Raw genomic sequence first — 43,941 nt, forward strand, 5'->3', positions numbered from 1 at the left:
GCCCGTGGAGTTCGAGGCAAACTGGACGCCGCACGGGGCTGCTGCGCAGCAGCCCCGTGCGGCCTAACGCTAACGCTGTCACCTATTCCCTGTCTCACAACAGGGGTGCAGTCCAATGGCATTCTCTATTGCCTAGTCCCTACTGCCCGCTCCCTTACTTCAGGCCTTCGCCATCTTGGCACCCGCGCCGAGCGCCATTGTGCGCAGGACGTAGTAGACGGCGCCCGCGATCGCCACGCCGAAGAACCAGCCGTAGACGCCCCACCAGGACGGCAGCCAGTTGGTGAAGTTGGGCAGGATCGAGGAGAAGATGGCGCCGATGCCGGCGGCGATGAAGGCGTTGACATGCCATCCGCTCTGGAAACGGAACTCGCCGTCCTCGCGATAGAGCGCCTCGACGTCGACCTCGCTTTTGCGGATCAGGTAGTAGTCGACCATCATCACGCCGAAGATCGGCCCCATCGTCGCGCCGATGATGTTTACGAAGGAAGCGGCACTGCCTTCCCACGGCGCGAAGGGATAGAGCACCAGGGCGATCACCGCCGCGATGTAGCCGCCCTTCTTGAAGTCGATCTGGCGCGGGAAAACGTTGGAGAAGTCGAACGCCGGCGAGACGAAATTCGCCACGACGTTGATGCCCAGCGTCGCCACCGCGAAGGTCAACGCGGCGAGAGCGGCCAGGAACCAGCTATCGAACTTGGCCGAGATCTGGTCGGGGTGGAGCAGCACCTCGTGGTAGACGTCATAAGCGGCAATCGTGGTGACGCCGGCCACGAGCGAGAACAGGATGAGGTTGACCGGCAGGCCCCAGATGTTGCCCTTGCGAAGCGCCGCGGCGTCAGGCGCGTAGCGGGCGAAGTCGCAGAAGTTGAGATAGAGCGCCGAAACCTCGGTCACCCAGATCGCCGCCACCGCGAAGAGCGCGGTCCAGGAGCCGGGCTCGCCCGGAACGCCGGCGTCCTTGGTCTTGTCCAGCAGCACGTCCATCGGGATGTCGCTGGTGAAGGCGAAAGTGCCCGACTTGACGCAAAGATAGATGGCCAGGATCAGCATCATGATCCACACGGCCGGGCCGGCCCAGTCCTGGAACCGTCTCACCGTTTCCATGCCCTTCTGGATAATCAGCAACTGCAGCGCCCAGATGATGATGAAGCAGATCACCTCCAGAGTGGAATGGCCGAGCATATGCGAGCTCTTGTTGAACTCGTCGAACCATTGCAGGCGCGTCAGCAGGGCCACGATCGCGCCGGACGCGGCGGCGGTCTGCGCGCCGTACCAGAAGCAGGCGACGACGGCGCGCACCAGGGCCGGGACATTGGCGCCCCAGATGCCGAAGGAGGCGCGGGCAAGCACGGGGTAGGGCACGCCGGTCTTCACGCCGGCATAGCCGACCATGTTCATCAGCGCGTAGATGATCAGCGAGCCGATGCCGATGGCGATGACGAAATTGACGAAGCCACCGCAGAACAGAAACAGGCTTGCCGCCAGGTAGTAGCCCCAGAGGCTGTGGACGTCCGAGGTCCAGACGTTGAAGATCGAAAACGGTCCCCAGTTCCTGACCGTTGCGGGAGCCAGATCCTCGTTATAGAGGTCGGGCGAGGCGCCTTGAATGGTCATTGCAAGTGTTCCCCTTGTTGCAAAACGCGCCCTCTCGCGTTTGACCGGGGAGGTTAAGCCTGACCCTGGGGAACCGGCAAGCAACCCATTTGCCGGCTTTCGCCTTAAAGATATTCAATGAGAATCGCCGTTATCCGGCGGATCCGGGCCGGACCGAGCTGAGTCGCCAAGCGTTTTTCGCGCAGGCCGCCGGTTCCGAACTTTTTCCGTCGGCAACCAAATTTGTTTGGAACCCATCCGCGAGACGTGCGTTTAATGAAGTTCGGCTGCGTTGCGGTCGACCGGGAGGATAATCATGGATCGCTTGCATTTCTTTACCCCAGTGCGAATTGCGCGTGGGCAGGGATACCCTGTGGAGGAAGTCGATAGCGTCTCCGAGGCGATGGTGTTCCTGCGGAAGTGGCCAACGGGAAGACGCGGCCCGGTTTATCAATGCGCCCTGAATTGCTGCGCGGCGGCAGTGTCGGGCAAGATGTCGGCCGAGGAAGCCCGCAAAGCCTTTGTCGGCTTCGCCCGCATCACCCGGCTGCTCGACGACGACATGGCGCTGCCGCTGGGCGGCGCGTCGATGGACAATGTCTACGCCTTGAGGCGGTAGCATTTCCGGCGGCTTCTGACGCTGGGTGTTGACGAGGCGTCGGCCTTGTGGCCGACGTTGGCGGTGGTTTTTGCATTCCCGCCTATGCGCGGCTATTTCTCCGCATGGCCCGGCGGAGGTGCTGTCTGATCCCACCCGCCATTCGGTGAGCCATCCCGCTAAAGCGATTCATCGGGATAGACGCCCCACAAGTCGGTCTGTTTGACGAAGCCGGACGTTTCCCCTAACGCGACAGCGCACCACTTTCCGTCACACCGTGTCAGTTTGACTCGGACGCGAGGCTCGAGCCAGGCAGTGATGCGACCATTGATGGTCGGTTTGTTGCGCAGCGCGACATTGTTTTTCGTCCAGGGAGCGACAATCCCCGTTCGGTGCCCCGACAGGAGCGGTCCAAAGATCCAGCCGGTGGTTCCCTCCCAATCTCTTACGCGGCGCCAATTGCCATACTGTTGGTAGATTTCCAGCGGGATGCCCGGGCGTGTCATGATCCATTGGATGTCGTACCCGGTGCCCGGCCCGACGCGCAGGTTGGCGGATGAGGCTTTCAGCGAGACGAAGCGAGGTAGAGGAAGAGTTTTGACCTCCGCCCGCAGCCCGGCCATAGGTGCGGGTGTCGAGACCAGCGCTGTTGTTAGAATGAAATGGGCGAGGACGAGTTGTAACCGGCGCCCGACCAGCCGGCGGACTGTCAGGAAGTCGAGCGGCACTTCGGAACTCATGGCCGTTCACCTGCGAATACGGAAGGGATCGATCGTCATCAGACGCCCGTCAAGAGGCGCCGCTTGCTGGTCGGGACCAGGCCTACTCGACGAGCATGCGCGCCTCTCGAACCGCATCGACCAATGCGTTCCTGGCGACGTCAGCCGCCATGCCGCCGTTCATGGCTTGGCGGCAGGCGCGTAGTGCCGCCAAATGCTTCTGACTTCCTGCGCTGCGCCAGTGCTTGGTAAGCAAGTCGACCGCCTGATTGGCGTTGGCAAGGTTCTTGATCTCGCCCGAAATGCCGGTCGCCACCGGTACCGGCCTTGAAAACGATGCTTCATACATGCCTCACCTCCATCGCGATGAATGCCCGGCAAACGCACGCGCGCTGCCGGGCGAAAGCTGAAGTGGCGGTCAGCTTTTGGTGTTGTCCTGAGCCACGCTATTGGTCGGGATCGTGTCCATCGCTGCCAACTTGTCAGCACACAGGTCCGCGGCGCCCGGGGCATCGTTCTTGATCCCGGCCAGTTTCACCCACCCGCCGTCGCTGATGAAACTATCTCTCTGGTACGAGGACGTTCCCTTCAGCTTGGTCAGGTTTTCGCTCGCGTTTGACGCGGTGATGAATTTTTGGACGCAAAGATTGGCGACCAGTTCAGCTCGCGCCTTGATGGCGGATGTCTTCGCCATTTCCGCTGCTGTTCCCGCCAGGGTCCAGCCGCCAGCCGTGAAGCCGACTATCATTGTCAGCACCACGGCGCCGACGACCGACCAGAACCATAATGTCTTAGAGGGCTGATATTCGTCGAGGCGCTGCGAAATCGTTTGATTGGCTGCCATGGTTTCCTCCGTTTGAGACACTCTTTTTGCTTCACGTTGATTTCCGCAATCCGGCCGACAATGGCCAGAAATCGCCCTGTTGATCGACATGATGAGGCGTCTCCGCAGAGGCGACCCAGCTTGGGAGACGGGGCAGGGGGATACCGGGTCCGACCGGCAGAATTTTCGGTCGCGGGCAGGTCCGCGCAGATACTGTTGCGCTCACACTTGTCTCGCGCGCTCCAGCGGCTGAGACGCTGTGCTTGAGCAACCGGAAATTCTCCAAAATGGCGAGCGCGGACAAACTTCACCTCGATGCCGCATATACCGAGCCCGGCCGGAAACTATTCCACGCCGGTAGCAATCATGTGAGGATGCGACAGGCTCGGGTAGCGGAATCGATGGCAACGCCTTGAGGCGTTAAGACCTCCGGCGGCTTCTGAAGCAGGGTGTTGACGCGGCGCCGGCCTTGTGGCCGACGCTGGCGGTGCTGCGTCTGGCGGCTGTTTCTCCCGCATGGCCCGGCGGAAGTCCTGCGTGATCGGCTCGGCGAGGTAGGAAAGTACGGTGCGGGCGCCTGTCCGGATCATGGCTTGGCTCGACATGCCGGGCAGAAGCTTGCGGCCATCGAGCTTGGCGAGTTCGTTCTTCTCGATCAATACGGTCGCTGCGCGCTTATTTGTGGAATTTTCAAATCGGACTATTGCCTTTTAACAAAAAGTGAGAATCAGGAAAAGGTCTCCTCATGCGAGGGACTTTTGTCCTCCCTTCCGAACTCTTTGAAATCAAACAAGAATATGATAGGTCGCGCCAAAGGAATTGACTGTGATACCCGCGGCAGCGATGAAATAGGCCTATGAGGAAGATAATCGCCGTAGCACCTATGATGGATTGGACGGACCGGCATTGCCGGTTCTTCCACCGCCAGTTGACGGGTCGTGCGCTGCTCTACACCGAGATGGTTGTGGCGGATGCGGTCATCCATGGCGCGCGCGAACGATTGCTCGGGTTCGACGCTGTCGAGCATCCGGTTGCCCTGCAGCTTGGCGGATCGGATCCGGCAAAACTCGCCGAGGCGGCGCGGATCGGCGAGGCCTTCGGCTATGACGAGGTCAACCTCAATGTCGGCTGCCCGTCCGACCGCGTCCAGTCGGGGACGTTCGGCGCCTGCCTGATGAAGACGCCGGCTCTGGTCGCCGGGTGTGTCGCGGCCATGAAGGCCACGGTGAAAATCCCCGTCACGGTCAAATGCCGGATCGGCGTCGACGAGCAAAACCCGGAACCTGCGCTCGATATGCTTGCCGACGGCGTGTTCGCGGCCGGCGCCGACGCGCTCTGGGTGCATGCCCGCAAGGCCTGGCTGGAGGGGCTGAGCCCCAAGGAGAACCGCGACATCCCGCCGCTCGACTACCAGCGCGTCTATCGGCTAAAGGCCCGAAAGCCGAACGAATTCATCGGCATCAATGGCGGCATTCAATCGCTCGGCGAGGTGTCGTCGCACCTTGGTCATGTCGACGGCGCGATGCTCGGCCGCGCGGCCTATCATACGCCCGGCATCCTCGCCGGCGTCGATGCCGCCTTCTATGGCGAGGCGGCTGCCGCCTTCGACCACGCGGCGCTGATCGACGCCATGGCTGGCTATGCCGCGCGCCATATCGAGCGCGGCGGTCGGCTTGGCCACATCACTCGCCACATGGTCGGACTGTTCCACGGCTTGCCCGGCGCGCGCCGCTTCCGGCAAATTCTATCGACGGATGCGAACAAGCTTGGCGCCGGTCCGGAGGTGCTGAAGAGCGCGTTCGCGGCAATCGATTTCGCGGCGGCGGAAGCCGAGGCGGCCTGACTCCCGATCGAAGCGCGTTGCGCTTTAAGTCTTTTTCTTATCGTGGTCGAGAACCGCTACGCCCTTCTGGGCGACAAGCACTAGTCCCGCAGGATCATGCGGTCGCCACGCACGTCGAAACCCGACAATGAGCCGATGAAGTTCATGCCGAGCAGGCTTTGATCCAGCATGCCGGGCGCGGCGACCATCACCGACATGTCCTTGCGCACGATGCCGCCGATCGCGACCTGATCGGTCCTGACCGTCGCCGCGCGCGCCATACCGTTGGCGGTGGAGACGTCCACGCTGTAGCTGAGCGCCGCCGGATTGAAACCCGCGGCCTGGGCATCTTCTGACGTCAGCACCGTGCTGGTCGCGCCGGTGTCGACCACGGCGCGCACCGACGTTCCGTTGACCAGGATGCGGGCTTCGAAATGGCCGTTGTCGGCCTTGTCGAGCGTGACGGTCGGGCGGCCATTCTCCACGCCGAGCGCCAGCGGGCTGCCCGGCACGAGGCCGGCGGTCACGCGGCTCGCGACGTCCTGCAATTCGTAGCGATACTGGTAGCCGGCGATCAGCACGAGCACGAAGGCGGCCCAGACACCGAGATTGCGCGCCATGTCGCCCATTGGCCGGCCGGAGCGGAGCAGGCTTGCGCCGATCACCATCACCAGCACGCCGACCCAGATCAGCCGGCCGAAATCATTGTTGTTCACGCCGAAAGTGCGGCCGGCCGAATTGTTGAGCATGAGCAGCACGACGCCGACGCCGATCACCGCCATGACGATCCAGAACAGCCGGTTCATCGGTTTCTTCTCACAAAACGCCGCGCTCGCGCGCCATGCGGGTACGCCGGGTTTCGCGGCGCGGCCGCCGCTCGACCGTTTCGAGCCGTGCCGGCAGTTCGGACATCACCGCCCGGCGCGTTTCGGGCCTCATGGTGAGCCAGCCGGAAATCTCGTCGCGCGTGCGACCGCAACCAAAGCAGAAGCCGGTTTTCATATCGATCGAACAGACCAGGATGCAGGGAGATTCGATGGCGGTCATGCTGTTCTCTAGCCTTTATTCCACATGGTGCAACCGCCGGGGCAATGCAAGCCCTCCGCAATGCGCCGCGAGGCAGCGCATTCGCGGCATCGTCAGGCGGTTGTGCCGGCCGGAGAAGGCGGCTATGCCGCTTGCGATTTTCCGCAACGAACCGCGACCGACATCATGACCGCAACGCCTTTCGACGATTTCCGAAGCCTTCTGGCGGCGTTGCCGCCTGCCGATGAAGCGGCGGCGGCCCGTGTCCGTGCGCTTTTCGCCAAAGCGGACAAACCGAAAGAATCGCTGGGGCGTATCGAGGACATCGCGGCCTGGATTGCCGCCTGGAGCGGGCGCGCGCCGCCGGCCATCAACCGGCCGCTGATGGCGATCTTCGCCGGCAATCACGGCGCCGTCAGGCACGGCATTTCGCCGCGGCCGGTTGCGGCGACCGCCAACGAGGTCGAGCTCTGCGCCGCCGGCGGCGCCGCGATCAACCAGGTCTGCATCGCCAACGATCTCGGCCTGAAGGTCTTCGACCTCGCCTTGGATATCCCCACGGGCGACATCACCGAGGAGGCGGCGCTCGATGAGCGCGGCTGTGCCGCGACCATGGCCTTCGGCATGGAAGCGGTGGCGGGCGGCGCCGATCTCCTGTGCCTGGGCGATCTCGGCGTCGGCAATTCGACAATCGCCGCCGCGCTTTGCGCCGCGCTGTTCGGCGGCGCGGGGGCCGAGTGGGTAGGGCCCGGGGCTGGCGCCGACGCGGCGATGATGGTGCGCAAAGCCGAGGTCGTGGATCGGGCGCTGGCATTCCACGGTTCGGGCCTTGGCGATCCGCTCGAGGCCTTGCGTCGGGTCGGCGGGCGCGAGTTCGCGGCGATCTGCGGCGCCATTCTCGCCGCGCGCATGGAGAAGATCCCCGTCCTTCTCGACGGATTCGCAGCGACGGCGGCGGCCGCTGCCCTTTATGCGGCCAATCCAGGCGCGCTCGATCACTGCCTGCTTGCCAGCCTGTCGCCGGAGCCCGGCCATGCCAAAGCGGCCGAAAGGCTCGGACTGCGGCCGCTGCTCGATTTCGGCATCAGCCATGGCGAAGGGGTAGGGGCCGCTCTCGCCGCCGGTATCGTCAAGGCCGCGGCATTGACCAGTTCCGGCATGGCGATGGCTTTCCGGCATTAGAGCCGGCAGGATTGCTTCACCGGCGTCCGCGCGCTACCGCGACGGTCTTGGTCGGCAGAGCCGGCAATTCCTCCATCACCCGGCTCAACGGGAAGATGGCGATCGCCTCGGTGCCCTCGCGCAGCTTGGAATGAAGCTCGAACTCGCCGCCATGCATGGCAAGCAAGCCCTGCACGATCGGCAGGCCGAGGCCGGTTCCCTGTTCGGCGCTCTTGATGGCGATCGAGCCTTGGCCGAAAGCGGAGAGCACCACCGGGATTTCCTCTTCCGGTATGCCCGGGCCGTTGTCCTTGACCGAAATGTACTGGCCGCCGCCGGCGGTCCAACCGACGCGCACGCGCACTTCGCCGCCGGACGGGGTGAACTTGATCGAATTGGACAAAAGGTTGAGCGTGATCTGCCGCGCCGCGCGCTCGTCGGCGAAGAGGCGCGGCAGGGTCTCCTCGAACTCCTGGATGACGCGGATGTCCTTGTTGCGGGCGCGCAGTTCCATCATGTGGCAGCAGTCTTCGACGATGGTCACCAGCACGACCGGCTCCTCGTTGAGCTGATAGCGGCCGGCCTCGATGCGCGACAGGTCGAGGATCTCGTTGATCAGGTCGAGCAGGTGCTGGCCGGATTCGTGCACGTCATGGGCATAGTCGCGATAGGTGGGATTGTTCATCGGCCCCAGCACCTCATTGGCCATTACCTCGGAAAAGCCAAGGATGGCATTGAGCGGCGTCCTGAGCTCGTGGCTCATCGAGGCGAGGAAACGCGATTTCGCCAGGTTGGCGTCCTCGGCGCGCCGCCTTGCCTCGTCCGACATCGATTTCGCCGTCTCCACCTCGGCAATCAGCGCGTCCTTCTCCGAGCGGAACGACAGCACCATCAGCGAAGCCTGGTTGAGGTGGCGCGCGACATAGCCGAAGAAGGGAAGCGCGGCGATAAGCAATGCCGCCATCGTGGCTTCGATCGGCGTCCACTGGCGCATGACGGTGTAGACATAGACGGCAACGGGAATGGCGAAGGTGGCGAACAGGGCGCCGCCAAGCGAGGACGCCAGGACCGCCGTCATCGCCATGGCGACCAGGATCACCATGGCCTTGGCCACATGGAACTGGTCGACCTGGCATGTGTCGCAGCCGACCCAGGCGAACCACGCCCAGCCAAGGCCGCACAGGAAATGGCCGATCAGGAAGTCGCGCCGCGTCTGCGCCGGGTCGAGTTCGGCCGCCTCGGTTCGCTCCACGCGACGCGCCATGAAAGCGACGATCGTGTAGCAAAGCAGCGTCGACAAGGCCCAGATGGCGATCTGGCTGTCCAGGCCCGCCAGCCGACCGATCGCCGCGACGGCGAGCACGAGCAAGGGGATCGCGACCGCGCTGACCATGGCGCGCGCATGCAGCTTCAGCAGCTCACGGTCGAAATCGAGGCTGCCCGCCTGCTGCGAAAGGCGATCGCGCGTCTTGCGCACCGCGCGCGCCACATCGCTGTTGCGGTGCGGTTTACGGCGGTCCACAATAAATTTATCCGCTGTGTTCGAGCGTTGCAAAGGCATACAGACTTCAATTTCTGCGCGCAGCGACTGTCAGTTCGTTAAGCTACGTTCGAATGATTAAGAGACTGTTTGCCATATGAGCCGTTTCGGGCCGCGAGGGCCGCGCCGACGCTATGCGGCAAGTGCGCCGCGAAGCCTCTGGCGCAAGCTGCTGGACTACGGACTGGCCATCCTCTTGCTCGGGCTGCTGATCCTGGTGGCGGCGCGCCTCGACCGCTTCGAGACACGCAAGGAGCAAGGCACGGCAATCATCAATGACGGCGATTCGATCACGCTCGGGACCGAGCGCATCCGCATGCGCGGCATCGACGCTCCGGAGTACCAGCAGACCTGCCAGAAGGCCGGCGCCGACTACCCCTGCGGCAAGCTGGCGCGGCAATCGCTGGTGCGCATGATCGCCGGCAGGCCCGTTTCCTGCAGCGGCTGGCAGCGCGACCGCTACGGCCGCCTGCTCGGCGATTGCAAGGCAGGCGATACCGACCTGAACCAGGCCCAGGTGCGGGCCGGATGGGCGGTTGCCTTCGGCGACTTCGAGACCGAGGAAGCGGTGGCGAGAGCGGCCAAAGCCGGCATCTGGGCGGGCACCTTCCAAGAGCCGCAGGAATGGCGCGACAGCCATCACGCTGCGCCGGTCGAGAGAAAGCACGGCACGCTGGCCTCGTTCGGCGATGCGTTGCGCGAATTCATTCGCTTCTGGTGATGGGCCGGCCCGCGCCCTATGATCGGCGAAGAGACTTGGAGGCATGGAATGAAGCTGTTCGACGGCGGCCGAGCGCCCAACCCCCGGCGCGTGCGCGTCTTCCTTGCCGAGAAGGGCCTGACGGTGCCGCTGGTGCCCGTCGACATGGGCGCGCTGGAGCATCGCGGCGAGCAAGTGGCTCAGCGCAATCCGTTGCGACGCCTGCCGGTGCTCGAGCTCGATGACGGCACCATCATCACCGAATCGATCGCCATTTGCCGCTATTTCGAGGAGTTGCATCCCAAGCCCGCGCTGTTCGGCACGGGCGCGCTCGGCAAGGCCATGGTCGAGATGTGGCAAAGGCGCCTGGAACTGAATCTCATGGTAAGCGTCGCGGCCGCATTCCGGCACATCCATCCGGCGATGAAGGAATGGGAAGTGCCGCAAATTCCGGAATGGGGCGAGGCCAACAAACCGAAGGCAATCGAATTCCTGCATCTCCTCGATCACGAGTTGGCGGAGCGCGAATTCGCCGCCGGCGACAGCTACTCGGTCGCCGACATCACCGGCATGATCGCCGTCGATTTCATGAAGCCGGCACGCATCAAGGTGCCGGAGGAGTGCGCGAACGTGCTGCGCTGGTATGCGGCGCTCACAAGCCGGCCGAGCGCGGCGGCCTGAGCGACAACAATTGGATAATCCGCCTGATATGAGCGAAGCGCTGGAGCGCCTCACCGCGAGGGTGCGGACCTGCCGCATCTGCGTCGAGGAGCCGCTTGGCCGGCCTTTGCCGCATGAGCCGCGGCCGGTGCTGCAGCCGTCGTCCACGGCGCGGATCCTGCTTGCCGGCCAGGCTCCGGGCACGAAAGTGCATGCGTCGGGCATGCCGTTCACCGATGCCTCGGGAGACCGGCTGAGAGACTGGCTCGGCGTCAGCGCGCAAGAGTTCTACGACGCCGGGAAATTCGCCATCGTCCCGATGGGCTTTTGCTTTCCCGGCCAGGACGCCAAGGGCGGCGACCTGCCGCCGCGTCGCGAATGTGCACCGGCCTGGCGCTCGGACCTGATGGCGCTGATGCCACAGATCGACCTGGTGCTGACCATCGGCGGTTATGCGCAGGCATGGCATATGGGTACGACGCGCCTCCTGTCGCTGACCGAGACAGTCAGGAACTGGCGCGCCATATGGGATGGGCCAGCCATGCCGAAAGTGCTGCCGCTGCCGCATCCGTCCTGGCGAAACACCGGCTGGCTGAAGAAGAATCCCTGGTTCGAAATGGATTTGCTGCCCTTCCTGAGATCGGAAATCCGCTATCGCATCGATTAGGCATCGTGCAAGAAATCACTCGCTTTTGCCCTCCTCGGCAGAATTTCTTTCTTGTGAAAGGCTTGGATAAAAGGGACTATAGCCAAACTATTCCCCTGGAGCTTCCCATGGATCGCCTCGACAGAAAAATTCTCCGCCTCCTGCAGGAGGACGCGACGCTCGCGGTCGCCGATGTCGCCAAGAAAGTCGGCTTGTCGACCACGCCGTGCTGGCGGCGTATCCAGAAGCTCGAGGAGGAGGGCGTCATCAAGCGGCGCGTCGCCATCCTCGACCATGAGAAGGTCAATGTGCGCGTCACCGTCTTCGTGTCGATCCGCACCAATTCGCACAGCCATGAATGGCTGCGGCGCTTCTCCGAGGTCATCCAGGAATTCCCGGAAGTGGTCGAGTTCTACCGCATGAGCGGCGACGTCGATTACCTGCTGCGCGTGGTGGTTCCCGACATCGCCGCCTATGACGCTTTCTACAAGCGGCTGATCGCCAAGATCGAAATCCGCGACGTCTCGTCGTCCTTCGCCATGGAGCAGATCAAGTATACGACCGAGATCCCGCTCGACTACATGGTTTTGGACAAGGAATCGGGCGCCAACGCGGCGTAGGCGCCACGCCAGATCGCAGGCCTTAGTTCTTCTTCTTGTTGAGGAAATTCCACGGCGAGTTGACCGGCAGGGTGACCGCGTCCGGCACCGTGTCGACGCTCGTCACCTCCGCCTTGCGCACCTTGTAGCCGGACTGGACGATCGAGACGCCGTCGAGGATGAAGAGCTGGCTCTTCTCCATGCCGGGCTTCAGCACACCGGTGACCGCGACCGGCTCGTATGCCTCTTTCATCTTGTAGGGATGCGCCGGCGTGACCAGCACGATCTGGTTCGGCGGCGGCGTTGGCATGTGGCTGCAGGCGCCGGTCCACGGCACCAGCAGGAACTGGTAGACAAGGTCGGCGTCGCGATCGACCGGCAATGCATAGCCGGCTAATTGTATCGCCTTGTCCTGCAGATTGAGCGACAGCGTCTCGCCGTGGTCAGGCAGCTTTGCCGCGATCATCGGCAGGTTCGCGTCCTCGGCGATCGCCTGCGTCGCGGGGCGCAGATCCTTCCAGAAGATGTGCGCGACATCGGCCGCGGCATCGGCTCCCGAGGCAACGAACAGGAGCACGGCCGCTAACATCGCGCATGATCTGAAACGTTTGTTCATCGTTGCTCCATCCTCCGCCTGTCCGTTGGCGGAATCGAGTAAAAGCGTCGTGACCGGTCAGGGCTCATCGGCTCAGCCGCATGACATGCCGGCGCGTGCCGGCGGCTCCGATCTCGTGGAAGCCTCGCGCGACGAAGATGTCGCGAAATCCCATGAAGCGGTAGCTGGGGGCTGCCTCGTCGACGGGATAGGCCTCGACGATGCGCGCGCCCCTGGCGAAAGCGTGGTCGATCGCGGCATCGAGCAGGGCGGAGGCCAGGCCGCCGCCGCGCAGAGCCCTCGGCACATAGAAGCAGACGATCGACCAAATGCCGGTTTCGGTGTCGTCCTGCTGCCTTGAAAGTTTTCGGTAGGTCTCGCGCGGCGCGGCCGAGCACCAGCCGACCGGGCCGCCATCCAATTCGGCGACGATGCCGACCGGGGTGCCGGCATCGATGAGCGTCATCATCATGCGCTTCTTCTCGTCGTTCTGGATGTGCTCGCGGCTGGAATGGCGCCATGCCATGCACCAGCAATATTTAGGCGCGCCGGGCTGCTCGAACAGGTTCTCGAAACGGCCTCGTGTGTTTGGCGTCACCTCGACAAAGCGGAGGCCGGAGAGGTCAGGCTTTTGCGGCTGCGAGCCTTTCGATCTGTCTGGCATCCGTCAGTTCCTTCACCGCATCCTTGCCGATCCAGCGCGCCGTCCTGTCCGACGATGCCGCCAGTTTCTCGGCCAGCGCAAGGGCAGGGGCGTGCAGGCTCATCGACCGCTTGCCGATCTGCCGCAGCGCCCAATTGACCGCCTTGCGGACGAAATTGCGTGGGTCGCCGGCATGTCTTTCGATCAGCGGCAGATAGGCAATGAAGGTCGCGGCCGGCTCTTTCTTGAGATGCACCGCGCTCCAGGCCAGCATGGCAAAGGCGGTGCGGCGGACGAATTCGCGTTCGTCTTCGGCGAACTCGTCGATCAGCTCGCGCCAGAACGGCGTCTCGGCGAACAGGTCGGCAACGGTGTCGACGATCTCCCAGCTGTCGAAATCCGCCGCCCAGTGTCGGCACTGGTCGATATCGACCTTCTTCGGCTCGCCGGTGAAGGCCGCCATCAGCCGCGCTTCCCGGACACCGCTGTCCCAAAGCAGAAGCGACCGCTCGTGGTTCTTCTTCAGCTTGCGCGCCAGCGGCCGCAATTCGGAATTGCCGACGCCGAGAGCGCTGGCTGTGTTGATGCCGAAGCGCGCCATGCCCGCCCGGTTCTCATCGGTGCCGATCGCCCGCAAATGAGCGACGATGTCGTCGGCGCTCCAGCTTGGATCAGGCAGGGCCATCGCCGTCTATTTTTCCAGGCGGGCAAGCAGCGAGGAGGTATCCCAGCGCTTGCCGCCCATGTCCTGCACATCCTTGTAGAACTGGTCGACAAGCGCCGTCACCGGCAGCTTGGCGCCGTTGCGGTTGGCTTCCGCCAGGCAGATGCCGAGATCCTTGCGCATCCAGTCGACGGCAAAGCCGAAATCATATTTGCCGGCATTCATCGTCTTGTGGCGGTTTTCCATCTGCCAGGAGCCGGCGGCCCCCTTGGAGATCACCTCGACGACCTTTTCGATTTCGAGGCCGGCCTTCTTGCCGAAATGAATGCCCTCGGCCAGTCCCTGGACAAGGCCGGCAATGGCGATCTGGTTGATCATCTTCGTCAACTGGCCGGCGCCCGCCGAGCCCATCAGCCCGACCATGCGGGCGTAGGCGTCGATGACGGGCATTGCCTTGTCGAAGGCGGCCTGCTCGCCGCCGACCATGACGGTCAGCACGCCGTTCTCGGCGCCGGCCTGGCCGCCCGACACCGGCGCGTCGAGGAAGGAAAAGCCCGCCTTGCGCGCGGCTTCGTCAAGCTCGCGCGCGACCTCGGCCGAGGCGGTGGTGTTATCGATGAAGATGGCGCCCTTCTTCATCGCGGCGAAGGCGCCGTTCGCACCGGTCGTGACCGAGCGCAAATCGTCGTCATTGCCGACGCAGGAGAAGACGAAATCCTTGCCCTCGGCTGCCGCGGCCGGTGTCAGCGCCAGTTTGCCGCCGTGCTGGGCCACCCACTGCTCGGCCTTTGCCCTGGTGCGGTTGTAGACGGTGACGTCATGGCCGCCCTTGTTCCTGAGGTGCCCGGCCATCGGATAACCCATGACGCCAAGACCGAGAAATGCAACCGATGCCATAAGCCTGCCTTCCAACAAAACAGAGATTTCAGTGGCGGAAGGTCTAGGCCATGCGAAAAATTCGTCAAGGCACGCAGCGCCGCATCGACTGGTGCAGGCTGCCGAGGCGCGGCAATTTAAGTCTTCGTCTTATGCATGTCGTTCCCCTAAACCGCTGCGCGCTTTTAGGCGACATGCATTATCGATGCAGGTGGACGGTGATGCGGCGCTCGATCCATTCGACGCCGTGGCGCAGGATCTCGACCATCACCAGATAGACGATCGCCACCCAGATATAGGCCTGGATGTCGAAGGATTTCGCGTAGGCGAGCTTGGCGTTGCCCATCAGATCGTAGACCGTGATGATGGCGACGATCGCCGAGGCCTTGATCATCAGGATGAGTTCGTTGCCGTAGGGCCTGAGCGCGACGATGATCGCCTGCGGCAGGACGACTTTGCGCAGCGTCTGCAATTTGTGCAGGCCGAGCGAGGCCGCACCTTCCCACTGGCCGCGCGGCACGCTTTCGATGGCGCCGCGCAGGATTTCGGCCTGGTAGGCGGCGGTGTTGAGCGAGAAGGCGAAGACGCCGCAATAGAAGGCTTCGCGGAAGAACCACCACAGTCCGACCGTTTCAAGCTCGGGTCGGAACGAACCGACGCCGTAATAGACCAGGTAGGTCTGCACGAGCAGCGGCGTGCCGCGGAAGAAATAGACGTAGCAATAGGCAAGCCCCGACAGGATCCAGTTCTTCGACATGCGGCCATAGGCGACCGGCAACGAGAAGATGGCGCCGAGAACCATTGAAATGCTGACCAGCGACAGCGTGGTTCCCAGGCCTTGCAGATAGGCTGGAGCGTATCGGGCAAAGAACTCGGCGTTCCACGCATAGATCAGGTAGGCAACGATGCCGGCGCCGAACAGAATCCAGACACCGACCAGCGCGGAGCCAAGGATGCGGGCTCGCGGCCAGCCGCGCGCTTGCGGCGGCGGTTTGTCGATGGCGATAACCTGGCTGACGCTCATCGCGCTTCCCTCCGTCCGACGTAGCGCAGGATGTAGCTCGTGGCGATCGACGACAGGACGGCCAGCGCCAGGAAGATCAGCGCCGCGACGCTGTAGAAGAGGAAGGAATGCTTGGTGACGCGCGCTGCGACGCCTGACTGGCGCAAGGTCTCGGCGAGATTGACCACCGAGACCAGCGATGTGTCCTTGAGCAGGCTCAGCCAGCAATTCTCGAGGCCCGGAAAGGCGATGCGTATCAGTTGCGGCAAGATCACCAGCCGCATCGTCTGCCATTTCGACAGGCCAATGGCGTAGCCACCCTCATACTGGCCTTTCGGAATGGCTCGGAACGCGGAGAGGAAAACCTCGCTGGCGTAGGAGGAGAAGATCAGCGCCAGCACGATCATGCCGGCGACGAAGCTGTTGACGTCGATCGTCGCGTCCGGATTGAACAGCCGCACGACATGTTGCAACAGAAGCGGCATGCCGAAGAAGAACAGGAACAGCGTCACCAGTTCCGGCAGGCCGCGAAAGACCGTGGTGTAGATGTTGCCGGCCAGGCGCAGCGACGGCTCTTCATGCTGCTTGGCGAAAGCGACGAAAAAGCCGATCACCAGGCCGATCGGCAGCGTGGCGAGCGCCAGCGCAATGGTGACCAGAACGCCAGACGCAATGTCGTCACTCCAGCCGTCCGGTCCCCAGCTGAGAAGTGTCCAAATGCTCTGGGCCGGCATTGACGGGTCGTGTCTCCGTGGGGATCCCGGGAGAAGAGAAGGGCGGCGAGGGGTACCTCACCGCCCTGGCTAACTTATCAGGATTCGGCGCCGTAGACGTCGAACTTGAAGTACTTGTCGTTGATTTCCTTGTACTTTCCGTTCTTGCGGATGGCGTCGATCGCGTTGTTCAGCTGGTTGACGAGATCGGTTTCGCCTTTGCGCACGGCGATGCCGGCGCCCGGTCCGAAGATATCGACCGGCTGCGGCGAGGGCTGGCCGAGGATCTTGCAGCAGGCGCCGTCCGGCGAATCCAGCCACTGCTGCAGCACGACGATGTCGTCCTCGATGGCGTCGAGACGGCCATTGGCGAGGTCGGCCTGCTCCTCGGGGCTGCTCGGATAACCCTTGATGGTGCTGTCCGTGTAGGTCTTGGAAGCGTAATTATAGTGCGTGGTCGTGGTGGCGACGCCGATGTTCTTGCCGGCGAGGTCTTCCTTGGTCACGCCCTTGAGCGGCGAATCCTTCGGCACGGCGATGGCCGACGGGGTGTTGTAGTATTTGTGGGTGAAGTCGACCTTCTCGGCGCGCTCGGGCGTGATCGACATCGAGGCGACGATGGCGTCGAACTTGCCGGCCTGCAGCGCCGGGATGATGCCGTCCCAATCCTGCGCGACGAAGGTGCACTTGACCTTCATTTCGTCGCAGAGAGCCTTGGCGATGTCGATATCGAAGCCGACCAGCTGGCCGTCCGAGGTCAGGTTGTTGAAGGGCGGGTACGCGCCTTCGGTGCCGATCCTCAGGGTCTTTTCCTGAGCCTGGGCGACGCCAAGTGTCAGCAGCGCGGCCGAAGCGGCAAGCGCGATACGCAGTGCAATACGCATGATAATCCTCTCATATTGTCATGGCCGCTGTCCCGTGCGGCTCTTGTGGGCGGAGCTTTTTTACCGCCCGCTGAGGCGGATACTCCCACTCTTTCCAAGAAAAAAGCAACTGCAAATCAACGGCAAACGACAATCGGGATGTGCCGCTGCGTTACTTGGTTTGAGCCACGAGACCTGTGCTGCGCTCGACAAAGTCAGCTATCGATTTCGTGTCGTCGAGATCGAAGACCGGCAACGTTTCGCCTTCGACTGTAAAGTCGGCGGCGATGGCGACAATGTTGGGATCGTTGGCCGAAAGCGGCGTCCGGTCCTTGGCTTCGAGCCGCCTGGCCTCGATCTTCCTGTGCGCTTCGCGCTTGTAACCTTCGACCAGCACGATGTCCGAGGGCGCCAGCCGCGCCAGGATGTCGTCCAGCGTCGGTTCGCTCTCGCCGCGCAATTCGTGCATCAGGGCCCAGCGCCGGCCGGAGACGATCGCAACCTCGGTCGCGCCCGCCTGCCGATGGCGAAAGCTGTCGGCGCCCGGCTTGTCGATGTCGAAGTCATGGTGGGCGTGCTTCACCGTAGAAACCGCCCAGCCGCGCGCCACCAGTTCGGTGACCAGCTTTTCCGTCAGGGTCGTCTTGCCGGAGTTCTTCCAGCCGGTGATGCCGAATACGCGTCTCATGGCCCGAGGCTTTGCAACAGACGCTCCGCCGCCGCAAGATCGTCCGGCGTGTTGACGTTGAAGAACGGGTCGATCTTCTGGTTGCCGGCCTCGATCATGGGGAACTCGACCTCGACATAGCCCTGGCGCTGCATGAAGGCCGAAACCCGCCGGTTGTCCTCGTCGACGAGGAAATGACGCAAGGCGTCGCGCAGGCCGAGCGGCCAGAGCGCGAAGGTCGGGTGCCGTCTGCCGTCCGAACTGGCGACAGCGATCGCGCCAGGTCGGTCGCGGGTTGCGGCTGTGAGGCGCCCGACGAGGTCGCCGGGGAAGAACGGCGTGTCGCCGGCGGCGCTCACCAGCCATCGGCAGCCGGTTTGGGTTGCTGCCCATTCGAGACCGGTCAGGATGCCGGCGAGCGGTCCAGCATGGCCCGGCACCGTGTCTTCGAGCACCGGCAGGCCCATGGCGGCAAATCGCGCCGGATCGCCATTCGCGTTGAGTCCCAGGGTCGCGACCTGTGGGTTCAATCGCGCCGCGACATGATCGATCAGCCTGTCATTACCCAGCGAAAGCAATGGCTTGTCGCCACCGCCCATTCGGCGCGACTGGCCTCCGGCCAGAATGATCCCCGCAACATCTCGGTCCATCGGCCTATATGCCGTCCGGCGCCATGTCGGGTCCAGCGCTTTCAGCGGCAGGTTGCTGTCTGCCGACGACGCGCTCGCGGTAGAGCGCATAAAGGCCGGAGCCGATGATGATGGTGGCGCCGACGATCATGGGCAGGTCGGGGACGTCGCCGAAAATGACGAGGCCGAGCAGGATCGACCAGAGCAGGGCGGTGTAGCGGAAGGGCGCGATGAAGGAGATGTCGCCTGAGCGCATCGCCATGATGATGAACTGATAGCCGATGGGCACCAGCACCGCCGCGAGCGCCAGAAGCATGGTCGCTCGCCCGCTCATCGGCGTCCAGCCGCCCATCGGCGACAAAAGCAGGGCGCCCAGCACCGTCATGGCAAGCGCGGTCGCCGTCGACACCAGCAGAGTCGGGATCGCCTCGGGGATGCGCTTGGTGGAGAGGTCGCGCACCGCGCAGCAGGCGACGCTGGCCAATGCCACCAGCGAATAGACGCTGAACCCTTCGAACCCCGGCCGCACGATGATCAGCACGCCGACGAAACCGGCGGCAATGGCAGTCCAGCGTCGCCAGCCGACGCTTTCGCCGAACACCAATGCCGCGCCCATGGTGACCGCCAGCGGCAGCGCCTGCATGAGGGCGGAGACATTGCCGATCGGCAGATGCGCAAGCGCGATCAGGAACGACACCGTGGCGCCGGCTTCGCCGGCCACGCGCATGGCCACCATCGGCTGCAGCATGGCGGCCGGATTGGCAAGCGCGCCGCGCCGCCAGGCAAGCAGGCCGACGAAGAAGGACGCAAAGACGCCGCGCACCAGCATGACCTGCGCCATGTTCATCGATTCGGAAGAGAATTTGGTGATCGCGTCGTTCAGGGTGAAGCCGACCATGGCCACGATCATGAACAGCGCGCCGCGCAGATTTGGCGAGAGAGGCAAAGGCGTTCCCGGATTTTATTCTAAATCAAGCGGTTTATTCTTGTTTTGATGCATGTTGTTTTCCCAAAACCGCACGCACTTTTGGGAGACACGCATTAGCAGGCGACCGGAAAACAGCAACGCCAAAAGAAATGGGCCACGAATTTCTGCGCGGCCCATGAGATCGATTTGCCGAGGCTCCGGAGGCTTACTTCGGCGTCAGCACTTCGGTGCCGTTGCCATTCTGGCCGGCGATGGTCCACAGCCCGTGCAGGGAGCCGTCCTTCTCGATCTTGTAGACGACGAGGCCGATCTCCTTGCCCATCGCGTAGCCGGCGGAAAAGGCATTGTCGTTACGCATGCAGATGCCGTCCGAGGTCGAGCCACCGGTCTCCCAATGGATCGTGCAGGTGGTGTCGCTGGTCAGCGTGATGGTTGCCTCGCCGCCATATTTCGAGCCGTCGAAATTGGTGCCGGCGACCGTGTAGGTGCCGCCGATCGACTGAGCGGCGGCTGGCACGGAAACAATCCCAAGCATAGCAAGTGAAAGCATGAATGTGCGCATGTGCACTCCCCCTAGAGCGAAAATCGCGCTCGAAGGCTAGGCCGGAAAAGGTTGGCGGTAAATCGGCCGGAAGGCGGCTGGGGCGCTTTATTTTCAGTGCAGCCGGCTGGTCTCAGGGGCCGCGCAGGCTCTTGGCGATGGCGCCGGCAAGCGGGTCGTATTTTGCCTTGAGCGACGAGGGGTATTCGAGAAAGACGGTTCGGATCACGTCATCCTTGCCGAACAGGCGACGCTCATAAAAAATCTTGCCATCCTTGGTGCCTGACAGCACGGCCCAGTTCTTGCCACTCTTGGAGTAGGTGACCTTGTAGCCGGACTCGGTGCTGGCTTTTTCATCATCGACGAAACTGCGCGGCGTTTCATTGTCGACGTTGTTGATGCCGGAGCAGGTCAGCTCGGCGCCGTCGGCGCTAAGCCATTGTTGTCCATCGCCATTTTCTGGCTCTGGCAGAGGGTTGTTGAAGATTTCGTCGGGAAACGTGCATGACTGGCCGAACCGGGCATTCACGTAAGTGAACGGCTTGGCGGTCGCCGTCGTCGTCATGATTGTCGACAGGGACAAGATGACCGCCACTGACGGCCAGCCGATGCGCTGCGGGCGTTGCATGATCCCCCCTTCGGTCGATGACCAGAAGCGATCATGCACCAATCGGCGGGAAAAATCAGCCGCCGGTGACGCTCATATGCCGCGAAACCGATGGACGGCTGGTGCGGCGGTCGATGATGAAATCATGACCCTTGGGCTTGCGGCCGATGGCTTCGTCGATCGCAGCGTCGAGCAGCTCGTTGCCTTCGGATGCGCGCAGCGGTGCTCGCAGATCGGCGGCATCCTCCTGGCCAAGGCACATATAGAGCGTGCCGGTGCAGGTCAGCCGCACGCGGTTGCAGCTCTCGCAGAAATTATGCGTCATCGGCGTGATGAAGCCTAGCCGGCCGCCGGTCTCGGTGACATGGACATAGCGGGCAGGGCCGCCGGTCTTGTAAGGAATGTCGGCGAGCGTGAACTGGCGCTCCAGCGAGGCGCGCAGCATCGACAGCGGTAAATACTGGTCGGTGCGGTCGGCCTCGATCTCGCCCATCGGCATCGTCTCGATGAGGGTTAGGTCCATGCCGCGGCCATGCGCCCAGCGCATCAGCTCGGGGATCTCGGCATCGTTGAAGTCGCGCAGCGCAACCGCGTTGAGCTTGATCTTCAACCCGGCCTTCTGCGCGGCATCGATGCCTTCCATGACCTTGCCGAGATTGCCCCAGCGCGTGATCTGGTGGAATTTTTCGGCATCGAGCGTGTCGAGCGAGACGTTGATGCGCTTGACGCCGCAATCGGCGAGCTCGGCGGCAAAGCGCGAAAGCTGCGAGCCATTGGTGGTCAGCGTCAGCTCTTCCAGGGCGCCACTCGCGAGATGTCGCGACAGCTGGCGCACCAGATGCATGATGTTCTTGCGCACCAGCGGCTCGCCGCCGGTCAGCCGCAACTTCTTCACGCCCTTCTCGATGAAAACGGTGCAGAGCCGGTCAAGCTCTTCCAACGACAGCAGATCCTTCTTCGGCAGGAAGGTCATGTCCTCGGCCATGCAATAGGTGCAGCGGAAATCGCAACGGTCGGTGACCGACACGCGCAGGTAGCTGATCGTGCGACCGAAGGGGTCGATCATGTCCATCTTGAAGCGTTTCCGTGGCCGTTGGCGGCGTCGTTATATACAGCTATGTGATACGATCCAATGCCGCATTCAAGATAGAACGTCTTGATCTTTGGTAACATTCCCCGACCGACATCGCATGTCGGCTGCTTCCTAATGATCCTTTTCGGATCGAGCGAAGCGGCGTAGGGAAGGGCGCAACCCAGACAGGACCAGTCATGACCGCGCCAAAGGAACTCAGGGTCTCGAAGGACCGCAAGCTCTTGACCGTGACCTTTCCGGGTCATCAGCCGTTCGATCTGCCGGCGGAACTCCTGCGCGTGGCCTCGCCATCGGCGGAAGTTCAGGGCCATTCGCCGGAGCAGCGGGTGACGGTCCCCGGCAAGCGCAATGTCGCGATCCTCAAGATCGAGCCGGTCGGCAATTATGCGGTGCGCATCACCTTCGACGATTTCCACGACACCGGCATCTTCACCTGGAACTATCTGCATACGCTCGGCCACGAAAAGGACGAGCGGTGGAACGCCTATCTTGCCGAGTTGGCTGAGAAGGGGCTGAGCCGGGACCGTTAGCGCGGCGCGTGGCAGTCCCATGTCGGCAGCCGACTGTCGTCAAGGCGTCATGGACATGGCGTAGCGCCGGCAAAAGATCAGGAGGCGAAAAAGATGCGCATCACATCCGTCGAACAGCTCGAGGCGCTTTACGGCCTGCCGGGCGAGGCCTCGATAGTCAAGGAACTCGACCATGTGATTCCCGAATATGCCGCGTTCATCGAGGCCTCGCCCTTCGTGGCGCTGGCGACCAGCGGGCCGGAGGGGCTCGACTGCTCGCCGCGTGGCGATCTCGCCGGCTTCGTGCGTATCGTCGATGACAGGACGCTGATGATGCCGGACAGGCGCGGCAACAACCGCGCCGATTCGCTGAAGAACATCATTCGCGATCCCCGCGTCGGGCTGCTGTTTCTCGTGCCGGGCTCGGGTACGACACTGCGCATCAACGGCCGCGCGCATATCACCACCGATACCGAGCCTTGCGCGTCCTTCATGGTCGACGGCAAGCCGGCCCGCTCGGTTACCGTCATCGAGGTCGACACGGTCTATTTCCAGTGCGCCCGCGCCATCGTGCGCTCGGAACTCTGGAACCCGGCCAGGCATGTCGATCCGAGGTCGCTGCCGACGCCTGGCCAGATTCTCGAGGTCACCAGCCGCAAGAACATCGACGGCGAGACCTACGACAAGGAATGGCCTGAGCGGGCGAAAAAGACGATGTGGTAAGCCTAAAAGTCAGGCTTCCTTCAACACGTCATAGATTTTGCGCATCTGCTCGCCGATCATGTCGCACTGCTCCGGCGTCGATTGGCTCATGGCTTTTTCGATCAGCGCCATATGCACCTTCAGCGCCTGCATCAGCAGGGCCTCGCCGGCCTCGGTGAGGTTGAGCCGCAGCACCCGCTTGTCCTTCTCGTCGCTTTCGCGACGCAGCAGGCCACGGGTTTCCAACTGCGGCAACAGCATGGTGATGTTGGAGCGACCGACCAGGAGCTTGCGGGCAAGGTCGTGCTGCGACATGCCGGGGTGGCGGTAAAGGTTCATCAGCACGTCGAGCTGCGCCGGCTTGAGGTCGAGCGGGGCGAGCTTCACCGCCAGCGTGCGCTCCAGCACATGGCAGGCGCGCGCCACCGCAACCCAGTTGCGAAAGCGAGGATTGTCCCAGGGCAGCTCTTGTTTAATGTTCATGTTTGAACTATTATGTTCATGCTTGAACGAATGGATGGATCGCCAATATGGCATCATTTGGATTGAAGGTCATCCGCGGCGTCTTTGGCGCGGCCGAGCATGTCATGCCGCGTCTCAGCGGCCGCGCCGCGTTCGAATTGTTTTGCCGTACACCGAGTGTCAAGGCCTTGAGCGACGGCGAACGCCGGGCCGTCGAACGCGCCTCAGCCTTCATGGCCGAAGCGCGGCATCATCGGCTGAAGAGCAGGAGGGACTGCGTCGCGGTGCATGAGTTCCGGCCGGAGTCGGGCACGGAGCCCCGTGGGACGGTGCTCGTCATTCATGGCTGGCGCTCGCGCACCGAATACATGCGCGCCCTGATCGAAGGGTTTCGCGGGGCGGGCTACAAGGTCGTATCGCTCGACCTGCCCGGGCACGGCCATTCGCTCGGCCGTCATCTCAACATGGTGAATGCCGTGGACGCGGCGCGGGTTGCGGGCGAATGGTTCGGTCCCTTTGCCGCCGTCGTCGGCCACTCCTTCGGCGGCGCGATTGCCGCCAATGCCGTCGCGGCATCGGTCAAGGGCATGCCGCCGCTGAAGGCGCAGAAGCTGGTGCTGATTGCCGCGCCGAGCTCCCTGCCTGCGATCTTCGACGATTTCAGCGACATGATGAATGTCGGTCCGCGCTCCCGCGTCGCCATGGCGGACAGGGTGAAACACCTTTCCGGGCGGCCGCTCAGCGAATTCACCGGCGATCGCCAGCTTGCGGAGGCGCCGGTGCCGACGCTGATCATCCACGCGCCGGACGATCGCGAAGTCCATTCCGACCATGCAAAGCGCTATGCGGGCGCCGGCGAGCATGTCCATCTGCACTGGGCCGACGGGCTCGGCCATCGGCGTATCCTCGCCGACAAGGATGTCGTCGCGCGCGCGGTCGGTTTCGTGACCGGGCAGCGCGAAACGACCCTGCACTAGGAAATTCGCGGGCCTGCGTTCGGCCCCGGGCCGCTGTCGCCAAGGCGCGGCTCCGTTCCGGCCAGCAACCGCTGGATGTTGGCGCGGTGGCGCAGGATCACATAGAGGCTGCCCGCGATCACCAGCAAGCGATAGGCCAAGGGCTGCTCCAAGCCGCAGACAAGCGCGACCGCGGTCAGGGCCGCCAGCATCGAGCTTAAGGAAACGATCCGGAAAAGAGCGAGCGTGACGGCAAATGCCGTCGCGGCTCCCAAGCCTACAGGCCATGACATCGCCAACAACACGCCAAGTCCCGTCGCGGCGGATTTTCCACCTGTGAAATTCAGCCAGACAGACCGGCCGTGCCCCAGCAGCACTGCAAGTCCGGCCAGACAAACGACCCAAGGCAACAAGCCCTGCAATTCAAGCGCCGTCGGCGGCGTGGCGGACGATATCGCGTAGAACCACGGATAAAACCAGCGAACAAAGACGATCGCCGCCACGCCTTTCAGGATATCGACCACCAGCACCGCCAGCGCGGGCCATTTGCCCAAGGTCCTGAGCACGTTCGTCGCGCCGGTGGATTTGGAGCCGTGCTCGCGTATGTCGATGCTCTTCAGCAGCCTGCCGGCCAGATAGCCGGTGGGCGTGGAACCGAGCAGATAGGCGACCGCCAATCCAACCGCGCTCGCCATCCAGAAAACCATTGGGTCGATCGACTCCAGGCGTTGCGGAAAACTGCGATCAGTCGGCCTTTTTCTTCTGGCCGGGCTCGACCGGCAGGCCGGCCGCCTTCCAGGCGGTGTAGCCGCCGAGGATGTGCTTGACCGGCGTCAGGCCCATGTCCTGCGCCGTCTTGGTGGCTAAAGCTGAGCGCCAGCCGCCGGCGCAGAAAAAGACGAAGGTCTTGCCGCTGGCGAAGAAGGGCTTGTGATACGGGCTTTCGGGATCGATCCAGAATTCCAGCATGCCGCGCGTCACATGCCTGGCGCCGGGGATCTTGCCGTCGCGCTCCACCTCGCGAGGGTCGCGCAGGTCGACGAATATCGTGTCGTCATCCTCCAGCAGCCCCGCTGCCTCCTCCGGCGACACAACCTCGATCTCGGCATTCGCCTCGTCGAGAAGCTGGCGATAACCTTTCTTCACGGCAAATCCTCCCGGTCACGCTTGTCGCGGCCGCCGGAATTTCGATCACAAAGCCTTGCGTTTGTCACGGGGTCGGACGCCGGCCATCGTCGTCCACGCCGCCATGGCGCCGGAGGCGGTTGCCATCAGGGCGGCATGGGTTGCGCCGTCGCGCGCCTGGATCGACATGCCATGCTGTACGGTGGCGAAGAAGGTGGCCGCGGCCTGGCAATCGAAGTCGGCAGGCAACTCGCCTTCAGCCACGGCCCGCCCCAGGCGTCTTTCAAGAGCCGTCTGATTTTCGGCGCGGCGGCGGCGCAGATCCTGGCAGATCAGCCCTTGCGTCGAATCCTGATGCAAGGCTCCGAGCGCGATGAGGCAACCTTGCGGCCGGTCGATCTGTGAATAGGCCTTGGCGGTCTCAGTCAAAAATCCCTCGATCGCCAGCCGCGCGGTCGGGGCTTGCTCCAGCGTCGACCAGATATCGGTGCCTTCGCTGCGCGTGTAGAGGTCGGTCGCCTCGAGGAAGAGCGCCTCCTTGCTGCCGAAGGCGGCGTAGAGGCTGGGCGAATTGATGCCCATGGCCGCGGTCAGGTCGCTCAGCGATGCGCCCTCATAGCCCTTGGCCCAGAAAACCTCCATCGCCCGGCGCAAGGCGGCGGCTCGATCAAAGCTGCGTGGGCGGCCTCTCTCCGACATGGCGTCCTTCTGCTTTCTGTGTTGATCGATACATAATTCACTTGACGGTGTCGGGCAAGCTTGGCAGGTATTTATGTATCGATCGTTACATAAAGGAGAATTCGATGTCTTCCAACCAACTGCACGGCAAGGCCGCGTTCGTCACCGGCGGCAGCCGCGGCATCGGCGCGGCAATCGCGAAGAGACTGGCGCGCGAGGGCGCGAGCGTCGCGCTGACCTATGTGAATGGCGAGGCGCAGGCGCAGGCTGTCGCCGACGAGATCAAGGCGGCCGGCGGGCAGGCGATCGCCATCAAGGCCGACGGGCGCGATGCCCAGGCGATCGAGAGCGCCGTCGACCAGGCGGTGGACGCGTTTGGGCGGCTCGACATCCTGGTCAACAGTGCCGGCATATGGCGCGCCGCGCCGATCGACGCGCTGTCGCTCGCCGATTTCGACGAGAGCATGGAGGTCAATCTCAGAGCGCCTTTCGTCGCTTCCAAGGCCGCCGCCCGGCATATGGCGGATGGCGGCAGGATCATCTCGATCGGCAGCAACCTGGCCGAGCGCGTGACGGATACCGGGCTCAGCGCCTATTCGACCAGCAAGGCGGCGCTGATCGGGCTGACGAAGGCGCTTGCGCGCGACCTCGGCCCGCGTGGCATCACCGCCAACATCGTCCATCCGGGCTCGACCGACACCGACATGAACCCAGCCGACGGACCGCATGCGGAGCACCAGCGCCGGAAGATGGCGACGCCGCGCTTCGGCGAGGCCGAGGAGATCGCTGGAATGGTCGCCTGGCTGGCGAGCCCCGAGGGCCGCTTCGTCACGGGAGCCTCGTTGACCATCGACGGCGGCGCCAACGCCTGATTGTTTTTCGGCGCCTTGGCGGGCACGTGAGGCCCGGGGCAAATCGCTGCCTCGGGTCTCACAATGATGTGAAACTGTTCTGCAACACGGCCGCGAAAATTTATGGAAGCTTAACGAAATCGGTATGAATCGGTATAGTCACGTCATACATCCGCCATGCGGAGGGTGGGACCGTCCAGCGGCGCGGAACGGGAACCGGCTACAACCGGTGCGGGTGAAGCATGAAAATCCTCGGGAACAAGAAAACCGTCCTGCCGATCGCCATCGCGGCGACACTGGCCTTCGGACAGCAGCCGGCAAGCGCGCAAGGCCTGTTCGACATGCTGTTCGGCGGCGGCATCCGGCATAACCCGCAAGGTGAATTTCCGCCGCCCCCGAAGCCGCGCAAGGTGCGGCCGGCAGCGCCCGCCGGAGAGGGCGGTGGCAGCGTCAGGATCAGCAGCCCGACCTACAACACGTACAGGGCCGACAAGCTCGTGCGGGTCGATTTCAAGTCGCTGCTGCCGGCGCCGCAGCCGGCGACCGCGCAGGATGCCGCCTTTGTCCCGTCGGTGACGGGCAACAGCTTCCGCGATGCCGTCGCAGGCTTGAGCGATTACGAGCTGTTCGCCGAGCCCGACATCGCCAAGGCGCTCGTTGCTTATTATTCGGCCAATCCGGATTTCATCTGGGTGAGCGACAACGCCCCCAACAGCCGGGCGCAGGATGCGGTGCGCGTCCTGGGCGAGGCTGCGAGCTACGGCCTGGCGCCGGCGGATTATTCCGTCGATGTTCCGGCAACCGCGACGTCCGCTACGCCGGAAGAGCGGACCAAGGAGATGGTCCGCTTCGAGATGGCGCTGTCGGCGCGCGTGCTGCGCTATGCGCAAGACGCCCAGAGCGGCCGCGTCGACCCCAACCGGATGACCGGCTACTACGATTTCCCGGCCAAGCCGTTCGACCTGGAAGGCGCGCTGAAGACGCTGGCGCATACCCAGGAGGTCCGCACCTATCTCGAATCGCGCCACCCGCAGAATCCAGAATACCAGGCGCTGCGCGTCGAGCTGGAAGCGCTCGAGGCCAGCGAGGAAAACGAAATCGTCGTCGATCCCAAGCTCTTGCTCAAGCCCGGCGAGAGCAGCCCGGAACTGCCGAAGTTGCTGACGCTTATTTCCCGCAACCTCGACGATGAGATGGGCGGCAACTACGGCGAGGTGCTCGCCAGGCTGGGCAAGAGCGAGCTCTACGATCCCGAGCTGGTGCCGGTGATCAAGGCCGTGCAGCAGCGTGCCGGCATGAAGGGCGACGGCGTCATCGGTCCGCGCACCGTGGCTTCGCTGGCCGGCGCCTCGAAGGCGGACAAGATCGAGAAGGTCAAGGTGGCGCTTGAGGAACTGCGGTGGATGCCGTCCGATCTCGGCAGCCCGCGCGTCTTCATCAACCAGCCGGCCTTCACCGCCAGCTATATCGACAATGGCGAGGAGAAGCTGAAGACCCGCGCGGTCATCGGTCGGGTCACCAACCAGACCGCCTTCTTCTACAACCAGATCAAGCAGGTCGACTTCCACCCCTATTGGGGCGTGCCGCAGTCGATCATCGTCAACGAGATGCTGCCGAGGCTGCGCAGCGATCCGGGCTATCTCGACCGCGCCGGCTATGAGGTGACGGATTCGCGCGGCAAGCGCATTCCGTCGGCGGCTGTCAATTGGGGTGCCTATGGCGCCAACATCCCCTTCAGCGTGCGGCAACAGCCGAGCGAGGCCAATGCCTTGGGCGAATTGAAGATACTCTTCCCCAACAAGCACGCCATCTACATGCACGACACGCCGCAGAAGTCATTCTTCGCGCGCGACATGCGCGCGCTCAGCCATGGCTGCGTGCGGTTGCAAGACCCGCGCGGCATGGCCGCCGCGGTGCTCGGCACTACCGTCGACGATATCGCCGAGAAGCTGAAGCACGGGCATTCGACCGAGAATGTCACGCGCGTCATCCCGGTCTACGTCGCCTATTTCACCGCATGGCCGGACATGTCCGGCAAGGTTGAGTATTTCGACGACGTCTATGACCGCGATTCCAAGCTGATGCAGGCGCTCGACGCGACCGAAGCGGTGCGCACGCCCTCAAGCTGAGCGCCGTCTGGTTTCAAGCGATTCCTGACGGAAAGTCACGGCGAAGCCGCCGAAGTTGACCGCTTCACGCGTTTCTTGGAAGTGCCTTGATGAGCGGCCGGCGGAAGCCGGCGTCGCGCCCGGCGATCAGCCAATAGATCAGGCCGGCCACCAGGCCGGCGCCGGCGATGATGCCGATGTCGGCCCAGCGTTCCGGATCATCGGCGGCGTCGGGCCAGATCAGCATGAAACCGGCGGCGGCCGCAGCGGCGCCGAACAGCATGTGCAGCCAAAAGCTTCGCAACGAAAAGAACTCGGCGATCAGGGCGAAGACCAGTGTCTGCATTCCCGTCAGGATGATCGTCAGGAAGTAGACGAACATGCCGAGCGGCGGCACCACGAGCACGGCGACCGGCGTGAACTCCATAAGGCCGAAATAACTTGGCGCGTTGGGCAGCGAGCTCAATACCGCATAGATCACCACCACGGCGATCAACCCGACAAGCACCGCGACCAGATAGCCGACAAGCACCATCAAGATGCGCTTCAGGACGTAGCCGATCATTGCCATGCACCCCCGTGCCCGCAATCATGGCGGGCAGTCAGCCACCAAAGTTGCGACGATGCAAGGGCGGCCCGTCGCGCCAGGCTCCGCGCGGCGCCAGGACTCTTAGGCGCCACCACACAGATGCTGGGAGTCGGGCAAGGCCCATGTGCCTTTGGCGGCGAGGTCGACGGCGTAGTAAACCCTGCCGCGCAGATCGTCTTTCGGACAGTCGCGCGGGATAGCGATCAGGCACATGACGACCGGGTCGCCGACCTTGGAGCTCGCCAGTCCCGGTTCACGGTCATAGGAGACCGCCGTACCGCCATTGGTAAGTCGCGCCGCGCTGCCGGCTTCCGGGCTGGCGGTTGCCAGCGGGTCGTCGCCCAGCCTTGTCGTCAGCGCCTCGATATGGGTAAAGCCGCATTGTCCGACCGATGCGGGCAGGGGCTGATCGGCCGGCTTCGGCGTCCTCGCCGCAAGGTCGAGCGCCTTCTTGCCGATGAGCGCGATGTTGTAGTCCTGCACCCATAGCGGCGCATTGCCGTAGGTCTGCAGCGCATTGTTCTGCGCGCTGACGATGCAGGCGGCGTCCGTCTTGCAGGCATTCCGATCGGCGACCAGCCCCCTGGCGATCCTGCGCTTGTCGCCGCCGAAGGCTGGTTCAAAACCGGCATAGGCCTTGGTGACCAAAGCATCGATGGTCGACATTTGCGGGTCGGCGCAGATCGCCTTCTCCGCGGGCAACCGCGCCTTTCGGCAATCGAAGGACGGGCCGTCTGCGTGCGCCGGGCCCCATATCCCAAGCGTCGACGCGGCCACAAGCAAGGCGGTCGCGCAGATGTGAAGCTGCATGTCTGTCCTCCGTTCGGACTGCTCGACGATCAAGTCTATGCCGAACGCAAGCGCTGCGGAATGGGAGACAGGCGACCGAACAGGGCCCTATTTGGGTTCGCCGGTCACGGGATCGTAGGTGATTTGGACCTTGGCCTTGTCCGTGGTGTAGTAGGTGATGGTGTAGCCATCGCTATCCCAATCGACCTCCTTCACATAGCGGAAGTCGGTGCGGTGCTCGACCTTGGCGACGATCTCCGAGAGTTTCTTGGCATTTTGCGGCGGCAGCGCCTGGTCGTCCGCCGCGAAGGCTGGTCCGCCGACAAGGAAGGCCGCGATACCTGCTGCCAAAACAACAATGCGCATGAGAGCCCTCAAATCTTGCGTTGGCGTGGGTGCGGTCAGAAACTCGCACGTGGGCGGGTTGGTTCCGCGGCGTAAAAATAACGCCTCCCGAAGCGTCTCCCTCGGTGCGGCCAATCCAAGTCCGCCGGTCATCAATTCTCTACTGCCCGTCGGGAAAGATCGTTTGATTTCAAAGAGCAGGAGCGTAATCCGAATGTGGCGTCCGACGTAACGAACGACTAACCATGCGCCGGATGGAGAGTTCGTCATATTAGCTGTTCGTGGTAGAGCTTTCGGCAAGACCCTGATAGAATTCTGGTCATAACAGGGTGGCAACTGCGCGCCGGACCTGCCGGGGATACCCATCGGCAGACGGCGACGCGTTTCTTTTGAGCGCAGGTCGCCTGTTCTGGACTGGAAGCGGGGACTGGGGGCTCGATGATGGCTGAACGGAATTATACCCGTCAGCTCGCGACTATCATTTCGATCGACGCCGTAGGGTTCTCGAGGCTTATGGGCATCGACGACGAGTTGGCTGTCGCAGCCTTCGAGGAAAGGCGCGACATCATCGCCGACAGCTGCGGCACATTTGGCGGGCGTACATTCGGCGATGCCGGCGACAGCATCATGGCCGAGTTCGGCAACCCGATCGAAGCCTTGCGGGCGGCCTTCGATTTCCAGGCCCGGATCGTGGCGCTGAATGCCGCCGTCGCCGAGGACATGCGCATGCCGTTTCGCGCCGGGATCAACACCGGCGACGTCATCGTCCGTGAGGGCCGCCTCTATGGCGACGACGTCAATATCGCAGCCCGGATTCAGGAATTCGCGCCGCATGACGGCGTCGCCATCTCGGCGACGACCTGGCATCACGTCAAGGACAAGACGGCGGCGGTCTTCACCGATCTCGGCGAGTTCAGCCTGAAGAACATCGCCCTGCCGGTGCAGGTGCTGATCGCCGGCCGCGGCAGCAGCAGTCCCGTCGCGGCGGCTTCCTTCGCTTCCATTCCCGCCGCGCCCGGTCACTACAGGCCGATCGCCAAGGGTCCGCCGGCAATCGCCGTGCTGCCGTTCCAGGGCAACGGAAGCGAACCCGATGTCGGCTACATGGCCGACGGCATCGCCGAGGACATCATCTACGGCCTGTCCAACACGCGCTGGCTTTCAGTCATCGCCAAGGGATCCAGTTTCCAGTTTCGCGACGACAGCCTTGGCACAAGGCTCATCGGCAACGCGCTGGGCGCCCGCTACATCGTCAGCGGCACGTTGGCGCGTTCCGACAGGCAGATCCGCCTCAACACGTCGCTCACCGACACCTCGAACGGACGCCTGGTCTGGTCGCAACGCTTCGACCGCGATCTCGTCGACATCTTCAGCCTGCGCGACCAGATCGGCAGCGAGATCGTTTCCATCCTCGACAAGGAGGTCGATCGCGCCGAGCAGGCGCGCACGTTCCAGGTGCCGTGGGAAAGCCTCGAAACCTGGCAATTGGTCAGGCGCGGCCGCTGGCATATGAACAGGCGCACGCGGCGCGACACCGAAATCGCCCTCGACTTCTTCGACAAGGGCTACCGGGACGATCCGAATTCGAGCGCCGTGCTCAATGAGCTTGCATGGTGGTACTTCTGGCGGGCCTGGCTGCGTTTCGGCGACAGCGACGATCTGGAGAAAGTCGAGACGCTTGCGCGCAAGGCGCTGCTGATGGACAGCCTCGATGCGCGCCCGCATGCCTATCTCGGCGCGGCCGACATCATGCGCGGGCTTCCGGCATTGGCGGCCGAGCATCTTGCCGAAGCGATCCACATCAACCCGAGCTTCGCCTTCGCCCGCTCGGCCATGGGCAGCGCGCACCTGCTGCTTGGCGATGCCACCGGCGCGATACCGTTCTTCCTCGACACCGAGCGGTTGAGTCCGTTCGACCTCTATCGCTTCCACAATCTGGGGGAACTGGCCGCGGCCTATTGCTTCGTCGAGGACTGGCAGGCCGCGATCGCCACCGCCGAGCGCTCGCTCAACCTTTCGCCAAGCTACTTCTACGCCAGGTTCCTGAAGATAGGCGCGCTGATGAGAAGTGGCCAGTGCGACGAGGCGGCCCGCGAGCTAGCCATTTTCATGACCAGGCACCCCGACTTTTCCGAGCAGAGGATACGCTGGATACCGTTCGTCGACCCGGCCAAGAACAATTTCCTGATCGGGAATTTCGATCGGGCCAAGTCAGCCGCATGATCGCCGGGGCCGACAACAAATGACTGTGAACGAATTCACATACGCCGGACCGATGCAAACCTAGGCCAGACAATGCCGGCATTGCATTGACGTGGACAGCCGGGGGGCTTGAACGCGATGATCACTTTGAAGTACTTCGCCGCCGTCCGCGCCGCTCAGAAGAGCCAGCGTCCAGTCGCCGAAATGCCGCCGTTCGACATCGACCGGCTGCGCTCCAAGGGCGGCATTGCTTCCCGCATCGCCGGCTTTCTTCTTGGCGATCCGCGCTGGCTGCTGGCGCTGCTGCGCCGTTTCTGGCCGAATCTCGGCTTCGGCAATTTCCTGCTCGTCACCAAGGGCGCGGACGTTCGCGACATATTGGAGCGCGGCGACGAGTTCGAGACGCCTTATGGGCCGGAAATGGCCGAACTCGCCCGCGGCTCGAATTTCATTCTCGGCATGCAGGACGGCGCCGCGTACCGGCAGATGAAATCGGCGGTGCTGAGCGCTTTCCCGCCAGCGGAGGTCGAAGCAACTGTAAGGCCGATTGCCGAGCGCCATTCGCGCGACATCATGACCCGCGCCAGCCCCGGCTTCGATGCCATCGCCGGATTGATGAAGATCGTGCCGGTGCGCATCTGCCGCGATTATTTCGGCCTCGAGATCGACGACGAAACCGAGTTCGCCGACTGGTCGATCGCGCTCAGCGCGCTGTTCTTTTCCGACCCGACGGCAAATCCCACCACGCGCCAGCTTGCCGTGGTCGGAGGCGATCGGCTGATCAAGGTCATAGACCGCTCGATCGCGGCGGCAAGGGAAAGAGCGGGCAAGGACGACCGGCCGCTTGCCCGCCTCGTCGCGCTGATGGACCAGGGGCGCCTGTCATTGCCCGACATCCATTCCATCATGCTCGGCATGATCGCCGGCTTCGTGCCGACCAATGTGCTTGCCGGCAGCAATTGCCTGGATGTGATCCTGTCGCGAACCGATGCGCGGCAGGCGGTGGATGAGGCAATCGCGGCCGGCGATACCTGCAAGCTCGACCGGGCGATCATGGAGGCCATGCGGTTCAAGCCGATCTGGATCGGGCCGTGGCGCTATACAAGGCGTGACGCGGTCATCGGCAGGGGCACGCGCCGCGAGCGCCTGGTGAAGGCCGGAACCGTGGTGATGCCGGCGACGCTTTCGGCGATGTTCGATCCCGAGATCGTGCAGCGGCCGAACGAGTTCGACACGTCGCGCCCGCATCGCGACTACATGGTTTTCGGCTACGGCATCCATTTGTGCATCGGCGCCGAGATCGCCCGTATCCAGATCGGTGAATGCATCCGCGCCCTGTTCAGCAAACCGAGGCTTGGCCGCGCACCGGGCAGGGCCGGCAAGATGGTCAATATTGGCGCCTATCCGGCAAGCTTGAAGGTCGATTTCGAGCGTTCGGCGCTTTGCCGTACGGCCGACCAGTCGATGGTGACGGTGGTCTGTCCGATTACCCGCGCCATGCCGCTCGATGCGGTGCGCGGCAAGGTCGCCGATCTCGGCAATCCCGCGATCGGCGCGTTGCGCGCCGCGCTCGACAAGGTCGGCACCATACATTTCAGCAGCCTGGCCGCCGTTCCGACCGGCAAGGATGAGAAAACGGGGATGGAGACCGGCGCGCTGGTGCTCGAGCTCTCCGGCGACGGCAGCACCGACGATGTCATAGCCGCCATCGCGCAATCGATCGGGCATCGGTTGCGGCCGATCTTCAGGGATGTCTGCGGCCTGCCGGACGGCGGCTCGCTGGAGGACTTCCTGAAGAGGAACCACATAGAGATATCGCCGTCCTTCGGCAGCGCCGCGGGGCTGGTTTTTTCCGGCACGCCCGGCCATTCCGTGCGCCGCATCCTTGCCGAGGCGCGGCTCGCCGACAGCGTGCGCGAGATCGCCGAAAAGCCACGCGAGGGCGCCGGCAATGCAATGGATGTGCTTGCCGAGGCGCGTCGGCATGTCCGCTGCCTCGGGCAATTCGGCTGGGCGTTCGAACCCGTCGAAAGCCTGTTGGAAAGACCGCCCGGCCACTGGTCGAGCGCGTTGACGACGACGCTTTTGACGCCGAAGATGTTCGCCACCGTCGCGATCGTCGTTCTCGCCTTTTGGCGCATGACCTATGTGCTCGTGTTCGGCAATCCGCATGGCGTCACCTTCGCCAACATCGCGATCGCCGGCGCAGCGCTCCTGCTTACGGTGCTCGGTCTGCTGGCCATTCTCGCGCTGTTCGTGGGCCTTTGCTTCCTGGCGTTGCGGCGGCTCGAGGACAAGGACCGGCCGGCGAATACACCGGTCGACATCGGCGCGCTCGAAAAGATCCTCGCCAATGAGGACCACACCGCGCAGAACAACTTGACGGCGATCTCGACGATGAAGGCGGGCATCTTGCGGCGACTGGCGCTCAGGCTCTCCTTCTACCTGATCTCGATATCGGCGCAGAAAGTGTTCAAGCCGGGCTTCCTCGCCACCATCAACACCATTCATTTCGCCCGCTGGGTGCTTTTGCCTGGCACCGACAGGCTGGTGTTCTTCTCCAACTACGGCGGCAGCTGGGAAAGCTATCTCGAGGATTTCATTGCCAAGGCCTCGGCCGGCCTGACGGGTGTGTGGAGCAACACCGACGGCTATCCGCGCACGCGCTGGCTGTTCCTGGACGGCGCCCGCGACGGCGACCGCTTCAAACGCTGGGCGCGGCGCCAGCAGGTGCCGACGCTGTTCTGGTACAGCGCCTATCCGCATCTCAACACCACGCGCATCCGCATCAACTCCCGGATCAGGCGCGGCATCGCTTCGGCCACCGGCAACGAGGCGCGCGACTGGCTGAGCCTGTTCGGTTCCCTGCCGCGGCCGCAAGCACGGCCGGCGGACGCGACCAGCCTGGCCGAACCGGCGGCAGCGCCGCTCGAAGAGCTGGAATCCGGGGAAATCCAGTCCATCTTCTTTGGACCTCACGGCGCGCTCGGCCATGCGCATATGCTTGCGATCGAGGTGCCGGACGGCTTGCCGGCAGCCAAGCGCAAGGCGTGGCTCGACTTCGTCATCGACAAGACCAGTTTTGGCGATGGCGTGCCCGCCGGCCGCGCCATGACGGTGGCGTTCGGCCCCAACGGCCTGCGCCGGCTGGGGCTCGAAGGCGGCGTCGACGACCAGCCTTTGGACACGTTTCCCGTTGCTTTCCGCCAAGGCATGGGAACGCCCGAGCGCAGCCGCATCCTCAACGATACCGGCCCTGATGCTCCCGACAAATGGCAGTGGGGTTCACCCAAGAAGCCGGTCGACCTCGTCATCGTCTGCTACGCCGAGACGCCGGCCATGTTGAAGGCCGAGATCGCGGCCATGAAGCGGCAGACGACGGGCGCCGGCATGTCCGTGGCAGCCGAGCTGCCGCTGATGGTGCGGCGCGACGGCAAGCGGGCGGTCGAGCATTTCGGTTTCGTCGACGGCGTCTCGCAGCCGATCGTTCGCGGCACGGCGCGCGCCGCCAAAGGGGCGGCGCCGATGCATCTGCTCGCACCCGGCGAATTCCTGTTCGGCTATCGCGACGAGCACGGCTTTTATCCTGCTTCGCCCTCGGTGGAGGCGGCGCTGGACCGCACCGGCATCCTGTCGCAGGTGCGGCGCAACCGCCAGATACCGGGGCAGCCGCCTCCGCCGCGCGATTTCGGCCGCAACGGCACCTTCCTCGTCGTGCGCCAGTTCGAGCAGCATGTCGAATTGTTCGATGATTATTGCCGGCAGGCCGCCGCTCAGGCCGCCGGCGAGACCGGCGATGCGGCCATCACACCGCATTGGGTGGCGGCAAAGATGCTTGGCCGCTGGCAGGATGGAAGCTCGCTGGTGCGCAATCCGAACGGGCGCCCGGGCCGCGGCGTCGACAATGATTTCACGCTCGGCGCCGAAGACCCGCAAGGGCACGCCTGTCCGCTCGGCTCCCACATACGCCGTTCCAACCCGCGCGATTCGCTCGGCGAGGACCGCGAGACGCAGATCAGGATCGGCAAGCGCCACCGCATCCTGCGCGTCGGCCGCACCTATGAGAAGAAGGACAAGGGCGGAAAGACCGAGAAGGGCCTGCTCTTCATGTGCCTCAACGCCGACATCGAACGCCAATACGAGTTCATCCAGCAGACCTGGGTCTCGTCGAACTCGTTCCAGGGCCTGGTCGGCGAGACGGATCCGACGATCGGTGCGCGAGGCGGCGGCGGCCGCTTCTCGATCCCTTCCTGGGAAAAGGTCACCATGCTGAAGGATGTGCCGCAGTTCGTCACCACCAAGGGCGGCGGCTATTTCTTCATGCCGAGCCGCTCGGCGCTGCGCTATCTGATCTCGCGGCTCTGACCGGGGTGCGCTGAAAGCTGTTCGTCGTTCCCGGATGCGACGAACCGGTGGAAACTGCGGCGGAGACGCCGAGCTCGGTTGCTCAGTCGTCGTCCTGCGAATCGGCGATCTGGTTCAGCGCGGCGGCGTTGGTGATGCGCAGGCCGCCACGCTTGATGGCGATCATCTGCCGGCTGCGCCAGTCGTTCAGCGTCTTGTTGACGGATTCGCGCGTCGCGCCGAGGAATTCGCCGAGCTCAGATTGGGAGATCGGAATCCAGCCGGCGGAGTCGGCCATGACGCCGCTCAGGAACACCAGCCGCTTTGCCAGCCTGGCCTCGATGCCGAAGAAGGCCTGGTCGCCCAGCTCGCCGCTGACCCAGCGCAGTCGCGCGCATAGCAATTCGATCATCGCGCGTGCGAGGGGCGGGTTTTTCTCAATGCGATCAAAGAGCTGTGTCCGGCTCAGCGAAACCAGCTCGCAGGCGGTGAGGCAGATGGCGGTCGCCGTGCGCGGGCGCCCATCCAGGGCTCCGATCTCTCCGACCAGGCTGCGCGACAGCTCGATATTGGCTACCAGCTTCTGCCCGCCAGGCGAATAGATCGAAATCTCGACGGTGCCGTTCATCACGCCATAGATGCGGTCGGAAGTGTCTTCTTGGACAAACAAGTGCTGGCCGGCGGCATAGCGCTCCAGCTTGCAGCCGCCGAACAGCAGGTCGAACTGGCGCGGGTCGATGCGCGCCAGGCGCGGCAGGTTTTTGTCGTCCGCGCCGTTTGTAGCCATGATACGATTCCGCCTCTCGTTAGACGGAAATTGTAGGATAAGTGCGTGCTCGATCAAAGCGTCGTCTCCTTCTATGGTGGCTGACCGAATTCGGCAGGCGGCTGACGGAAGTTCCACGTCACGCCCGACACGCCGCAATTGGACAAGCCGGCAAACTGTAAGGAGACCGGGCGCACTGGCGGTTGCGGGCCGATCCTTGGAACGCCGTCCGCGCGCTTGGGTGGGAGGTACCCATGCGCGCAGACAGCAAACCTGAAAATGGCTAGGTGATCGAAATTTCTCCTCGAGAACCGCATCCATATCGCAATCCGGAAGCAGTCTTCGGACACGGCAGTCAGCTCGGGCCGTCGATGCCGCCGTTGCAGCATCTGAGCGCAAGCCCTGTTCGACGTATGTGAAGGTGCTCACAGATATACGCGTCGGGCGGACCGATTGTCATTTTGGAAGTGTATGGTTCACGCCTCGATCAATCTTAGCCTTGCAACCGGCATGATTGCCTAGTCGGCAAAGAGATCAGTCGAAGTATGGCTGGAACCTTGGCTTGACTGCGGCGGACGGTCGGCGTCATGGTTCGCTTTGGGGAGGGGCACGCCATAGCAGCCGCGAAGGGACTCCTTGTAAAGGTTCGTGGCGACGGCGCGGGACTCTCGGTGCGAGGCGGGCCGCCTCGGATCGGCGGAATCGAAGCAGAACCGATCCTCTCTCTGCCGGCCGACGCAGCAAGCGCCGGCACGGCCGCCGACGCGGATCGCGGCGCCACCTGGTTGCGGTTGGCCACGGATGCCGCCGATACGGAAAATCCCTGGGACCACGTCCACGATCTTGTCGCCCGCAATCCTGCGCTGGCGACCGCAGGCGGCGAGGTGCTCGCGGTCGAGCCCGACATCCTGCAGCAATGGGACTACAAGGACAGCGGCGGCGATCGCGGCCAGGGTGCAAGTGCCGCCCCGACATGCGCTTTCGACGACCAGGACCCGAGCGGCGGACAAGCGACGGTGCAGGGCAGGGTCGCCTGGAACGCCGCGCCGGACTTCAGCCAGTTCCTGGCGGCGCGCAACAAGGTGGGCGCCAAGCAGGCCAACATCACCATCGCCCATCTCGATACCGGGTTCGATCCGGGCCACCAAACCATTCCCGCCGCGCTTTTGACAGCGCAGCAGCGCAATTTCGTCGATGATGGGACCGGTCCGAACAACGCGACCGACCACGCTCCGGCCGGCACGCTGACCAGCAACCGCGGCCATGGAACCGGCACGCTCAGCCTGCTTGCCGGCAACAAGCTCGACGGCACGTCGCCGCACTGGCCGGGCTTCACCGATTTCGTCGGCGGCGCGCCGCTGGCGAAGATCCTGCCGGTGCGCATCGCCGACTGGGTGGTGCGGCTGACCACCGGCACCATGGTGCAGGGCATCGACTATGCGCGCCAGCAGGGCGCGCAGGTGCTGTCGATGAGCATGGGCGGCTTCACCTCGCAGGCTCTGGTCGACGCCGTCAACCTCGCCTACGACCACGGCCTGGTCATGGTCACGGCGGCCGGCAACAATTTCACCATCACGCCACGCAGCATCGTCTATCCCGCGCGCTACAACCGCGTGCTCGCGGCCTGCGGTGTGATGGGCGACGGGCGCGCCTATGCCGGGCTCGCCCTCGGCACCATGCAGGGCAATTACGGGCCGCCTTCGAAGATGGCCACGGCGCTCGGCGCCTACACGCCTAACGTGCCCTGGGCCGAGATCGATTGCCGCAAGGTGGTCGACATGGACGGCAGCGGCACGTCGGCCGCGACGCCGCAGGTTGCTGCCGCGGCCGCACTGTGGCTCGCCGAGCATTGGGACGTGGTGAAGAATTATCCCCAACCGTGGATGCGGATCGAGGCGGTGCGCAAGGCGTTGTTCGCCAAGGCCTTGAAATCGACGGCCAAGATGAATGCGGCGGAGACGAAGCAGAAGATCGGGCAGGGCGTTTTGCGGGCCTTCGACGCGCTGGACTTCCCGCCGCCGTCGGCGACCAGCCTGACGAAGCTCGCGCCCGCCAACTACACATGGAGCTGGCTCGACCTTTTGACCGGCGGCAATTCGCTGGCGCCCCCGCCCGCAACGCTTCGGCAGCGAATGATGTTTGCGCTGGAACTGACGCAGATGGCGCAGGTCACGGCGGCAGTCGAACTGGCGATCGCCGACCCGGATGGCGATCCGGGCAGTATTTCGGCCGCGGCGCGCAACCGCTACCTCGAAGCGGCGCTCGACCAGGGCAATCCGTCGAAGCCGCTGAAGGCCTTTCTGGAAGGTTTGCTCGGGCGGCCGGGCGCCAGCGCAACCGCTCCCGCGCCCGCGCCGGTCGTGGGTCCGGCGCCGGCCATCAGGCGCAAGCCGCGGCCGCTGCCGCCGCCGCAACGGCGCCTTCGCATCTACGCGCTCGATCCCTCGGTGGCCAAGCGGCTGGATTCGGTTTCGGTCTACCAGGCGACGCTTTCGGTGCCGTGGGACGACGAGCCGGCGACGGACAAGCCGCTGCTGCCCGGTCCGATCGGCGAATATCTCGAAGTGGTCGATGTCGATCCCGCGTCCGATCGTGTCTACGACCCGGTCGACCTGAATCACAAGGTGCTTCTGGCGCAGGACGGCCTGCCGCCTTCGGAGGGGAATCCGAAATTCCACCAGCAGATGGTCTACGCCGTCGCCATGACCACGATCGGCCATTTCGAGCGCGCGCTTGGCCGGCGGGCGTTGTGGGCGCCGCACTATGCCGAAGCTCCCGGCCGGGCCGGCGACATGACGGTGAAGGCGCATTACGTGCCGCGCCTGCGCATCTATCCGCACGCGCTGCGCGCCGAGAATGCCTATTACAGCCCCGAAAAGAAGGCGCTGCTGTTCGGCTATTTCCCGGCGACCAGCAATGAGGGCGACGTCACCACGCCCGGAACGACGGTGTTTTCGTGCCTGTCCAGCGACATCGTCGCGCACGAGATGTCGCATGCCTTGCTCGACGGGCTGCATCGCCGCTTCCAGGAAGCGTCCAACCCGGACGTGCCGGCCTTCCACGAGGCTTTCGCCGACGTCGTCGCGCTGTTCCAGCATTTCACCCTGAAGGAACTGGTCAGCTTCGAAATCGGCAAGGCTCGGGGCGAATTGTCGGCCGCCTCGCTGCTTTCGGGCATCGCCAGGCAGTTCGGCGAAGGCAGCGGCAGGGCCGGGCCGTTGCGCGAATATGGCGGCGCCGGCATGGCCGATCTCGACTACGACAAGACCTTCGAGGCGCATAACCGCGGCTCGATCCTGGTCTTCGCCGTCTACCAGGCCTTCCTGGCGATCGCCGACCGGCGGACCGACGATCTGATCCAGCTCGCCACCGGCGGCTCCGGCATCCTGCCGGCGGGAACCTTGCATCCGAGCCTGATCGAGCGCCTGACCGACGAGGTGGCCAAGACCGCGAAGCAGATGCTGACCATGTGCATCCGCGCGCTCGACTATTGCCCTTCCGTCGACATCACCTTCGGCGAATATCTGCGCGCGCTGATCACCGCCGACCGCGACGCCTATCCCGACGACCCGCTTCACTATCGTCTGGCCTTCCTGGAATCGTTCCGCAAATGGAAGCTGTTGCCGCGCGACGTCCGCACCATCTCGGAAGAGACGCTCGCCTGGAGCGCGCCGGAGGACCCGTCGCCGGCCTGGTTGAAGGGGCTGCTCAGCAAGATCGACCTCGGCTGGAACCAGAAATTGAAGCGGGCCGAGATCTTCGCGCTCAACGACAAGAACCGCTATGCGCTGTGGAAGGCGATGCACAAGGCCTTCGCCTCCACCCCGGACCTCTACAAGCAGTTCGGCCTGCTGCCCGATCTGCCGCGCTACAATGAGGACGGCACGGTCATGCATGCGCCGAAGAAGGGCGAGACGACCTTCGACATCTACAGCGTGCGCCCGACGCGCCGCGTCGAGCCGGACGGCTCGTTCCGCGTCGAGGTCGTGGCCGTCATCCAGCAGCGCATTCCGGTCGCGCCCGACGGTACGGCGATGCCGCAAGGCATGACCAAGGGCGACGGCTTCTTCTGGTTCCGCGGCGGCGCCACGATCATCATCGACCCGCGCGAGGATTCCGAGGAGATCCGCTACTCGATCATCAAGAACACCGGCAGCGCGGACCGGCAGAAACGTCAGGCCGGGACGATGGCCGCCAACTATCTGTCGCCGCTGAGAGCGCTTTATTTCGGCGGCGAGGTGTCGGAGCCCTTTGCCTTGCTGCATGCCAGCGACGGAGACGACGACCATGTCTAGAAAGCCGGCAGCGAGGGCAAGGCCTGCACAAGCGGCTGTCGCGGCCGCGCAGGCAACCGGCGTCACCGTGCGGCATTACTGCCAGGGCATCGGCGATTGTCACCTGCTTACCTTCAAGAAGGCGGATGGCAAGCCGTTCCGCATGCTCATCGATTGCGGCATCCATGTCTCGATCGCGGGCGGCCCGGCGCTGGTCGGCGACATCGTCGCCGACATCAGGAAAGAGACCGGCGGCAAGATCGATATCCTCGTCGTCACGCACGAGCACTGGGACCATGTCTCCGGCTTCCTGACCGCGAAGGACCTTTTCAAGGATTTCGTCGTCGCCGATGTCTGGATGGCGTGGACCGAGAATCCTGCCGACGCCGAGGCCACGGAGCTGGACAAGTTCAAGGGCCAGGCGATCGCCGCGCTGCAGGGCGTGGGCCAGAGGCTCGACGGAATGCAGGGACTGAGCCCTTACATGGCCGGCGTCCGTGACGGGCTGCAGTCCGTGCTGGGCTTCCAGTTCGGCGCCGCCGGCGAGCGGGTGCGCTCGGCCCGCGACGCGGCGGCCAAGCTTTCGCAAAAACCGTCACCGACCTATTTCGAGCCCGGCGGGCCGCCGGTGTCGATCGATGCATTGCCCAACCTTCGCGTCTATGTGCTCGGCCCGCCGCGCGACAAGGCGGCGCTGCGGCTGGAGGAGAAGGCAAGCGAGATGTTCCCGCTGGCCAGCGGCGGCCCGTTCGCGCGGGCGTTGGCGAGCGGCCTCAAGATGAACGAGGCGGCCGATGCCGATTACGTCGACGAGCTCAGTCCGTTCGAACGCAATGTCGGCACGCCGCTCTCAGCGGCGCTGAACGGCGACAAGGGCAGCGACCCGGCCGTCGATATCGGCGCCTTTGTCCGCAAGCATTACTCTGGGCCGGTCTCGGTCGCGGCCGCGATGGAAGACCGCGACCAGTCCTGGCGGCGTATCGACGCCGACTGGATGGGGATCGCCGCCGACCTTGCCCTTCAGCTCGATCGCGGCGTCAACAACACCAGCCTGGTGCTTGTCTTCGAATTCATCGACTCAGGGCACGTGTTGCTGTTCCCGGGTGACGCCCAGATCGGCAACTGGCTGAGCTGGAAGGACCTGAAATGGCCGGTGGGGCAGGGCACCGTCACATCAACCGATCTTCTGGCGCGCACCGTCTATCTCAAGGTCGCCCATCACGGCAGCCAGAACGCCACGCCGGAAAAACAGGGTTTTGATCTGCTGACGAGCAGCGACCTGTCGGCCTTCATCCCCACGAACAAGGTCGACGCAATGAAAGTGCATTGGGGCGAGATGCCCTATGACGGCATCCTGACCGCGCTCGAGACGAAGACCAAGGGCCGCGTTATACGAGCGGACGATCCGTGGCTGGCGGACAAGAACGGCAAGCCGGCCTTTGCCGCGCCATCCGGTTCGATCCAGGCGGTGCGCAGCGCGCCGCGCGATGCGGCACGCGGGCCGGGCGGGCTTTGGGTCGAGGTGGATC

44 protein-coding genes and 1 pseudogene are annotated in these 43,941 nt (G+C 63.9%); 16 read left to right on the forward strand and 29 right to left on the reverse strand.

The window, feature by feature from the left end; translation table 11 throughout:
- Positions 1–159: 159 nt before the first annotated feature.
- On the reverse strand, positions 160–1,617 hold the full coding sequence (locus FJ471_RS19195; protein ID WP_140805788.1) for an NCS1 family nucleobase:cation symporter-1: 1,458 nt from the start codon (positions 1,615–1,617) through the stop codon (positions 160–162).
- 295 nt (positions 1,618–1,912) lie between these two features.
- Here FJ471_RS19195 and FJ471_RS19200 point away from each other — a divergent pair, with 295 nt between their 5' ends.
- Positions 1,913–2,215, forward strand: a complete 303-nt coding sequence (locus tag FJ471_RS19200; RefSeq protein WP_073986813.1) for a DUF982 domain-containing protein — start codon at positions 1,913–1,915, stop codon at positions 2,213–2,215.
- Positions 2,216–2,373: 158 nt separating this feature from the next.
- On the opposite strand, the gene FJ471_RS19205 is transcribed toward FJ471_RS19200, so the two are convergent.
- The 4 genes and pseudogenes from FJ471_RS19205 to FJ471_RS19220 all read right to left on the reverse strand — a co-directional run.
- Positions 2,374–2,934 (reverse strand): SH3 domain-containing protein, encoded by a 561-nt coding sequence (locus tag FJ471_RS19205; RefSeq protein ID WP_246684766.1) that lies wholly within the window; start codon positions 2,932–2,934, stop codon positions 2,374–2,376.
- A gap of 82 nt (positions 2,935–3,016) precedes the next feature.
- On the reverse strand, positions 3,017–3,262 hold the full coding sequence (locus tag FJ471_RS19210; protein WP_140805790.1) for a DUF982 domain-containing protein: 246 nt from the start codon (positions 3,260–3,262) through the stop codon (positions 3,017–3,019).
- 69 nt (positions 3,263–3,331) lie between these two features.
- Positions 3,332–3,757: a hypothetical protein gene (locus tag FJ471_RS19215; protein WP_140805863.1), complete on the reverse strand. Its 426-nt coding sequence runs from the start codon at positions 3,755–3,757 to the stop codon at positions 3,332–3,334.
- Positions 3,758–4,242: 485 nt separating this feature from the next.
- Positions 4,243–4,407, reverse strand: a pseudogene (locus tag FJ471_RS19220) (HlyD family type I secretion periplasmic adaptor subunit); the annotation flags it as partial.
- Between the two features lie 185 nt (positions 4,408–4,592).
- On the opposite strand from FJ471_RS19220, the gene dusA reads away from it, so the two are divergent.
- Entirely contained in the window at positions 4,593–5,579 is a 987-nt protein-coding gene (gene dusA / locus FJ471_RS19225; protein ID WP_140805792.1) for a tRNA dihydrouridine(20/20a) synthase DusA, read from the forward strand.
- Between the two features lie 80 nt (positions 5,580–5,659).
- Here dusA and FJ471_RS19230 read toward each other — a convergent pair whose 3' ends face one another.
- Entirely contained in the window at positions 5,660–6,364 is a 705-nt protein-coding gene (locus FJ471_RS19230) for a TIGR02281 family clan AA aspartic protease (RefSeq protein WP_140805794.1), read from the reverse strand.
- A 10-nt stretch (positions 6,365–6,374) separates the two neighbouring features.
- Positions 6,375–6,605 (reverse strand): DUF1289 domain-containing protein, encoded by a 231-nt coding sequence (locus FJ471_RS19235; RefSeq protein WP_140805796.1) that lies wholly within the window; start codon positions 6,603–6,605, stop codon positions 6,375–6,377.
- Positions 6,606–6,767: 162 nt separating this feature from the next.
- Here FJ471_RS19235 and FJ471_RS19240 point away from each other — a divergent pair, with 162 nt between their 5' ends.
- Positions 6,768–7,766: a nicotinate-nucleotide--dimethylbenzimidazole phosphoribosyltransferase gene (locus FJ471_RS19240; RefSeq protein ID WP_140805865.1), complete on the forward strand. Its 999-nt coding sequence runs from the start codon at positions 6,768–6,770 to the stop codon at positions 7,764–7,766.
- A gap of 16 nt (positions 7,767–7,782) precedes the next feature.
- Here the strand turns inward: FJ471_RS19240 and FJ471_RS19245 are convergent, their stop codons facing one another.
- Positions 7,783–9,306: a HAMP domain-containing sensor histidine kinase gene (locus tag FJ471_RS19245; protein WP_140805798.1), complete on the reverse strand. Its 1,524-nt coding sequence runs from the start codon at positions 9,304–9,306 to the stop codon at positions 7,783–7,785.
- 76 nt (positions 9,307–9,382) lie between these two features.
- Here FJ471_RS19245 and FJ471_RS19250 point away from each other — a divergent pair, with 76 nt between their 5' ends.
- The 4 genes from FJ471_RS19250 to FJ471_RS19265 all read left to right on the forward strand — a co-directional run bounded on the left by FJ471_RS19250 (position 9,383) and on the right by FJ471_RS19265 (position 11,911).
- On the forward strand, positions 9,383–10,006 hold the full coding sequence (locus tag FJ471_RS19250; protein ID WP_140805800.1) for a thermonuclease family protein: 624 nt from the start codon (positions 9,383–9,385) through the stop codon (positions 10,004–10,006).
- Positions 10,007–10,054: 48 nt separating this feature from the next.
- On the forward strand, positions 10,055–10,666 hold the full coding sequence (locus tag FJ471_RS19255; protein WP_140805802.1) for a glutathione S-transferase: 612 nt from the start codon (positions 10,055–10,057) through the stop codon (positions 10,664–10,666).
- A 28-nt stretch (positions 10,667–10,694) separates the two neighbouring features.
- Positions 10,695–11,312 carry a uracil-DNA glycosylase family protein gene (locus FJ471_RS19260; RefSeq protein ID WP_140805804.1) on the forward strand — a complete coding sequence of 206 codons (618 nt, stop codon included), beginning with the start codon at positions 10,695–10,697 and terminating at the stop codon, positions 11,310–11,312.
- Between the two features lie 107 nt (positions 11,313–11,419).
- Entirely contained in the window at positions 11,420–11,911 is a 492-nt protein-coding gene (locus FJ471_RS19265; RefSeq protein ID WP_006205209.1) for an Lrp/AsnC family transcriptional regulator, read from the forward strand.
- Positions 11,912–11,933: 22 nt separating this feature from the next.
- On the opposite strand, the gene FJ471_RS19270 is transcribed toward FJ471_RS19265, so the two are convergent.
- The 13 genes from FJ471_RS19270 to moaA all read right to left on the reverse strand — a co-directional run bounded on the left by FJ471_RS19270 (position 11,934) and on the right by moaA (position 21,691).
- Positions 11,934–12,506, reverse strand: a complete 573-nt coding sequence (locus FJ471_RS19270) for a DUF3299 domain-containing protein (protein WP_140805806.1) — start codon at positions 12,504–12,506, stop codon at positions 11,934–11,936.
- Positions 12,507–12,570: 64 nt separating this feature from the next.
- Entirely contained in the window at positions 12,571–13,149 is a 579-nt protein-coding gene (locus tag FJ471_RS19275) for a GNAT family N-acetyltransferase (RefSeq protein ID WP_140805808.1), read from the reverse strand.
- The gene (locus FJ471_RS19280; protein ID WP_140805810.1) at positions 13,109–13,813 is read right to left on the reverse strand and encodes a DNA alkylation repair protein; all 705 of its coding nucleotides are present in this window, start codon (positions 13,811–13,813) and stop codon (positions 13,109–13,111) included. The genes FJ471_RS19275 and FJ471_RS19280 overlap by 41 nt, the downstream gene beginning before the upstream one ends.
- Positions 13,814–13,819: 6 nt before the next feature.
- The gene (locus FJ471_RS19285) at positions 13,820–14,689 is read right to left on the reverse strand and encodes an NAD(P)-dependent oxidoreductase (RefSeq protein ID WP_140805812.1); all 870 of its coding nucleotides are present in this window, start codon (positions 14,687–14,689) and stop codon (positions 13,820–13,822) included.
- Positions 14,690–14,867: 178 nt separating this feature from the next.
- On the reverse strand, positions 14,868–15,692 hold the full coding sequence (locus tag FJ471_RS19290; RefSeq protein WP_140805814.1) for an ABC transporter permease: 825 nt from the start codon (positions 15,690–15,692) through the stop codon (positions 14,868–14,870).
- Positions 15,689–16,405 carry an ABC transporter permease gene (locus FJ471_RS19295; RefSeq protein ID WP_140805816.1) on the reverse strand — a complete coding sequence of 239 codons (717 nt, stop codon included), beginning with the start codon at positions 16,403–16,405 and terminating at the stop codon, positions 15,689–15,691. The genes FJ471_RS19290 and FJ471_RS19295 overlap by 4 nt, the downstream gene beginning before the upstream one ends.
- 77 nt (positions 16,406–16,482) lie before the next feature.
- A complete protein-coding gene (locus tag FJ471_RS19300; protein WP_140805818.1) occupies positions 16,483–17,268 on the reverse strand; it encodes an ABC transporter substrate-binding protein in 786 nt (261 codons plus the stop codon).
- A 151-nt stretch (positions 17,269–17,419) separates the two neighbouring features.
- The gene (gene mobB, locus FJ471_RS19305; RefSeq protein WP_140805820.1) at positions 17,420–17,935 is read right to left on the reverse strand and encodes a molybdopterin-guanine dinucleotide biosynthesis protein B; all 516 of its coding nucleotides are present in this window, start codon (positions 17,933–17,935) and stop codon (positions 17,420–17,422) included.
- Positions 17,932–18,564 carry a molybdenum cofactor guanylyltransferase MobA gene (mobA, locus tag FJ471_RS19310; protein WP_140805822.1) on the reverse strand — a complete coding sequence of 211 codons (633 nt, stop codon included), beginning with the start codon at positions 18,562–18,564 and terminating at the stop codon, positions 17,932–17,934. Before mobA ends, mobB begins: the two co-directional genes overlap by 4 nt.
- 4 nt (positions 18,565–18,568) lie before the next feature.
- The gene (locus FJ471_RS19315) at positions 18,569–19,489 is read right to left on the reverse strand and encodes a DMT family transporter (protein ID WP_140805824.1); all 921 of its coding nucleotides are present in this window, start codon (positions 19,487–19,489) and stop codon (positions 18,569–18,571) included.
- Between the two features lie 187 nt (positions 19,490–19,676).
- Entirely contained in the window at positions 19,677–20,033 is a 357-nt protein-coding gene (locus FJ471_RS19320; RefSeq protein ID WP_140805826.1) for a hypothetical protein, read from the reverse strand.
- Between the two features lie 112 nt (positions 20,034–20,145).
- Complete coding sequence (locus tag FJ471_RS19325) at positions 20,146–20,640, reverse strand: hypothetical protein (protein WP_140805828.1); 495 nt, start codon at positions 20,638–20,640, stop codon at positions 20,146–20,148.
- A gap of 55 nt (positions 20,641–20,695) precedes the next feature.
- Positions 20,696–21,691, reverse strand: a complete 996-nt coding sequence (moaA, locus tag FJ471_RS19330) for a GTP 3',8-cyclase MoaA (protein WP_140805830.1) — start codon at positions 21,689–21,691, stop codon at positions 20,696–20,698.
- 197 nt (positions 21,692–21,888) lie between these two features.
- Between moaA and FJ471_RS19335 the strand changes: the two genes are divergently transcribed.
- Together FJ471_RS19335 and FJ471_RS19340 are read left to right on the forward strand one after the other, a co-directional pair.
- Positions 21,889–22,242: a DUF971 domain-containing protein gene (locus FJ471_RS19335; RefSeq protein ID WP_140805832.1), complete on the forward strand. Its 354-nt coding sequence runs from the start codon at positions 21,889–21,891 to the stop codon at positions 22,240–22,242.
- A 93-nt stretch (positions 22,243–22,335) separates the two neighbouring features.
- Complete coding sequence (locus FJ471_RS19340; protein ID WP_140805834.1) at positions 22,336–22,944, forward strand: pyridoxamine 5'-phosphate oxidase family protein; 609 nt, start codon at positions 22,336–22,338, stop codon at positions 22,942–22,944.
- Positions 22,945–22,953: 9 nt separating this feature from the next.
- Here FJ471_RS19340 and FJ471_RS19345 read toward each other — a convergent pair whose 3' ends face one another.
- Positions 22,954–23,406, reverse strand: a complete 453-nt coding sequence (locus FJ471_RS19345; RefSeq protein WP_140805836.1) for a MarR family transcriptional regulator — start codon at positions 23,404–23,406, stop codon at positions 22,954–22,956.
- Between the two features lie 47 nt (positions 23,407–23,453).
- Between FJ471_RS19345 and FJ471_RS19350 the strand changes: the two genes are divergently transcribed.
- Complete coding sequence (locus FJ471_RS19350) at positions 23,454–24,362, forward strand: alpha/beta hydrolase (protein WP_140805838.1); 909 nt, start codon at positions 23,454–23,456, stop codon at positions 24,360–24,362.
- On the opposite strand, the gene plsY is transcribed toward FJ471_RS19350, so the two are convergent.
- The 3 genes from plsY to FJ471_RS19365 are packed head-to-tail and all read right to left on the reverse strand — an operon-like array spanning position 24,359 to position 26,165.
- Positions 24,359–25,048, reverse strand: coding sequence for a glycerol-3-phosphate 1-O-acyltransferase PlsY (plsY, locus tag FJ471_RS19355; protein ID WP_140805840.1), 690 nt, complete (start codon positions 25,046–25,048; stop codon positions 24,359–24,361). The two genes, FJ471_RS19350 and plsY, sit on opposite strands and share 4 nt — an antisense overlap.
- 37 nt (positions 25,049–25,085) lie before the next feature.
- Complete coding sequence (locus tag FJ471_RS19360; protein ID WP_140805842.1) at positions 25,086–25,487, reverse strand: rhodanese-like domain-containing protein; 402 nt, start codon at positions 25,485–25,487, stop codon at positions 25,086–25,088.
- Between the two features lie 45 nt (positions 25,488–25,532).
- A complete protein-coding gene (locus FJ471_RS19365) occupies positions 25,533–26,165 on the reverse strand; it encodes a TetR/AcrR family transcriptional regulator (protein WP_140805844.1) in 633 nt (210 codons plus the stop codon).
- A 104-nt stretch (positions 26,166–26,269) separates the two neighbouring features.
- On the opposite strand from FJ471_RS19365, the gene FJ471_RS19370 reads away from it, so the two are divergent.
- Positions 26,270–27,016: a 3-oxoacyl-ACP reductase family protein gene (locus FJ471_RS19370; protein WP_140805846.1), complete on the forward strand. Its 747-nt coding sequence runs from the start codon at positions 26,270–26,272 to the stop codon at positions 27,014–27,016.
- 221 nt (positions 27,017–27,237) lie between these two features.
- Positions 27,238–29,124, forward strand: coding sequence for a murein L,D-transpeptidase (locus FJ471_RS19375; RefSeq protein ID WP_140805848.1), 1,887 nt, complete (start codon positions 27,238–27,240; stop codon positions 29,122–29,124).
- A 64-nt stretch (positions 29,125–29,188) separates the two neighbouring features.
- Here FJ471_RS19375 and FJ471_RS19380 read toward each other — a convergent pair whose 3' ends face one another.
- The 3 genes from FJ471_RS19380 to FJ471_RS19390 all read right to left on the reverse strand — a co-directional run bounded on the left by FJ471_RS19380 (position 29,189) and on the right by FJ471_RS19390 (position 30,847).
- Positions 29,189–29,674: a hypothetical protein gene (locus FJ471_RS19380; protein ID WP_140805850.1), complete on the reverse strand. Its 486-nt coding sequence runs from the start codon at positions 29,672–29,674 to the stop codon at positions 29,189–29,191.
- 99 nt (positions 29,675–29,773) lie between these two features.
- The gene (locus tag FJ471_RS19385) at positions 29,774–30,502 is read right to left on the reverse strand and encodes a lysozyme inhibitor LprI family protein (protein ID WP_246684767.1); all 729 of its coding nucleotides are present in this window, start codon (positions 30,500–30,502) and stop codon (positions 29,774–29,776) included.
- An 87-nt stretch (positions 30,503–30,589) separates the two neighbouring features.
- Positions 30,590–30,847, reverse strand: a complete 258-nt coding sequence (locus FJ471_RS19390) for a PepSY domain-containing protein (RefSeq protein WP_140805853.1) — start codon at positions 30,845–30,847, stop codon at positions 30,590–30,592.
- Between the two features lie 420 nt (positions 30,848–31,267).
- Here FJ471_RS19390 and FJ471_RS19395 point away from each other — a divergent pair, with 420 nt between their 5' ends.
- The gene (locus tag FJ471_RS19395) at positions 31,268–33,049 is read left to right on the forward strand and encodes an adenylate/guanylate cyclase domain-containing protein (RefSeq protein WP_140805856.1); all 1,782 of its coding nucleotides are present in this window, start codon (positions 31,268–31,270) and stop codon (positions 33,047–33,049) included.
- Positions 33,050–33,166: 117 nt separating this feature from the next.
- On the forward strand, positions 33,167–37,393 hold the full coding sequence (locus FJ471_RS19400; protein ID WP_140805858.1) for a cytochrome P450: 4,227 nt from the start codon (positions 33,167–33,169) through the stop codon (positions 37,391–37,393).
- An 82-nt stretch (positions 37,394–37,475) separates the two neighbouring features.
- Here FJ471_RS19400 and FJ471_RS19405 read toward each other — a convergent pair whose 3' ends face one another.
- Positions 37,476–38,159, reverse strand: coding sequence for a Crp/Fnr family transcriptional regulator (locus FJ471_RS19405; protein ID WP_140805869.1), 684 nt, complete (start codon positions 38,157–38,159; stop codon positions 37,476–37,478).
- A 764-nt stretch (positions 38,160–38,923) separates the two neighbouring features.
- Here FJ471_RS19405 and FJ471_RS19410 point away from each other — a divergent pair.
- Both FJ471_RS19410 and FJ471_RS19415 read left to right on the forward strand, forming a co-directional pair.
- Positions 38,924–42,433 carry a S8 family serine peptidase gene (locus tag FJ471_RS19410; protein ID WP_246684768.1) on the forward strand — a complete coding sequence of 1,170 codons (3,510 nt, stop codon included), beginning with the start codon at positions 38,924–38,926 and terminating at the stop codon, positions 42,431–42,433.
- Positions 42,426–43,941, forward strand: a 1,516-nt coding sequence (locus FJ471_RS19415) for an MBL fold metallo-hydrolase (RefSeq protein ID WP_181179567.1), incomplete at its 3' end; no start/stop codon positions are given. The genes FJ471_RS19410 and FJ471_RS19415, both read left to right, overlap by 8 nt.

The sequence above is a fragment of the Mesorhizobium sp. B2-7-1 genome, from assembly GCF_006440735.1.
Classification (GTDB): Bacteria; Pseudomonadota; Alphaproteobacteria; order Rhizobiales; family Rhizobiaceae; genus Mesorhizobium.

Coding starts and splice junctions, on each gene's coding strand:
- FJ471_RS19195 (WP_140805788.1), bottom strand. CDS start 1,617: ATGACCATTCAAGGCGCCTCGCCCGACCTCTATAACGAGGATCTGGCT.
- FJ471_RS19200 (WP_073986813.1), top strand. CDS start 1,913: ATGGATCGCTTGCATTTCTTTACCCCAGTGCGAATTGCGCGTGGGCAG.
- FJ471_RS19205 (WP_246684766.1), bottom strand. CDS start 2,934: ATGAGTTCCGAAGTGCCGCTCGACTTCCTGACAGTCCGCCGGCTGGTC.
- FJ471_RS19210 (WP_140805790.1), bottom strand. CDS start 3,262: ATGTATGAAGCATCGTTTTCAAGGCCGGTACCGGTGGCGACCGGCATT.
- FJ471_RS19215 (WP_140805863.1), bottom strand. CDS start 3,757: ATGGCAGCCAATCAAACGATTTCGCAGCGCCTCGACGAATATCAGCCC.
- dusA (WP_140805792.1), top strand. CDS start 4,593: ATGAGGAAGATAATCGCCGTAGCACCTATGATGGATTGGACGGACCGG.
- FJ471_RS19230 (WP_140805794.1), bottom strand. CDS start 6,364: ATGAACCGGCTGTTCTGGATCGTCATGGCGGTGATCGGCGTCGGCGTC.
- FJ471_RS19235 (WP_140805796.1), bottom strand. CDS start 6,605: ATGACCGCCATCGAATCTCCCTGCATCCTGGTCTGTTCGATCGATATG.
- FJ471_RS19245 (WP_140805798.1), bottom strand. CDS start 9,306: ATGCCTTTGCAACGCTCGAACACAGCGGATAAATTTATTGTGGACCGC.
- FJ471_RS19250 (WP_140805800.1), top strand. CDS start 9,383: ATGAGCCGTTTCGGGCCGCGAGGGCCGCGCCGACGCTATGCGGCAAGT.
- FJ471_RS19255 (WP_140805802.1), top strand. CDS start 10,055: ATGAAGCTGTTCGACGGCGGCCGAGCGCCCAACCCCCGGCGCGTGCGC.
- FJ471_RS19260 (WP_140805804.1), top strand. CDS start 10,695: ATGAGCGAAGCGCTGGAGCGCCTCACCGCGAGGGTGCGGACCTGCCGC.
- FJ471_RS19265 (WP_006205209.1), top strand. CDS start 11,420: ATGGATCGCCTCGACAGAAAAATTCTCCGCCTCCTGCAGGAGGACGCG.
- FJ471_RS19270 (WP_140805806.1), bottom strand. CDS start 12,506: ATGAACAAACGTTTCAGATCATGCGCGATGTTAGCGGCCGTGCTCCTG.
- FJ471_RS19275 (WP_140805808.1), bottom strand. CDS start 13,149: ATGCCAGACAGATCGAAAGGCTCGCAGCCGCAAAAGCCTGACCTCTCC.
- FJ471_RS19280 (WP_140805810.1), bottom strand. CDS start 13,813: ATGGCCCTGCCTGATCCAAGCTGGAGCGCCGACGACATCGTCGCTCAT.
- FJ471_RS19285 (WP_140805812.1), bottom strand. CDS start 14,689: ATGGCATCGGTTGCATTTCTCGGTCTTGGCGTCATGGGTTATCCGATG.
- FJ471_RS19290 (WP_140805814.1), bottom strand. CDS start 15,692: ATGAGCGTCAGCCAGGTTATCGCCATCGACAAACCGCCGCCGCAAGCG.
- FJ471_RS19295 (WP_140805816.1), bottom strand. CDS start 16,405: ATGCCGGCCCAGAGCATTTGGACACTTCTCAGCTGGGGACCGGACGGC.
- FJ471_RS19300 (WP_140805818.1), bottom strand. CDS start 17,268: ATGCGTATTGCACTGCGTATCGCGCTTGCCGCTTCGGCCGCGCTGCTG.
- mobB (WP_140805820.1), bottom strand. CDS start 17,935: ATGAGACGCGTATTCGGCATCACCGGCTGGAAGAACTCCGGCAAGACG.
- mobA (WP_140805822.1), bottom strand. CDS start 18,564: ATGGACCGAGATGTTGCGGGGATCATTCTGGCCGGAGGCCAGTCGCGC.
- FJ471_RS19320 (WP_140805826.1), bottom strand. CDS start 20,033: ATGCGCACATTCATGCTTTCACTTGCTATGCTTGGGATTGTTTCCGTG.
- FJ471_RS19325 (WP_140805828.1), bottom strand. CDS start 20,640: ATGCAACGCCCGCAGCGCATCGGCTGGCCGTCAGTGGCGGTCATCTTG.
- moaA (WP_140805830.1), bottom strand. CDS start 21,691: ATGGACATGATCGACCCCTTCGGTCGCACGATCAGCTACCTGCGCGTG.
- FJ471_RS19335 (WP_140805832.1), top strand. CDS start 21,889: ATGACCGCGCCAAAGGAACTCAGGGTCTCGAAGGACCGCAAGCTCTTG.
- FJ471_RS19340 (WP_140805834.1), top strand. CDS start 22,336: ATGCGCATCACATCCGTCGAACAGCTCGAGGCGCTTTACGGCCTGCCG.
- FJ471_RS19345 (WP_140805836.1), bottom strand. CDS start 23,406: ATGAACATTAAACAAGAGCTGCCCTGGGACAATCCTCGCTTTCGCAAC.
- FJ471_RS19350 (WP_140805838.1), top strand. CDS start 23,454: ATGGCATCATTTGGATTGAAGGTCATCCGCGGCGTCTTTGGCGCGGCC.
- plsY (WP_140805840.1), bottom strand. CDS start 25,048: ATGGTTTTCTGGATGGCGAGCGCGGTTGGATTGGCGGTCGCCTATCTG.
- FJ471_RS19365 (WP_140805844.1), bottom strand. CDS start 26,165: ATGTCGGAGAGAGGCCGCCCACGCAGCTTTGATCGAGCCGCCGCCTTG.
- FJ471_RS19370 (WP_140805846.1), top strand. CDS start 26,270: ATGTCTTCCAACCAACTGCACGGCAAGGCCGCGTTCGTCACCGGCGGC.
- FJ471_RS19375 (WP_140805848.1), top strand. CDS start 27,238: ATGAAAATCCTCGGGAACAAGAAAACCGTCCTGCCGATCGCCATCGCG.
- FJ471_RS19380 (WP_140805850.1), bottom strand. CDS start 29,674: ATGGCAATGATCGGCTACGTCCTGAAGCGCATCTTGATGGTGCTTGTC.
- FJ471_RS19385 (WP_246684767.1), bottom strand. CDS start 30,502: ATGCAGCTTCACATCTGCGCGACCGCCTTGCTTGTGGCCGCGTCGACG.
- FJ471_RS19390 (WP_140805853.1), bottom strand. CDS start 30,847: ATGCGCATTGTTGTTTTGGCAGCAGGTATCGCGGCCTTCCTTGTCGGC.
- FJ471_RS19395 (WP_140805856.1), top strand. CDS start 31,268: ATGGCTGAACGGAATTATACCCGTCAGCTCGCGACTATCATTTCGATC.
- FJ471_RS19400 (WP_140805858.1), top strand. CDS start 33,167: ATGATCACTTTGAAGTACTTCGCCGCCGTCCGCGCCGCTCAGAAGAGC.
- FJ471_RS19405 (WP_140805869.1), bottom strand. CDS start 38,159: ATGGCTACAAACGGCGCGGACGACAAAAACCTGCCGCGCCTGGCGCGC.